This is a genomic window from Methylobacterium oryzae (genome assembly GCF_021398735.1).
In the GTDB taxonomy this organism is placed as follows: Bacteria; Pseudomonadota; Alphaproteobacteria; order Rhizobiales; family Beijerinckiaceae; genus Methylobacterium.
Genome location: NZ_CP090349.1, coordinates 670,294 through 727,125 on the forward strand (window position 1 = coordinate 670,294; position 56,832 = coordinate 727,125).

Consider the following 56,832-nt stretch of genomic DNA (forward strand, 5'->3'; position numbering starts at 1 on the left):
AGGCGTCGTTCGAGAGCAGCCGACTCGACGTGCAGGTCGCCATGCTGCGCGCTCAGCAGAGCCTCACGCGCGCCGAGCGCGACATCATCGACCTCAAGGCCCGGTTCCGCCGCGAAGCTCTGTCGGAGGCCGCGGATGCCCGTCAGAAGCTCGCCTCGATCGACGAGAAGGCGCGGACAGCCGAGCGGCTCGCGGCCGATGCCGAGTCTCAGATGGTCGGCAGCACCGACGACGCGGCAGAAGCCGTGAGCGCGCGCTACGAGATTACCCGGAAGCAGGGGGTGAAGGCGGGCACATGGCTCGCCTCCGAGGAGGCCGTCGTCGAGCCCGGCGACGTCGTGCGGGTGACGCTCGTGCGCCAGCCGGCCGACAAGGCCGGGGAGACGCGGCCGTCCCCGTCGCCGCGGCCCGGATCATCGGGCGCTCCGGTGAGCCGCGGTCCGGCCACTTCGGATGCGCCACTGCGGCCAACCGAGAGTGCGAATCGCTGAGATGGTCGATGCGTGCGCGTCGCATCGATCCGGGCGGTGACCAGACGACGCGATCGCCCGATCCCGGCCCGGCACGACCGCCGGGGGTGCCGGTGCGTCGCCTGAGTGCCACCGCCGCTCCGCCGTCGATCATGCCTGGATCAGCCTGACATGAGCTTCGAACCAATAGGCGCCATCGCGGTCGTCATCGGCCTGTTCTGTCTGCTGTTCGGCAGGGAATCGGTGGTGATCGCCTTCGTGGTGTTCTGCAATCTCGGCTCGGCCGCGGCACTCCTGCTGGGCGGCGCCAACGTGCAGCCGGCGCATCTCTTCCTCGTGTTCCTGATGATCGCGACTCTGTTCCATCGCAACATCTCGACACAGGTCCTGAGTTCGTTCCGCCTGCCTGAACCGGGTTTCTGGCTTCTCTGTCTCACTCTCTACGGGGTGGCGAGCAGCTACATCCTGCCGCGGCTCTTCGCGGGGCAGACCTATATCGTGCCGCTGGGAACGTCGTCACACCTGATCACGAGCGACGGCGTCGTTCCCCTGGGACCAGTATCCAGCAATTTCACGCAGCCGATCTATCTCATCGGTGATCTGGTCTGTTTCAGTATCATCACCGCTTTCGGATCCTCGAAGAACGGGATTGAGACGCTCGCGAAGGCGCTCATCCTCTACGCGGCTGCCAACATATGTTTCGGCATCATCGACGTCCTCACGGCGGCAACGGGCACGCAGGAGGCCCTGCAATTCATTCGCAACGCTCAGTACACGTTCCACGACGAGGAGAGTGTCGGCAGTATGCGGCGGATCATCGGGGCTTGGCCGGAGGCGTCGGCCTTCGCGGGAATGACACTGGGAGGTTGCGGGTTCACGGGCATGCTGTGGCTCTGTGGCCGCAAGCCCTTGGTGACGGGACCTCTGGCGTTGATCTCGCTGTTGTTCGTGATCCTGTCGACTTCCTCGACCGGCCTGGTCGGCGCCGCGGTGCTGATCCCGATGCTCTACACGATCGCGTTGCTGCGATGCAGCACGCGTCGTCAGGACCGCTTCAGCGCCTGGCTGGTGGTCGCGGGTCCGTTGGTCGCCTGCGTCCTCGTGCTCCTGGCCTTCTCGGTCGGCGGCGTGGCTGAGCGCATCTACGATTACGTCGATACGCTTGTCCTGAGCAAAGCCGAGACGAGTTCGGGTGTTCAGCGTTCGGCCTGGAACGCCTATGCGTGGCGGAACTTCATCGACTCGAACGGCCTGGGCGTCGGCCTCGGAACCAATCGCACATCGAGCTTTCCGCTCGCGGTGCTGTCGAATGTCGGGATTCCCGGAGCCGTCTTCTACGTGCTTTTCCTGGCGTCGGTGTTCGGATTTCGGCGCGGAGCGCCGCGGACCTACGCGAGCGACATCCGTGCTGCTGGCCGCGTCGCCTGCCTGTCCCTTCTCCCTGGCAGCCTCATCGCGGGCCCGACCGTCGATCAGGGCTTGATATTCTACATCTTCGCCGCCACCGCCTGCGCCTATCCCGCACGTCATCCAGTCGGGCGTATCGGTGTCTCCGCAACTCCGATCGAGCCGGCCGCGGTCGCGATACGGTCGCGGCTCGCCGAACCGGCTCGCCATTCGGCTCAGAACGTATCACTCGGCACGTGAGGGCGGCCCCGGAGGCCGATGGCCGGACCGAGGGCTGGGCGTTGCTGCCGTCCGGCACCGGGGACTGCCGTTCCGTGTTCCGCTCCGGGAGCAAAACCACGGGCCGCGCCGGCGCGCCGCGACGGCCGTGCAGGGACCTCGAAAATGGCCCGGGGGCGCGGGGGACGCTCAAGGTATGCTGGGTGGATCCACTGCCTCGAAGCCATTGATCAAATGGCTCATGGGACATCTGTCGTTTTCGTTGTTGACTTTACCCTGCTGAAGGGCGGCCAATGCTGCCTCTGTCGGCCGCAAGGCGCGGAGCGCCTGTCCGCTCGTTCAGAACGGGGACAGATCCATAGTGCGATCGTCAGGTGATGTTTCGGTCCGCGCGCATAGTGTGTTTGCAAATTCTGCTCAGTTAACGGTAGTCATGACTGGGTTCCGAACTGATCCTATGGTATCGATCCGCAACTTCCGATCTGATTCGAGTGTCGGCGATGATCATCGTGCTCGGCGCGGCCGACCATCATGCTCCGGCATCGTCCTCCATCGCCTGACGCCGTGGCCGATGCAAAGCGAATCATGACCGTTTCTTCAGCCTTCGATTGTCATGGGCACTCGGGAGACGAGATTTTCGATGCGATCGTATTAGGGGCCGGTATTACAGGCCTCGTATCGGCTTCAATTCTTCACGATCTCGGCTGTCGAAATATTGCCGTCATCGACGAATTCGAAAATATCGGCGGCAATCATATCGACCGGTCCATCAATGGATATACATTCGACATCGGAAGTCTAATATTTCAGGACGATTCGCCGCTGCTGAAGTATTTTCCAGAGTTGCTGGAACATTACGTTCCGATCAAGCCGACGTGGGGAAAGCTAACACCCCAGGCTTTCGTCACCTCCTACCCGCTGTCGATCCGGGACGACATCGTCCGGGCCGGTCCATGGGGCATCTTCAGGATCGTGCTATCGGCCGCTTTCTCGCGCGTGGCGCGGCGCAGAATCGGGAATGCGCGGGAGTTTGCTCGCTACTGGATCGGTGATTATCTGCTCAGAAGGTCCGGCCTCGAGAGCTACATGAAGCGGTTCTTCGGCGTTCCGGCCGACTGGGTCGATCTGGAATTTGCCGAGAAGCGGATGCTCTGGATCAAGGAGCACGCCAGCCCGCGCGTCTTGTTGCGCTATGTCCGCCGGCATCGCGCGCCGGGTCCGACCAACAGGCAGTTGGCGCGACCCCGCGAAGGCTTCAATGCCCTCTACGAAGTGGCCGCCCGGACCCTGCGGCAGCGCGGTTCGGTCTTTCATCTGGGCGAGCGGATCGAATCGATCACACGGCGCGGGACGCAATTCGATGTCCGCACAGGTGGCCGCCGTTTGACCGCCCAGCGACTCATCTCGACGATCCCCATTGCGCGGGCGTTGGCCCTCTGCGGAGTCCGAGAGGATCCCGGTCTCGCCTCGGTAACGCTGATCAGCCTGTATTTCAGCTTCGACGGGAATCGCGGCTTCGACTGTTCGATCCTCTACAACTTCGCGCATGACGGCGCTTGGAAGCGGCTCACGATGTATTCCGATTTCTACGGTCGGGTGGAGGGGCGCGAGTATTTTGGAGTCGAGGTCATCGCTGGCCACGCGAACGATTCCGTGACGATCGCCGAGCAGGATTTTCGGGCACATGTCGCCAAGAACGGGCTCTTCGCCGGTGATCTGGTTTGTGAGGGCAGCCAAGTGGTGCCCTGTGCCTATCCCATCTACACCGGGCAGGCCCATGAGCGGGTGTCGCGCGCGCTCGCCCAACTCGCCGACTTCGGGATCGAGTCGTTCGGACGACAGGGCGGTTTCGACTACCAGCCGACGGCCCGTGTTTCGACGCTCAACGCGGCGGCTCACCTGATGCCGACAAGAACATCGGACGCTTAGTCGAGTCGATTCTGCCGGCGGGCGCCGCGCGCCGCCCTCTGAGACCGGGGCCTCCCCCGCCTCGGTCGTGACCTCGGCGGTTCGGCGAGGAGGCCGGGGCCGCCGACGCGGGGCCGTCTCACTGGACCAGATAGGCGCGGCTCGGCTCACGCGGAGGACGAGGGGCCGCCAAGCGCTCGCGCGCGAGGACCCCGTCGACGAAACGGCTGATCTCGTCCGCGAAGCGGCCGACACCGAAGTCGGCTGCGCGGCGGACGAGGCGCTCTGGCTCCACCCCGATCGCCCGACAGCGCTGGACGGCATCGATCAGCGCGTCGACGGACTGCTCGTGGAAGAAGGTGCCGGTCACGCCGTCGATGACCGTCTCGGTGACACCACCCTTGCCGAACGCGACGACCGGCCGTCCGCTCGCCATGGCCTCGACCGGGACGATGCCGAAATCCTCTTCTCCGGGGAAGATCAGGGCTTGGCACCGTGCGTAGTGGTGTTTCAGGACCTCGAAGGGCTGCGGCCCGAGGATCTTGATGTGCGGACCGGCCATGCTGCGCAGTTCACGCAGCATCTCGCCGCCGCCGATCACCACGAGCGGCTGCCCCAACCGGTTGAAAGCCTGGATCGCCAGTTCCGGCCGCTTGTAGCGAACCATTTCGCCGACCATCAGATGGTAGTCACCGCGCTGGCCATCCGGAGCGATCTCGAAGGCCGCCGTGTCCACGGGCGGATGGATGACCTTGGCTTGGCGTCGATAGTAGGTCTCGATGCGTCGCGCGACCGTGTCCGAGTTGGCGATGAACTCGTGGACCCGGCCCGCCGAGACCGCGTCCCAGTTGCGCACGTAATGGGCCACCGGCGGCATCAGCAGGCGCGTGAGCAGCCCCGTCCGCTCGCGATAATCGTGGTACATGTTCCAGACGTACCGCATCGGTGAGTGACAGTAACAGATATGAAGCGCGTCGGATGGCGGGATGATCCCCTTCGCCGGACCCGATTCGCTGCTGATGATCAGATCGTATCCCCGCAGATCGAGCTGCTCGAGGGCCATCGGCATCAGGGGTAGATAGGATTTGTATCGGCTGGTCGCGAACGGCAATCGGCCGATGAACGAGGTCCTGACCCGGTGCGCCCTGATGGTCGGCGACATGGATTGCGGGGCGTAGGCGTGCGTGAAGATGTCGGCTTCCGGATAGAGGTCGCAGAGCGCCTCGACGACCTTCTCGCCGCCGCGCATCCCGATGAGCCAGTAATGGACGATCGCGACTCTCATCGCTCGGAACCTGCTTCCCCGATCGCCGCGCAGCTCTCACCGAGTCGCCCGGTGGATGTCCGATCGGTCGCTGGCAGGCAGCTGCTCCACAGGCAAGGGACCATGATTGCGCTATTCTCAGTCTTGATCGGAAACGTGCGCCTTCGGCTGGACCTGTGTGGTTCGAGCCTCGGGAGCCGCGGGGATTGATGACTTTCAGACGGGATCGACGGGTCTCACGCCATCCGCTGCGGATGGACGTTGCAGGCAGGCCCGGTCGACTTGGCGGGTATGCTCCGGGGCCGCATCAGGCTCCGCGCTCCCACCCGTCGGCCGAACAGGCGCAGACCACCCGGCGTGCCGCGCCACCCGGCACTCTGTTCTCTCTCGGCGCATGCATCATGAGTGGCCCCAATCCGTACTGGCTCCGGCATTGTGGCCGCTCCTGCACGTTGGATGCCGCTTAGCCATCCGCAGGATACTGAGTTCGCCCATCCGGGTCACGCTGCGGAACCCGCCGCCATAGGGATTAGTCCCGCGGCATCGCAATAGGGCCGCGCACGCACGGTCCGTCGCGGCGCGGCGGCCGATGCCACCGATCCGGCACGCGTCTCATCCCGCTGACCGCGCCTGAGGTACTGTATCGGAAGTCCATCCATAGAGCGCGCCCCGCACCTTGTCATGATCGCCCTCGGCGCGAAATTGATTTCGTCGCGCCATTCAGCAACATCCCGGCGATCGCCGCCGCAGCGATCTCCCGGAATGCCTGCGGCGGGACGTCTGGACATTGCACCGCGATCCCATGCGCGAGCGTCCCGGTCCGGACGGGTGGCCCGCGCGCGCGGGAGAAGCACAGAGCTGCAAGTGGCTCAGCTCTCGACCATCAACCGTGGGAACGCGCGGCATTCCTCGGGCCGGACGGACGCAGTGCACAATGATGGGTGAGCATCCGGCCAAGGTCGGTGTCTCGTGACATTGCTTGGATTGCGGCATCGAGGCGGATTCGTGTCTGGGTCGAGAGGCAGAGGCCCGGTGCCACTGTGCTTCATCCTGCGGGATCGAAATCTATTCTTGCATTTTTGGGCGGAAAATATACTGACATTTAGGGTACGGTTAAGCTTGAAACAGGCGCGATGATTTGATATCCCGTCGTTAACAATTGATTAACCGTTGCTGCGCCTGGCGGCCACCTGCCGTCACGAGGAGCCAGAACATGCTGCGCGACGTCGGCCCACCGCTTCAGCCTGCCTTGCGTGCGCCGCAGTACGGTGTCGAGCTGGCGGACCAAGTGGGCGATGCCGCGGAGGCTGTCGCGGAGGCCGTTCTGCCAACGGCGCCGTTCGTGGCGCGCGGCCTGCGGTTGGGTTGGGCGGCCAAGCGCGGGCTCGACATCACGGTGGCGGCCACGGCCCTCTTCCTCTTGCTGCCGTTGCTGATCCTGATCGCCGCCCTCGTGTATGCCGGTGATCGCAAGGCGCCGATCTTCCGCCACATGCGGGTGGGCCGGGACGGTCGCCGCTTCGGGTGCCTGAAGTTCCGCTCCATGGTGACGAATGGCGACGCTGTTCTGGCGGCCCATCTGGCCGCCAATCCTCTGGCCCGGGCCGAGTGGGCGGCGACGCACAAGCTCAGCGACGACCCGCGCGTCACCGCCGTCGGCTACGTGCTGCGCAAGACCTCGCTCGACGAGCTGCCGCAGCTCTGGAATGTGCTGCGCGGCGAGATGAGCTTGGTCGGTCCGCGCCCGATCGTGCCGGCCGAAGTCGCCCGCTACGGGCGGGCATTCCCCACCTGTTTCGCCGTGCCGCCGGGCGTGACGGGGCTGTGGCAGGTCTCGGGCCGCTCCGACACGACCTATGCCGAGCGCGTCGCGCTGGATCTGGACTATGCCACCCGGTGGACCTTGCACCGGGATCTCGCCATCATGCTGCGCACGGTTCCCGCGGTTCTGGCGCAGCGCGGGAGCCGATGAGGCGCGGGTGGTCCCCGAGCCGCCCCGCGCCGGGGCGCGGCGTGCTCTGGCCCTGCGCGACGGCGCAGCACGAACCGCGCTCCCAGATCCGGTTCGGGGCAGCACTCTGCTGGTCCGACAGATGAGGGCCGGATCGGATTGTGGCGGGTGCCAGCGATGACCGAACGAGACCCGTACCGGCACGAGGATCCGATCTGGTACGATCGGATCGAGGCGGATGAGCCGCCTGGCGTCATCCTCGATCTGCTGGCGCACGCGTTCGTGCCGATCGTGGCGGCTCTCGGTGCGGTGAGAGCGCTGTACTGGCTACCGACTCGACTGTGGTGCCGGGCCGCGCGCTCGATCCTGCGCGATCGGACCACCGCTGCGAAGCGGCTCTGAGCCGAGCGCAGCATCGTCACAGTCGAGCATTCGCCGGGCTCGAGCGGCCTGTCGTGATACGTCATCCGCCGACGGACCCGCGACGCGGCCTCCAGCCGTCCGAGCTCCGGTGAGCGTGATGCCACGCTGAACGCGCATCTGAGCGTCCGTTCACCGCCCACCTCTCGGGCACGCAGGCCGGTTATGTCCGGAGCATACCGAACTCGGAGCCGCGGCGCCGGTTGTGGGAGCTTCATCAGGTCGAGATTGACAATATTAACGCTATGAAGTAGCGCTATTGACTATTCTGAAAATTGACAGACGTGATGGATCCCGAACGGGATCAGATGTCATTTGCCCATATCGAGTGGCGAGTGCTTGTATGAGGTTCTCGGAGGCAGGGGCTGCCATTCGGCGCTGGCACTTTGGCTGGCCGCCGCGCACGCGCAGGATGACCGCCAGCGAGCGCTCCCTCTCGGTCGGTGCCTGCCAAACGTGCGGGGCAAAGGTGGAGATCTCCAACGCATACTGCGTTCCCTGCGCCACAGAATACGCCGACTGCGATGTCGCATATTTTGATCGATGGTTGCTGGTCTTTATCTGGGTTGCTGCAGGTGTAACGCTGTTCGGCGTAATCTATTTTATGTTGAGATTCTTCGGTGTCGTATCATAGAGATGTTCACGATCCTTCGTCGCTCGGCGTTCGCGTCATCGCCGACGTCGGATTGTGGAGCGGTCGGAAGGCTCACCGATCGGAGCGGAACGGCGCAAGCGGCATTCTCAGGATTCGGTGCGCGATGCCGCGCCATCGATTCCAGGTCTGGGACGTATAGGTCCCTGGTCAGGAAAGGTGGCACGTTCCCGGTATCGGATGGCGATCGCGTCGATGCGCCGGCTGTCAGGTTCGTGCACGCTCCTGTCCCGGACCCAGGGACCTGGCTCGGTGATCACGGGCGGGCCGGCGCTCGAGCGTTGGTATACGGTCCGTCCAGCTCGATATCCCGGTGGATGAGAGATCTGAGTACCTCTATCGGGTGATGGATGCTGGCCATTGCTCGGTAGAATGGCTGTGGGACCCGCTGTTCAGGGCGCGATCACGGCTGACGATACAATCGAGTCGGGTCTGAACAGGTTGCGGGTGAGGGTGAGGGCAGGATGCGCGGCTTGGTTTCGACGGCGACGCTCTCCGGAGTGCTGGCGCTTGTCTTCAGCATGCCCGCATCGGCGGCCTCCGATATCACGGTCGCTGCCATCGCCACCGGTCGCCTCTATGTTGTCGGGACAACCGATCGCCCGCACACGGCCGTGATTTTGGACAACCGGTTCAAAACGGAGTCCGACGAGAACAGGAAGTTTCAGTACGAGTTGGTGTACCATCCCGCCAATTGTGTGGTTTCCGCCGCAATCGATGGGACGATACATGAAGCGGTTGTCAGCAATTGTGGGCAGCAGGTGGTGCCCGGAACTTGGCTGGACCCGAAGCCCGCGATGACGAGGCCGACTCCTCTGGAACGGGTGCTCTCACCGACGGTCGAGGTGCCCTCCACCGTCTTCTGCCCCTCGGTTCAGACAGAGCGCTCGCAGGATCCGGCACGCATCGAGCTTGCTGACCGCACACCACCGGTCTTCACCGTCGTGACGGGGATGAATTTCTCGCCGCGCTACTGACGCTTGGCCGCAGGTGTGAAGAAGGCGGAGAGGATGGGTGCGGCGCATCGTCGGGATCCTCCCCGGAAGGAGTCCGCGAACGGACTTCTGTGCGGCGTCGGCTGACGGAGCGCACGGCGAAAGCGATGGCCGCTTCGCCGGCTTGGGGGCCGTAGTCGGGACCGGCGTGGCGGGTGAGAACGCACCAAGGCGTGCCGGTCGATACGGAGAACTTGCCGTTCACTCTCGAGCCGCGTCGAAGAGCGACGTCAGCATCCTGAGCATACGCTCTTCGCGGCGCCGCGTCCGCCCTTAAGGAGCGCCGCCATCGCCGCTTCGCGATTGTACTCCGACATGATCCTCTTGGTGGCGAGATCCTTATCGAAGCCGGGAATGTTGTCTTTCTGTGTGGCCGAGGCTTCTCCGACGCCGGCACCGTTCGACATGCGGGACAGGCCGGAATAGATCGGCGGCTTCGTCAGATTCTCCGGACGGAGACTCTTCCAGCTCATGCGGTTGCGCATCGAGGAATCGAGAACCGCCAGAGGGTTCACACCGTTCTGGCCGATCTGCGCGTCCGTGAGCTTCAGAGTGCCGGGAATGACGATGGGGAGCGGATCGATATCGGACTCAGCACGCGGCGCCGCGGCGCCCACGAGCGGGCCCGTCGACGCGGTTGCCGCAGGCATCGCGGTCGGGGGCGGCAAGGCGCTGTAGGCAGTCGGCATCAGCGGCGCGTGGGAGCACGCGCCTAGAGTGAGCACCGCCACGAGCGTTCCGATTCGTCTGAAAGCCATGGTCGCCCTCGCGCTGCGCCGGGCCATTCTAGCCAAGCTTGCGCATGACATACCAGTGTTGGGCGGGGCGAGTCCAACCCCTATAAACTGGCTACAGCAATCTCCGAAGTACGCAATGACCAAAAGTAGTATAGGGGCTCAGTGGCCATTCTTGCCGGCGGATCTCGGCGATGGGCTCCGTCTCGCGACAAGTGACTTTCGGCCCTGATATGAACAGCTCCGATTTCCGTGCACTTAAGACAAATCGAATTTCGATGATGTATCTAACGCAGTAGATTTGTCGATTGAAGCGCGCAGCTACGCCCTCGGTTGTCCCTGTCCTTCATGCGAAGTTGGTTGCGGTGTTCGGGTCGGAAGGTGTCCGTGCCCGCGAGAGCGGGGTCGCGGGTCTCCGGGCATTTAAAGATAGCCCCGATAGATCGTCCTCGCCGTCGAAGAGGCTGCGCCTACTGGCCCAGTTGGGCACGAGATCGCCACAGTTCGGCCGAGCACGTTCGATCTGTGAGCATTCATGACGCTGCCTGCAGGTAGGACGCCACGCGACACGCAGGTTGGGGGCGGCCCGGGCGGTGCGGGGCAAGCCGACGGCCGACGACGTCAATTGACCGAGTCGGCCGCCGCACGAGCGCGCGGCCGGCAGGCAGGGGCCGCGCAGATCCGCACCGCGCTCCGTCGGTCACCGTCCCCGGAACGCGGCGTCCAGCGCGTGCGAGACACGCGCCAGGATCCCGGCGCGGGCGGCGGCGTCGGAGCCAATATGCGGGTCGCGCTGCACGCACGGGTCCGCGTAGGTGAACGGCGTGGCGTCCGGGCCCGCCACGAGGGCGCCGTCCGCCGCCTCGCTTATCGCGCAGGCGCGGACGGTCTGCGCGCCCCGGGCGACCACGGGCTGGGTCGGCCCGGCCGGGTTGTCGAAGACGTGCTGCGCTCCGGGAAAGACGGTCAGGTCGACATCGGCGCCGGCCGCCCTCAGCCGCTCCGCGTAGGCCGCGCAGGTGGCGGCGGGATTGTAGTCGTCGCTGCCGCCACCGAAGATCCGGATCGGCCGATCCGCCACGGCCGTGTCGTCCCGGAAGCGGATGGAGCAGTCCGGGTAGACCGGCAGGTAGAGGGCGGGGATCACCCCGGAGCGGTTCCAGGCGGCGTCGAAGCGCTTGAGGCTGGCGTAGAGCGCGGCCTGCCCGCCGCGCGAGAAGCCCATTACGGCGATCCGCGCCGGGTCGACCCGCGGATGCTTCGCCAGCACGCCCAGCGCCCGGTAGATGTCGAGGATCAGGTTCGTGCGCGCCAGGAGGCTCTGGTCGGTGTTGACGCTGGTCAGGCCGCGCCCGGTGAAGCCGTCGATCGCGAAGGTCGAGATCCCGCGCGCCGCCAGCGCCCGCTGCCAGAACTCGATGTTGCCGCCCAGACCCCCGGAGCCGTGCATCAGGATCACGGTCGGCAGGCGCTCGGTCCCCGCCTTGGCGATGCGCAGGATCCCCGCGACCGTGACCGGCTTCGCTCCCTCGGACGTGCCGGTGAGGAACTGCCGGTCGGTCAGCGTCAGGCTCTCGAACGGGTGAACCTCCATGCGGGCGGCGTAGCTGCCGAGATCGGCGACGCCGTCCGCTGCGGGCCCGGCGGAGGCCGCCGGCGTGATGCCGGCCAGCAGACAGGCCGCCAGGAACAGGATCGATCGCCGCATCGGAACGCTCCGCCACCGGGCGGCAGCCTAGCAGCGGCGCGGGTGGCCTGTCGCCGCGGGAGGGACCGGAACCGGTTTCCTCTCGCTGCCCGATGTCAGGCCCCGGGGGCGAGGGCTACGCGGCCGCGCGGTCGGCCAGGTAGGCGCGCCAGCCGCCGAAGCGCGTGATGTCGGCCGCCCCGTCGAGGCCGGCTTGCTCGACCAGGAAGCCCTTGGGCGCCGTGCCGTCGGCGAGCCGCAGCGTGCCGATGCCGAGCGGTGCCGGGATGGCGGCGACGAAGCGTCCGAACGCGGCGGGCGGTAGGGCCCACACCTCGGTCTCGATGGGGGCGCCGTCCCCGGCCGCCACCCGGAGCAGCCCCGGGCGCTGCGGCGGGCCGCCCGGCAGGGCGTAGAGCCGATAGTCCCGGGCTGTCGGCACGGCGCGCAGGAAGCGCCCGCCGCAGCCGGCCAGCTCGCGGTTCAGCGGCAGTCCCGAGAGATGCGCCCCGACGACCGCCAGCTCGATCGCGTCCGGTCCGGCCGCAGCCGGCCCCGGCTCCACGACCGGCACCGGCATCGTGCCCGCGCCGATCCGCGGCGCCGAGGCCGCGTGCAGGCGTGCCCCGAGGGCGGCGAGGAGCCCGTCCGAGCCGCGCGGCGCCAGCAGGGTGATCCCGGCGGGGAAGCCGTCGGCGCGGGGCCGGCCCGGCACCGCCAGGGCGCACCAGTCCAGCAGGTTGACGAAGTTGGTGTAGGTGCCGAGCTCGCTGTTCGGCCCGATCGGGTCGGCCGCGACCGCCGCGCAGGTCTGCGGGCGCGGGTAGGTCGGCACGGCGAGGACGTCGATCCGGTCCCAGACCGCGTCCGCGGCCCGGCGCAGCGCCGCGAGGCGGTAGAGGCCCGCGAAGGCGTCGGCCGCGCTGTGGCGCTCGGCGGAGGCGATGACCGCCCGCGTCGTCGGGTGGAGGATGTCGGGGCGCGTCTCCATCACCGGGCGGATCGCCGCGTAGCGCTCGGCGACCCAGGGGCCGTCGTAGAGCAGAGCCGCGACGGCGAACATCGGCGCGAGATCGACCGGCGCCGCCGCCCCGGCGAGGGCTTCGAGATCGGCGACCGTCGCCGCGAAGGCCGCCTCGGAGAGCCCGTCGCCGCCGAAGCGGAGGCTCGCCCCGTCCGGGAGCCCGAGGCGCAGGCCCGGCGGGAGGGCGGCGGGGGCGGCCGGCACCGGCAGGGCCCGCGACCAGGGATCGGCGGCATCCGGACCCAGCATGACCCGGAAGGCCGCGTCGGCGTCGGCCACGGTGCCGGCGAAGACCGAGAGCGTGTCGAGGGTCCGGCAGGCCGGCAGCATCCCGCGGCTGGAGATCGCCCCGAGGGAGGGCTTCAGCCCGACGACGTTGTTGAGCGCCGCCGGCACCCGGCCCGACCCCGCCGTGTCGGTGCCGAGCGCGAAGGCGACGATCCCATGAGCCACCGCCACGGCCGAGCCGCTGCTGGACCCGCCGGGCACGTAGGCCGGATCGATCGCGTTACGCGGGGCCGGGTAGGGGGTGCGCAGGCCGACGAGCCCGGTGGCGAACTGGTCGAGGTTGGTCTTGCCGATCAGGATCGCGCCGGCCGCGAGGAGCCGCGCCACCGCGGGCGCGGTCTCGGCGGGGGTGTGGGCGAAGTCCGGGCAGGCGGCGGTGGTCGGCAGCCCGGCGACGTCGATGTTGTCCTTGACGGCGAAGGGCACGCCCCAAAGCGGCATCGCCGCGGGGTCGAAGGGCGGGAGAGCCGCCGCGGCTTCGCGAGCATCCGCCTCCGGGACGAGCGCGAGGAAGATGCCGGGATCGTCCACCGCGGCGAGCCGCCGGTAGGCCTCGGCCACGACGGCGCGCGGGTCGAGGCCTTCGGCGTAGGCCGCGTGCAGGAGCGGGATGGTCGGGAAGGGGGGCACGGTCATTCCTCGCAGCGAGGCTCAGGATTCGTCGCCGGTGGCGCGGTACCAGTCGAGGATCTCGACCCCCTGCATGAACACCGCGTCGTCGCGGGCCAGGATGGCGTCGAGCAGCCGCTCCAGCAGGCCGATCCGGTGCGGCACGCCGGTGATGTAGGGGTGGATCGCGAAGCTCATCACCTTGGCCCCGCCGAGGGAGCCAGGGCCGGCGGCCTCGGCGGCGAGCCGGTCGAGATGGGCGAGCGCCCGTTCCACGAACTCGTCGGCCCGGTGGTGCTGGATGGCCAGCAGCGGGATGTCATTGAGCTCGACCGAGTAGGGGAGGGCGACGAGGTCGCCCGTGCGCGTCGCCACCCGGCAGGGGCGGTCGTCGACCACGAAGTCGCCGACGTACTCGAGGCCGGCCGCGCGCAGGTGGTCGGGCGTGTCGAGGGTCTCGGTGAGGCCCGGTCCCAGCCAGCCGCGCGGCGGGCGCCCCGTGGTCTGGGTGATCGCCGCGATGGTGCGAGCGATCATCGCCGGCTGGTCCGGGATCCGGTGCGTCGGGACCTGGTGGAAGCCGTGGGCCATGAACTCCCAGCCGGCCGCGTGGGCGGCCTCGGCGACGCGGGGATAGGCCGTGCAGACCGAGCCGTTGATCGACAGCGTCGGGCGGATTCCGCGGCTGGCGAAGGCCTCGAGGAAGCGCCAGAACCCGACCCGCATCCCGTACTCGTGCCACGCCCAGTTGGGGATATCCGGGAGCAGGCTCGCGGCGGTCGGCGGCACCAGGATCTGGCGCGGCATCGGGTTGTCGATCAGCCAGTGCTCGACGTTGACCACCGGCCAGACCGCGACGTGCTTGCCGCCCGGCAGCGTCAGGCGCGGCCGGTCGACGGCGGCGCGGTAGGCGAGGCGGTTCTCGGGCCGGCGGGGATCGTCGGGCGCGGTGTCCATCAGGCGGCGGCCCGCGGGGCGTGGTGGCTGTGGAGCTGGGCCGCCAGCATCCGGCGCAGGTCGTTGAAGGCCGGGCTCGACACGTCGCGCCGCCGCGGCAACTCGACCGGGTGGATCGCCTCGATCCGGCCGGGGCCGGGCGACATCATCACGATGCGGTCCGCGAGGAAGATCGCCTCCTCGATGGCGTGGGTGACGAACAGGATCGTCAGCCCCGTCCGCGACCACAGGTCGAGCAGCTCGTCCTGCAGTCGCTCGCGGGTCATGGCGTCGAGCGCCCCGAAGGGCTCGTCCATCAGCACCACCTCGGCCTCGTTGGCGAGCACCCGGGCGATGGCGACCCGCTGCTTCATCCCGCCCGAGAGCTGGTGCGGGTAAGCGTCGGCGAAGGCCTGGAGGCCGACGAGGGCGATGTAGCGCTCGGCGGTGTCGCGCACCTCGGCGGCGGGCCGCCCGCGGGCCTTCGGGCCGAAGCCGATATTGTCCCGCACCGTGAGCCACGGGAACAGGCCGTAATCCTGGAAGACCATGCCGCGGCTCGGCCCCGGCCCGGCGATCGGCTTGCCCCACATCAGGGCCTGCCCGGCGGTCGGGGCCTCGAAGCCGGCGGCGACCCGCAGCAGCGTCGACTTCCCGCAGCCCGAGGCGCCGAGCAGGCAGACGAACTCGCCGCGGGACACCGTGAGGTTCGCCTCGCGCAGGGCCTCGGTCCGGCGGCCGCCCGCCGTGTAGGTCTTGGAGACCGCCCGCATGTCGAGGATCGGGATCGTCGGATCAGCCATGATTCGGGCTCCAGGCGAGCAGCCGGCGGCCGAGCTGCATGACCAGCCAGTCGGAGACGAAGCCCGCGACCCCGATCACCGCCATGCCGCAGATCACGATCTCGGTGCGCGAGAGCTGGCGCGCCTCCATGATGATCGCCCCGAGGCCGGTCTGGACGCCAGTCATCTCGCCGACCACGATCACCACCCAGGCGAAGCCCAGCCCCAGCCGCAGGCCGGTGAAGATCGACGGCAGCGCCGCCGGCAGCACCACGCGGACGAACTGGGCCGGCCCGGTGCAGCCCAGCATCGCGGCCGCCTCGAACAGGCGCGGCTCAACGGAGCGGACCCCGAACACGGTGTTGACTAGGATCGGGTAGAACGCCCCGAGGAACACGAGGAAGAAGGCCGAGCGCGGCCCGAGACCGAACAGGATCATCGCCAGCGGCAGCCACGCGGTGACCGGCACGGGCCGCAGGACTTGCAGGACGGGATCGAGCAGCGCCCGGATCAGCGGCACGCGGCCGATCAGCAGGCCGAGCGGCAGGGCGGCGGCGGCCGCCAGCGCGAAGCCGCCGTAGACCCGGCTCAGCGACGCCGCGAGATGGGTCCAGAGCGTGCCGCTGAACGCGTCGTCGTTGACGCCGCCGACCGCGAGATCTCGCATCTCGGCCCAGACCTCCGCGGGGGGCGGGATCAGGCTGTAGGGCCGGCCCGCGGTGGTGACCTGCCAGACCGCGACGAGCGCGGCCGGCACCACGCAGGCGAGCGCCAGCCGGCGCAGGTGGGCGAGCCCGGGCCCGGATCCGGCCCGGCGGGAGGGCGCCGGCGTCACCGCCGCCGGCAGGGCGCCGGCCTCGATCCCGGTGCTCACGCCCGCCCCAGCGCGTCGACGAAGCGGGTATCGATGAAGCCGGGCTCCGGCAGCCGCTTGATCTGCTTGAGCGCGAGCATGTGCTGCGCGTAGGCGTCGGCCTGCCGGATCTCGTTCGGCCCGAGGCGCCAGGTCAGCTCGACGTTCGGGGCCGAGAGCTCGAGCGCCTCGCGCTTCTGGCCGAGCTTCGCCACCGCCATGGCGATCATCGCGTCGCGGTCGCCGGCCGCGAAGTCCGTCGCCTTGCGGTGGATCTCCAGCATGGTCCGGACGAGGTCCGGCCGCTCGGCCAGCGTGTCGCGGTGGGCGCCGAACACCATGTTCAGCGCGCCCATCTCGGTGCCGTAGGGGTACTCGACGAGCTGGCCGACGCCCGAGGCGAGGCTGACGCCGGGGCCCGGCTCGGCGCCGACATAGGCGTCGACGTCGCCGCGGGCGAGGGCGATGTGCATCTCCGAGAAGGAGACGCGCACGGGGGTGATGTCCTTCACCGAGAGCCCCTCCATGCGCATCCGCTCCAGGACGAAGACCTCCTGGGTGCTGCCGGGCCAGATCGCGACGCGCTTGCCGCGCAGGTCCTTGATGGCGTGGATGTCGGAGCCCTTCTTGGCGATCACCGCCATCCCGCGGTTGCAGGTGGAGGCGATGACCACGAGCGGCTCGCCGGCGGCGGCGCCCAGCGTCGCGGCGGCGATCCCGAAGGTGCCGAAATCCACCGACTTGGTGACCACGGCGTTCTTGCACTCGGTCGGGCTCTCGAAGGGCACAACCTCCACATTCACCCCGGGCGGGGTGAAGCGCGCGTAGAAGCTCGGCGCGATCGAGTGGATCAGCTTGAGGGAGCCCATCCGGATCGTGACGGGCGCGCCCTGGGCGCGGGCCCGGGCCAGGGGTCCGAGGGCGAGGCCGGCCCCGAGACCGGCCAGGAGGGTGCGGCGGCGGATCATCGAACGGCTCCTGAAGGGTCCCGATGTGCCGAGGCTACGGGCACCACCTGTTGCGAGGAAGTGCTATTTTCTGAGTATGCCGTTGCCATAAACGCAACGGCCGGGCAGGATAGGGGCGTGAAGCACCTGCGCACCGTCACCTACGTCGCCGAGGTCGCCCGCGCCGGCTCGATCCGGCGCGCCGCGGAGCGCTTGAACCTCACGCCCTCGGCCCTGACCCGGCAGATCCAGGATCTCGAGTACGAGCTCGGCACGCCGATCTTCGAGCGCCTGCCGCAGGGGATGCGGCTCAACGCGGCCGGCGAGCTCTTCGCCCGGCACATCCGCGACCAGGCCGCCGATCTCGACCGGGTCCGCTCGCAGATCGCCGACCTGTCGGGCGTGCGGCGGGGGCACGTGGCGCTCGCCTGCAGCCAAGCCTTCGTCACCCAGGTGGTGCCCGAGGAGGTCGAGGCCTACCGCGCCCGCTTTCCGCAGGTCGGCTTCACCGTGCAGGTCCGCGACCACGCCCAGGCGGTCACCGCGCTCGCGGCTTTCGAGGCCGACCTCGCCCTGATCCTGCAGCCGCCGCCCTCGGCGGAGCTGCACCCGCTCTATTCCGGCCATCAGACCCTGTGCGCGCTGATGCGCAGAGGCCACGCGCTGGCGGCGGAGAGCGGGCCGGTGCGGCTGCGCGACTGTCTCGCGCACGCCCTGGCGCTGCCCGACCGATCGCTCGCCATCCGCCACCACATCGAGCACGCGCTGGCCCGGCGGGGCGTCGAGCTGCGGCCCGTGGTGGAGTCGGGCTCGCTGGAGTTCCTGCGCAACCTCACCCTGCGGGAGGACGTGGTGAGCCTGCAGGTGCCCAGCGGCATCCCGGAGGATCCGCGCCTGCACAGCCGGCCGATCGACACCCGCGACCTCACCCCGATGACGCTGATCCTGGCGCAGCTGCGCGGGCGCTCGCTGTCGGTGGCCGCCGCCAAGTTCGCCGATCAGCTAGTCGTCCGGCTGAACCGGGAAGGGGCCTGACCGGCGCCCCGCTCAGGCGGGCAGGCCGGCTTCGGCCAGCGCCTCGGCGTATCGCTGCCCCAGGGCGGCGACCGGGAAGGGGATCCGCGCCAGGAAGCCCGAGACCGTCAATCCGGGCTCGATCGCCAGGAGCTCGGCGACCGCCGGCCGGGCGCGCTCCGGCTGGCCGAGCCCGACATGGGCCACGGCGAGCGCCCGCAGGGCGACGGCGAAGCGCCGGTTCTGCGCCAGCGCCCGCTCAGCCCACCGGATCGCCTCGGGATAGTCGGCCTCGCTGACCGCCGCGACCGCCATCACGCCCGACATCAGCCAGCCGCGCGGATCCCGCGGGTTGAGCTGCAGCGCCCGCTCGACCATGGCGCGTCCCGCCTCCGCGCGGCCGCACATGGTCTCGATCCAGCCCGCGAGGGTGAGCGCCAGGGCGGAGTTCGGGTTGACGAGCAGCGCGCGGCCGAACAGGTCGCGCGCCCGGTCCCGCCCGGTCTCCGACATGTTCCAGACCGCGAAGGCCGCCATCCACAGCACCTGCGCGTCCCCGGGCGCGCGCTCGACCGCGCCCCAGGCCAGCCGCACGGCCGCCGCGCGCTCCGCCTCGCCCTGCGCGATCCAGCCCTGGAAATGGCACTGCGCCCGGCAATAGGCCGCCGCGGCCATCGCCGGGGCGTAGCCCGGGTCGAGCGCCAGGGCCTCGTCCAAGTGATCGAGCGCCGCCGCCATGCCGGCGGCGGTGAAGTCGGCGAGCCGGGCATTGGCCCGGAGCAGCCGGTCGTAGGCGTCCGGATGGGCCGGCGCGTCGCGGCCGAGCCGGCCGATCTCCGCCAGCTGGAGGGTGGGCTCGATCGCGGCGGCGGCGCGCGCGGCGACCTTCTCCTGCAGGGCGAAGACGTCGTCGAGCCCGCCGTCGAAGCTGTCGGCCCAGAGATGGGCGCCGGTCCCGGCATCGACCAGCTGGCCGGTGATTCGCAGGCGCGACCCGCCGCGGCGCACGCTGCCGGCGACCACGTAGCCGACGCCGAGCTCCTGCCCGACCCGGCGCACGTCGATCGCCGCGCCCCGGTAGGTGAAGGTCGAGTTGCGCGCGATCACGAACAGGCCGCTAACGCGGGACAGCGCCGTGATGATCTCCTCGGTGATCCCGTCGGCGAAGTAGGCCTGCTCCGGATCCGCGCTCATGTTGGTGAAGGGCAGGACCGCCACCGCGGGTAGGCGCGGCCCGGTGCGCCACGTGACGCTCGCCTCCGCCGCGTCTTCCGGAGCGATCCCGGGCGAGACCTCCGATGCGGCCTCCCGCACGGCGCCGACGAAGCGCACGCCCTTGCGCGGGAGCGTCCGGATCCAGCGCTGCTCGGTTCCGGTGTCGCCGATCGCCGTCCGGGCCGCGTTGATCCGGCTGCCGAGGGTCGCCTCGGAGACGATGCGCCCGTTCCAGACCGCCTCCAGCAGGTCGTCGCGGCTCACCACCCGGTCGCGCCGCTCGATCAGCACCCGCAGGAGGTCGAAGACCTGCGGCTCGACGGCGATCTCGGCGCCGTCCCGGCTGAGCTCGCGCCGCGCAGAATCGAGGGTGAAGGGTCCGAACCGGTAGATCACGGGGCGTTCCTGGGCGGGGCCATGTCCGCGTTCCGCGCCCTGCTCACCGAACCGGTCTCCGCGGCGGAGGGCGCTCTAGCACGGGCCCGGGCGGGCATAAATCATGGGCCTCTGAAGGTGTCCTCAAGGTCCTCTCAAAGCGCGGTGTCGAGCATCGGGATAGATTTCGCTCCATCGAAGACTTTCCGACGAGGGAGCCGTCCATGGCCCGCGAGACCGATCCCGACACATCCGCCTGGAGCCGCCGCCGCCTCCTGAAGAGCGCGGTAGCCACCGCCGCCCTCGCCGAGCTCGGCCTCGGCGGGACCGCGCGGGCGCAGGGTGCCGCGGTCCCCGGCGCCCCGGTCCCCGGCGCCATGCCGGGCGTCCTGAAGCAGGTCGAGGCCGGCGTGCTCGACGTCGGCTACGTCGAGGCCGGTCCCGCCGACGGGCCGGCGGTCATCCTGCTGCACGGCTGGCCCTACGACATCCACGCCTTCGCGGAGGTCGTTCCGATCCTCACGGCGGCCGGGCACCGGGTGATCGTGCCGTACCTGCGCGGCTACGGCACCACCCGTTTCCTGGCGTCGGACACGGTCCGGAACGGCGAGCAGGCGGCACTCGCGGTGGACGTCATCGCCCTGATGGACGCCCTGAAGATCCCCCAGGCCGTCCTGGGCGGCTTCGACTGGGGCGCGCGGACGGCCGACATCGTCGCGGCGCTGTGGCCGGAGCGGTGCCGGGCGCTGGTGGCGGTCAGCGGCTACCTGATCGGCAACCAGGAGGCCGGCAAGAAGCCGCTGCCGCCGCGGGCCGAGCTGTCCTGGTGGTACCAGTTCTACTTCGCCACCAGCCGGGGGCGGGCCGGCTACGAGGCCTACCGCGCCGACTTCGCCAAGCTGATCTGGCAGACCGCCTCGCCGCGCTGGCGCTTCGACGACGCCACCTTCGCGCGGAGCGCCCCGGCCCTCGACAACCCGGATCACGTCAGCATCGTCATCCACAATTACCGCTGGCGGATGGGCCTCGCCGAGGGCGAGCGCCGGTACGACGCGCTGGAGAGCCGCCTCGCGCAGGCGCCCACGATCGGCGTGCCGACCATCACCCTGGAGGGCGACGCGAACGGCGCCCCGCATCCGGATCCCGCCAGCTACGCGGCCAAGTTCACCGGACGCTACGCGCACCGGCTGATCACCGGCGGGATCGGCCACAACCTCCCGCAGGAAGCCCCGCGCGCCTTCGCGCAGGCCGTGATCGACGCGGCCGCGGCCTGACCGCGCCGGCGCGGCCGGATCATCCCCGGACACACGATCATCCCGAGACGATGACGGAGGTTGCCATGCGGTTCCTGGCTGTCGCGCTGCCGGCCCTGCTCGCTGCGGGCCTGATTTTGGGAGGCTCCGCGGTGCGCGCCGTGGATGCCGGGACCGCCCCGGCGGCCTCGCCGATCTACGGCGTCACCGTCCCGGACGGGTACCGCGCCTGGCAGCTCGTCGGCGTCGCGCAGGAGACCGGGGCCCTCGACGAACTGCGCGCCGTGGTCGGCAACGCGCGGGCGCTGGACGCCTACCGGTCGGGCACCCTGCCGTTCCCGGACGGGACGGTGCTGGTGAAGCGCGCCTGGACGCGGGTGCCGTCCGCGGAGTTCGCCCCGGCCTTCGTGCCCGGCGGCGCCACGACGGTTCAGGTCATGGTGAAGGATTCGCGGCGCTACGCGGCGACGGGGGGCTGGGGGTTCGGGCGCTTCGTCGACGGCAAGCCCGCGGACGCGGCCCAGCACGAGACCTGCTTCGCCTGCCACAGCGCGAATGTCCGGGACCACGACTACGTGTTCACGCGGCTCGCGCCCTGAGGCTGGCTGCCACCCGGACGGCCGCCACGACGCCCCTGTCAGCGCGCGGCTTCCCTCAACGTCCGCTCGCTGTCGCGCCTTGCGTCTCCCGTCAGCCGGCGCCTACACCTTTGCCGGCTCAAGCTCGGCCCGGACCGGGCGGGACATGACGGCGCCGGCCCGAGGCACGGCCCCGCAGGGAGGATAGCGCGTGACGATCGCCCGATACGGCGCAGCCCTGGCGCTGCTCTGCGGCTTCGGTTTCCTGTCGCCCTTGAGGGCCGACGAGTGCCCCAACCGCGGCCAGCTCGACGACGCCTACTGCGACGCCAACAAGGACCTCGTCGCCGACGTTCCGGCCAAGACCCGCGACCCGAGCGTGATCGTCTTCGCCTACACGCCGGTGGAGGATCCCGCGGTCTACGAGAATTCGTTCAAGCCGTTCACGACCTACCTGAGCCAGTGCACCGGCAAGCGCGTCGTCTACTACCCGGTCCAGTCGAACTCCGCCGAGATCGAGGCGATGCGCTCCGGCCGGCTCACGGTGGCGGGCTTCTCGACCGGACCTCTCGGCTTCGCGGTGAACATGGCCGGCGCGATCCCGTTCGCCGCCAAGGGCACCGAGAAGGGCGCCGAGGGCTACAACCTGATCGTCGTGGTGAAGGCGAGCAGCCCGTACAAGACACTGGCCGACCTCAAGGGCAAGCGCGTGGCCCACACGGCGCCGTCGTCGAATTCCGGCAACCTCGCGCCCAAGGCGCTGTTCCCCGAGCAGGGGCTGAAGCCCGGCGAGGACTACAAGCTCATCTACTCGGGCGGCCACGACAAGTCGGCGCTGGGCGTCGGCACCGGCGACTACGACGCCGCCCCTGTGGCCTCCGACGTATTCTACCGGATGGTCGCCCGCGGGACGATCAAGGGCGACGATTACCGGGTGATCTACACGAGCGAGAAGTTCCCGACCTCGGGGTTCGCCTACGCCCACGATCTCAAGCCGGAACTCGCCGAGAAGCTGAAGCAGTGCTTCTACGACTTCCGCTTCCCGCCCGACATGGTGAAGGATTTCGAGGGCGACGACCGGTTCGCGCCGATCACCTACCTCAAAGACTGGGCGATCGTCCGCAAGGTCGCGGAGGAATCGGGCACGCCGTACAACAAGGTCGCCTACGAGCGCGAGGCCGCCCGCGAGGCCGAGGCGGCACGCAAGAAGGCCGCGGGCGCGCCCAAGCCGTGACTCAGGCGTTGACGTCGGCCGTGACGGCGAGGAGCGCGGCGCGCGCGGTGGCGGCCGGACTCGAGGGCGATCCCCGGGCGGAGGATCCGCGCGCGCTGGTGATCCGCGGGCTGACCAAGGCGTACCGGGCCGGCCAGCCGGTCCTGAAGGGCATCGACCTCGTGGTGCCGGGCACCGGGCTCACGGCGATCATCGGGCCGTCCGGCACCGGCAAGAGCACCCTGATCCGCTGCATCAACCGGCTGGTCCAGCCGACCTCGGGGGAGATCCTGTTTAGAGGCGAGGACCTCGCCCGGCTCTCCGGCCCCGCCCTGCGCCGGGCGCGGCGCCGGATCGGGATGGTGTTCCAGGAGTACAACCTGGTCGAGCGCCTCTCGGTGATGGAGAACCTGCTCTGCGGTCGCCTCGGCTACGTGCCGGCGTGGCGCGCGTGGCTGCGCCGCTTCCCCGAGGCGGACGTCGCCCGCGCCTTCGACCTCCTCGACGCGGTCGGCCTGTCGGGCTTCGCCACCCGCCGGGCCGACGCCCTGTCGGGCGGGCAGCGCCAGCGCGTCGGCATCGCCCGGGCGATCATGCAGGAGCCCGAGATCGTGCTCGCCGACGAGCCGACCTCGTCCCTCGACCCGAAGAGCTCCGTCGAGATCATGGAGATCCTGTCCCGGCTCGCGGCCGAGCGCGGCGTGCCGGTGGTGGTCAACATCCACAACGTGGCGCTCGCCCAGCGCTTCGCCGCGCGGATCGTCGGCATGTCGGGCGGGCACGTGGTCTATGACGGGCCGCCGGACCGGCTGAGCGAGGCCGACCTGCGCGGCATCTACGGCGGCGAGAACTGGCTCGAATGAGCGCGCCCGCCCGCCCGGCCTCCCCCGACGCCTCCCCCGACGCTTCCCCCGACCGCGTCGCGTTCCGGCCCAACTGGACCGCCCGCGCGGGCTGGGCGCTCCTCGCCGTCTACGCGGTCTACGCGGCGACCCAGCTCGGCTTCTCGCCCGAGCGCTTCGCCGGCGGCCTCGCCCACGGGCAGCAGTTCCTGGCCCGGATGTTCCCGCCGAACTTCTCCCGCTGGGAACTGATCCAGTCGGGCATCCTCGAGAGCCTGCAGATCGCCGTGATCGCCACGGTGGTCGGCATCGCGGTCGCCCTGCCGATCGGCTTCCTGGCGGCCCGCAACCTGATGCCGCCCTGGGTGACGTGGCCGACCCGCATCCTGATCGCGCTCTGCCGGTCGTTCCACCCGATCATCGTGGCGATCCTGTTCGTGAAGGCGATCGGGTTCGGGGCGCTCGCCGGCGTCATGGCGCTGATCGTCGCCTCGGTGGGCTTCATCGCCAAGCTGTTCGCCGAGGCGATCGAGGAGATCTCCCTGAAGCAGGTCGAGGCGGTGCGGGCGACCGGCGCCGGCTTCCTGTCGACCCTGATCATGGGCGTGCAGCCGCAGGTGCTGCCGCGCTTCATCGGCTTCGCCACCTACCAGCTCGATTCCAATCTGCGGAACTCGACCATGGTGGGCATCGTCGGCGGCGGCGGCATCGGAGCGACGCTGTTCACCGCCTACCAGCGCTTCGACTTCGACGTGGTGCTGGCGATCCTGATCGTCATCGTCGCCCTGATCATGGTGGCCGAGATCGTCTCCGGCTGGGCCCGCAAGGTGTTCCAGTGAGCGTCGCCCTCGCGCCCGCTCCCGCCGGCCCGCGCCGCTGGCAACGCTTCCCCCTGTGGAAGCGGCTGGCGCGGCTCGCCTTCACGCTGTGCGCGGTGGCGGCCTTCGTGGCGAGCCTGCGCACCATCGAGGTGATCCCGGAATTCCTCTACGACGCCCCCGACCAGCTCGCCGACCTGTTCGGCCGGATGTGGCCGATGGATGCCGGCTATGTCGGACCGACCCTGCGGGCGCTGGTGGAGACGCTCCACATCGCGACGCTCGGCACCCTGATCGCCATCGCGATCGCGGTGCCGATCGGGCTGATGGCGGCGCGCAACGTCACGCCCAACCGCGCGCTGAACCTGTTCGCCAAGTTCGTGTTCGTGACCTCGCGCTCGGTGAACTCCCTGGTCTGGGCGCTGCTGTTCGTGGCGGTGTTCGGCCCCGGTCCGCTGGCCGGGACCCTGGCGATAGCGCTCCGCTCCGTCGGCTTCACCGGAAAGCTGTTCGCCGAGGTGTTGGAGGAGGCCAATCGCGGCTCGATCGAGGCTCTGCAGGCCGCGGGTGCCGGCCGGATGTCGACTTTGCTGCTCGGCTACTGGCCGCAGGTGAAGCCGGCCTTCTGGTCGATCGCGCTGTTCCGCTGGGACATCAACATCCGCGAATCCGCCGTGCTGGGGCTGGTCGGCGCGGGCGGCATCGGCGTCGCGCTCGATACCGCCCTGAACCTGCTCTACTGGGACCAGGTCGCCGTGGTGCTCGCCGCGATCTTCGGCGTCGTCATCCTGGCCGAGATCGTCGTGACGGCGCTCCGCGCCCGTACGCTCTGAGACGGGCCCCGGTCAGCGCCCCAGCGACATGCCGAGCGGCGGCTCGACCTCCGGCGGCAGCGGCGAGACGTAGCCCGCCGCGCCGACCCGGCGGGCGAGGTCCGCCTTGGCGGCGTCGCGCAGGGCCGCGTCGGTCACCGCCCGGGCCCCGGTGGCGGCCATCGCCTTGGCGACCTGCACCATCGCCTTGTGGGCCGCGGGGGCCTTGCCCTGCGCCACCACCTGCCAGGTGTGGAACGGCGTGCCGATCGCCACCGTGGGCGCGTGGGCCTGGACGGTCGGCACCACCCAGCTGACGTCGCCGACGTCGGTGGACCCCACCGCCGGGTTGCGCAACGCGTCGAGGGGCACGAGGAAGTCGGCGAGCGGCGCTTCGGTGCGCGGCATCCCGATGGCGCGGAACACGGCGTCGATGTCGCCGTCGGTGAGCGTCGCCCGGATCTTGCCGGCGAAGTCCCGGTCGGCCTCGTCGAAATGCGGCGGCCCGAGCTCCTCCATGACGCCGTGCAGCGCCCGCTCCAGGGGATCGTTGCCCAGCAGGTTCGACACCGCGCTGACGATCCGCACCTCGACGGCGGTCTCGGTCATCAGGGCGGCGCCCTGCGCGATCTTCTTCACCCGCTCGACCAGCGCCAGCATGCCGGGCAGGTCGCGGGCCCGGATCGAGTAGCGCACCGTCGCGCCGGCCTGGACGACGTTCGGGGCGATGCCGCCGGCGTCGAGATAGGCGTAGTGGACCCGCGCGTCGGACGGCATGTGCTCGCGCATGTAGTTCACGCCGACGCTCATCAGCTCGACGGCGTCGAGCGCCGAGCGCCCGAGATGGGGCGCGGCCGCCGCGTGGGCGGTGCGGCCGGTGAAGACGAAGTCGGCCCGGGTGTTGGCGAGGGCGACCGGCGGTGCCACCTCCCAGAAGCTGCCCGGATGCCAGGTGATCGCGATGTCGGCGTCCGCGAAGGCGCCGGCGCGGACCATGAAGGCCTTGGCGGCGCCGCCTTCCTCCGCCGGGCAGCCGTAGTAGCGCACGCGGCCGGGCGTGCCGGTCTCGGCGAGCCAGTCCTTCAACGCGGTGGCGGCGAGCAGCGCCGCCGAGCCGAGGAGGTTGTGGCCACAGCCGTGGCCATGCCCGCCCGCCTCCACCGGCCGGTGCTCGGCGACGCCGGCCTCCTGCGACAGGCCCGGCAGGGCGTCGTACTCGCCGAGGAACGCGATGACCGGCCCGCCGTCCCCGGCCTCGCCCATCACGGCGGTCGGGATGCCGGCGACTGCCTCGGTGACCCGGAAGCCCTGGTGGCGCAGTTCGGCGACGTGCTCGGCGCAGGAGCGGCTCTCCGTGTAGCAGACCTCCGGCATGCTCCAGACCCGCTCGGACAGGGCGATCAGCCGTTCCGACTGCGCGTCGACGTGGCGCCACACGGCGTTGCGGTTGTCCATCGGGTCCACTCCGGGAAAGCTGCGCATCGAGGTCGCGCCACCATAGCGGGCTCCGCGCCGTCTTCGCGAGCGCAGCGAAGCGACCCAGGGTTGCGCGCCCTCGGGAAGCGTGGCGCCGCTGGATTGCTTCGCTCCGCTCGCAAGGACGGACACGGCGCGAGCCCTGCTGCTGCCTGACCGCATGCACCGCCCAGGCCATGCTCCTGCCCGAACCAAGCGTCCGTCGACACGTTCCGATTGAACCGTCACTGGCCCGCCCCTTGCCAAGGCCGCTGCCGGAATGTTGCTGTGCCTGTCACGGCGGTAAACGGGAAAGCGTACATGGACGAGCGGGATCTGCGCGGCCTCATCGGGCAGGTGAAGGACGGCCGCCTGTCGCGGCGCGCTTTCGTGCAGCGGATGGTGGCTGTGGGCCTCACCGCGCCCATGGCCGGGCTGATGCTGGCCGGGAACGGGGTCGCGATGGCGGCCGATATCCGGGCCGGCTACAAGCCGACCAAGGCCGGCGGCGGCGGCGCGCTGAAGCTCCTCTGGTGGCAGGCGCCGACGCTGATCAACCCGCATTTCGCCGTCGGCACCAAGGACCAGGACGCCTCGCGGATCTTCTACGAGCCGCTCGCCGCCTGGGACGCGGACGGCAACCTCGTGCCGGTGCTCGCCGCCTCGATCCCGTCCAAGGAGAACGGGGCGCTCGCCGCCGACGGCCGCTCGGTTGTCTGGACGCTCAAGCCCGGCGTGAAGTGGCACGACGGCAAGCCGCTCACCGCCGACGACCTCGTCTTTACCTGGGAATACGCCCGCGACCCCGCCACCGCGGCGGTGACGGCCGGGTCCTACAAGGATTGCAAGGTCGAGAAGGTCGACTACCTCAGCGTCCGGGTCCTGTTCGACAAGCCCACGCCCTACTGGTGCGACGCCTACGTGGGCATCGTCGGGATGGTGCTGCCCAAGCACCTGTTCGGACCCTACAGCGGCGCCAAGTCCCGGGACGCGCCGCAGAACCTCGCCCCGGTTGGCACCGGCCCGTACCGGTTCGTTGAGTTCCGGCCCGGCGACATCGTCCGCGGGGAGCGCAACCCCAACTACCACCTGCCCAACCGGCCGTATTTCGACACGGTCGAGATGAAGGGCGGCGGCGACGCGGTCTCGGCCGCCCGGGCCGTGCTCCAGACCGGCGAGTACGACTACGCCTGGAACATGCTGATCGAGGACGAGGTGCTGAAGCGCCTGGAGACCGGCGGCAAGGGCCGGGTCGACGTGGTCTACGGCGGCAAGCTCGAGTTCCTGCTCCTCAATGCCGCCGACCCGAACGTCGAGGTCGACGGCGAGCGCGCCTCGATCACCACCAAGCACCCCGCCTTCTCCGACCCGAAGGTGTGCCAGGCGATGAACCTCTTGGTCGACCGCAAGTCGATCCAGACCTACATCTACGGCCGCACCGGCAAGCCCACCGCCAACACGGTCAACGGCCCGGAGCGCTTCGTCTCCAAGAACACGAGCTTCGCCTTCGACCCGGCCAAGGCCAACGCGCTCCTCGACGAGGCCGGCTGGAAGAAGGGCTCCGACGGCATCCGCGCCAAGGACGGCAAGAAGCTCAAGCTGGTCTTCCAGACCTCGATCAACGCCCCGCGCCAGAAGACGCAGGCGATCATCAAGCAGGCGGCCGCCAAGGCCGGCATCGAGATCGAGCTGAAATCGGTGACCGGCTCGGTGTTCTTCTCCTCCGACCCGGCCAACCCCGACACCTGCACGCATTTCTACGCCGACATGGAGATGTACGCCTACAGCATGACCCAGGCCGATCCGGCGATCTGGCTGCTCATGTACGCCTCCTGGGAGGTGGCCCAGAAGGCCAACAAGTGGCAGGGCCGCAACGTCGTGCGCTGGCGCAACGACGCCTACGACAAGGCCTACAACGCCGCCCAGAGTGAGCTCGACCCGGTCAAGCGGGCGGCGCTCCTCATTAAGTGCAACGACCTCGCGGTCTCCGAGAACGTGCTGCCGCTGATCCACCGCGCCGAGGTCTCGGCGGTGGGCGCGACGCTGACGGCGCCCCGCAGCGGCTGGGACAACGACCTGTCGTTCCTGCCCGACTGGTACAGGGAGGCCTGAGCGGGAGCGCCGCGCCATGGGCGCCTACATCCTGCGACGGCTCCTGATCGCGATCCCGAGCCTGCTCGGCATCAGCCTGATCCTGTTCACCGTCCTGGCGCTCGCGCCGGGCGACCCGTTCGGCGAGCTCGCCAGCAACCCGAACGTGCCCCCGGAGGTGCGGGCGGCGCTCCGCGTCAAGTTCGGCCTCGATGACCCGATCCCCACCCGCTACCTGCACTGGCTCACCGCCATGCTGCAGGGCGACTGGGGCTTCTCCTTCGCCAGCCGGGTGAACGTCGACACGCTGATCCTGCAGCGGCTGCCCACGACCCTGTTCGTGGTCGGCTCCTCCCAGGTGCTGGCGCTGCTGATCGCCGTGCCGGTGGGCCTCTACGCCGCGCGCCGGCCCTACTCGCTCGCCGACCAGGTCGCCAACACGCTGGCCTTCGTGGGCTTCTCGCTGCCGACCTTCTTCACCGGCCTGCTGTTCATCCTGCTGTTCTCGATCAAGCTCGGCTGGCTGCCCTTCGTCTACCAGGCCGACCTGCCGGGCTCCGGCCTGCCCTGGGTCTGGGCGAATGTCCGGCAGGCGATCATGCCGGTGGCGGTGCTGGGCTTCTTCCAGGCCGCCTCCTACACACGCTACGTGCGCGCCTCGGCGCTGGACGTCGCCCGGCTCGACTACGTCACCACGGCCCGGGCCAAGGGCCTGACCGAGGGCACGGTGACCCGCCGGCACATCGCCCGCAACGCCCTGATCCCGGTGGTGACGCTCGTCGCCCTCCAGATCCCGGCGGTGTTCGGCGGCGCCATCGTCACCGAGCAGATCTTCCGGATCCCCGGCATCGGCTCGCTGCTGATCGACGCCATGCTGTCCAACGACACGCCGGTGGTGATGGCGGTGACCTTCGTGTTCGCCGGCCTCGTCATCCTGTTCAACCTCGTCGCGGACCTGCTCTATGGCTGGCTCGACCCTCGCATCGCCCTCCGATGAGGCGGTGCCCGTCGCCCGCGCACCGGCCTCGCCGGGGCGGGAGACGTGGCGGCGCTTCCGGCGGCACCGGCTGGCGCTCGCCAGCGTCGGCGTGCTCGCGCTCCTCGTCGCCGGCGTGGTGTTCGGCGGTCTGCTCTGGCCGGTCGCCATCGACGACATCGACTTCGCGGCCCAGCTCCAGGGCCCGTCCTGGGACCACCCGTTCGGCACCGACGATCTCGGCCAGGACCTGCTGGCCCGGATGATCTACGGCGGGCGGATCTCGCTCGCGGTCGGCTTCGCCGCCATGGCGGTAGCGAGCCTGATCGGCGTGCTGGTCGGCGCGCTCGCCGGCATGTCGCGCCGGTTCCTCGACCCGGTGCTGATGTGGCTGACCGACCTGTTCCTGTCGCTGCCGCAGCTGCCGCTGCTGCTCCTCGTGATCTACCTGTTCCGCGACAGCCTGAAGGCCGTGTTCGGCAGCCAGGGCGGCGTGTTCCTGATGATCGTCGCGGTGATCGGGGGCCTGCGCTGGATGCCGGTGGCCCGACTGGTGCGGGCGCAGTTCCTGTCCCTGCGCGAGAAGGAGTTCGTGGAGGCGGCCCGCTCGCAGGGGGCGACGACCGGGCACCTCGTGCGCCGCCACATCCTGCCGAACGCGCTGGGGCCGGTGATCGTGGCGGCCTCGATCGAGGTCTCGTCCGCGATCATCGCGGAATCGACGCTGTCCTTCCTGGGGCTCGGCTTCCCGCCCGACATCCCGACCTGGGGGCGGCTCCTGTTCGACGCCAAGGACCATCTCGACGTCGCGCCGCACTGGGCGCTGTTCCCAGGGGGCGCGATCTTCCTGACGGTGCTGTCGATCAACTTCATCGGCGACGGCCTGCGCGACGCCCTCGACCCGCGACGGGTTCTCTAGCGATGACGGATCCAGTGGACCCGATCCTCTCGGTCTCAGACCTCACCGTCTCCTTCCGCTCGGACGGGCGCTGGCGCGAAGTCGTGCACGGCGTCTCGTTCGACGTGGGCCCGCGCGAGACCGTGGCCCTCGTCGGCGAATCCGGCTCCGGCAAGAGCGTCAGCGCCCTCTCGATCCTGCGCCTCCTGCCGCGGGACGCGAGCCGTATCGGCGGGCGCGTGCGCTTCGAGGGCCGCGAGCTGCTCGCCGCCCCCGAGGCCGAGATGCGGCGGGTGCGCGGCGATTCCATCGCCATGATCTTCCAGGAGCCGATGACCTCCCTGAACCCGGTCCTGACCATCGGCTTCCAGATCGCCGAGGCGCTGATCCGGCACCGGGGCCTGTCGCGGTCCGCCGCCGAGGCGGAGGCGCTCCGGCTCCTCGACAAGGTCCGGATCCCGGCCGCCCGGTCGCGCCTGCACGAGTACCCGCACCGCTTCTCCGGCGGCATGCGCCAGCGGGTGATGATCGCCATGGCGCTCGCCTGCCGGCCGAAGCTCCTCATTGCCGACGAGCCGACCACGGCGCTCGACGTCACGATCCAGGCCCAGATCCTCGACCTCATCAAGAGCCTGCAGGACGAGGAGGGCATGTCGGTCCTGTTCATCACCCACGACATGGGCGTGGTCGCCGAGATCGCCGACCGCACCGTGGTGATGTACCGGGGCCGCGCCGTGGAGGCCGGCCCGACCGCGCGGATTTTTTCCGAACCCACCGAGCCTTATACGCGGGCGCTGCTGGCCGCGGTCCCGCGCCTCGGGACCATGGCGGGCCGGGCGCGCCCGATGCGCTTCCCGGTGGTCGACCGGGCCACCGGCCTCGCGGCACCGACGCCCGAGACGCCCGACACCGTCAGGGCCGCCGAGCGCCCGGTGCTGGAGGTGCGCGACCTGACCACCCGGTTCGACATCCGCTCCGGGCTGCTCGGCCGCGTGACCGGCCGCGTCCACGCGGTGGAGCGGGTCTCGTTCAGTCTCGCGGCCGGCGAGACCCTGGCACTCGTCGGGGAATCCGGCTGCGGCAAGTCCACCACCGGGCGCTCGATCCTGCGCCTCGTCGAGCCGCTCTCGGGCTCGGTCCTCCTCGACGGCGAGGACATCACGGGCTTCGATCCCAAGACCCTCCGCGCCCGCCGCCAGCGCATGCAGATGATCTTCCAGGACCCGTTCGCCAGCCTCGACCCGCGCCAGAGCGTCGGTGCGGCGGTGGCGGAGCCGCTGCTGATCAACCGCCTCGCCGCGCCCCGCGAGGCCCGGCGGCGGGCGGAGGACCTGCTCGCCCGGGTCGGGCTTCCGCCCGAGACCGCCGCGCGCTTCCCGCACGAGTTCTCCGGCGGCCAGCGCCAGCGCATCTGCATCGCCCGCGCGCTCGCCCTGAACCCCCGCCTGATCGTCGCCGACGAGGCGGTCTCGGCGCTCGACGTCTCGGTGAAGGCGCAGGTCGTGAACCTGATGCTCGACCTGCAGGCGGAGCTCGGCCTCGCCTACCTGTTCATCTCGCACGACATGGCGGTGGTCGAGCGGGTCAGCCACCGGGTGGCGGTGATGTATCTCGGCGAGATCGTGGAGATCGGCCCCCGGGCCGCGATCTTCGGCGATCCGCGGCACCCCTACACGAAGAAGCTGCTCGCCGCGGTGCCCGTGCCGGATCCGGCCCGGCGGGGCGAGCGGCACGCGCTGCCGGACGACGAGATCCGCAGCCCGATCCGGACCCCCGACTACGTGCCGCCGGAGCGCCTCTACCGGGAGGTCGCGCCCGGCCACGTCGTGCAGGACTGGGGCACCGAGTGGGACGCGGGCGCCCGCCAGGGCGCGGCCGCCTGAAGCCGGCGGCCCGGACCCTCGCGCGCGATGCCGCGCGGTCCGCGACAGGATCCAGCGTAAAGCTTGCGGCACTGCTCGCAATACGAGCAATGTTGCTCAGAAAGCGATCAGTACCGGTAAGAAACCTTTGATTATTTCTGCATTAATGTCGGCCCTACACACGCGGTGTGTTGCCGCGATGAAGCGGTCGAGAGGCTTCCTTGCGAGCGAGCGATTTCCGATCCTTCCACGAGGCGTCGAAGCGCAGCGGCGTGATCCTGTCGTTCGGCGGAGATCTCTCGGAGAACATCCTGTTCTCGCTCGGGGAAGTGCTGAAGCTGCGCATGCGGCACGAGGAGACCGACGCCGCGGTCGCCAAGCGCGTCTTCTCGATCTTCGTCGAGCAGGCCCAGAACGTGATCCGCTACTCGGCCGACAAGGTCGCGCCCGCCGAGCCGCCGGGCCCCGCCCGGGTCAGCGCCGGCATGATCGCCGTCGGCACCGAGGAGGGGCGGTTCTTCGTGGTCTGCGGCAACGAGGTCGGCAGGACCGAAGTGCCGCGGCTGCGCGAGCGGCTCGACGAGATCGCCACCCTGTCGAGCGACGAGCTCAGGAAGGTCTACCGCGAGAAGCTGCGCCAGCCGCCGGACGAGGGCAGCCTTGGCGGCAGCATCGGACTGATCGAGATCGCCCGCCGGTCGAGCGCCCCGGTCGAGTACGACTTCCAGGATCTGGGCGCGGAGCGCAGCCTGTTCTGCCTCAAAGCCTTCATCTGAGGATCGCACGGACATGGACCGCATCACGCTGCCCCGGACCGAGCGCTCGCCCGAGGTCGATTTCGACTTCGCGTCGGGGCGGCTCGTCCTGCGCGGCGAATCCTACCCGGAGGACGCCGCCGCGTTCTTCGGCCCGCTGCTGCAGGCCCTGCGCGGCCACCTCGCGGCGACCGAGGCGAGCCCGATCACCTTCGACGTCGCGCTCGCCTACTTCAACTCGTCGAGCGCCAAGGCGCTGATGAACCTGTTCATGCCCCTGGAGGACGCCGCCGCCGAGGGGCGCCCGGTGACGATCCGCTGGATGTTCGGCACCGACGACGACGTGATCCAGGAGGCCGGCGAGGATTTCGCGGCCGACTTCGCGCATGCCCGGTTCGAGATGATCGCGAGCGTCCCCGCGTGAGCCCGCACCGGGCGCCGGCCCACGATCTCCTGTCCGAGCCGGCGGACGCCTTCAGCCTGTTCGACACCGAGGAGGCCGTTCTCGGCCGGTCCGAGGTGATGCTGGCCCGCCTCGCCGAGGTCGGCGACGGGGTGCGGGAGCTCGCCGGCGCCTACCGGCGCAGCTACCACGAGCAGCGCCGGCTGGTGCGGCTGAGCGACCGGATGCAGCTCGACCTGCACCGGGCCAACCAGCGGATGGCCGAGCAGCAGCGCGCCCTGCGACACCTCAACGACGCCCTCTCGGCGGAGATCGAGCACCGTGCGCGCCTCGAGGCCGAACTCCGCCGCCTCGCCGACACCGACCACCTCACCGACGCCCTGTCGCGCCGCCGCTTCCTGCAGATCTGCGAGGAGGTCTGGGCCCGGACCCAGTCGGGCGACACGCCCTCCAGCGTGCTGATGCTCGACCTTGACCGCTTCAAGCTGATCAACGACCGCTACGGCCACAGCGCGGGCGACACGGTCCTCAAGGCCTTCGTCGAGACCTGCCGCGACAGCCTGCGCGCGGTCGACGTGATCGGCCGCATGGGTGGTGAGGAATTCGCCATCCTCGTCACCGGCACCGTGATGGCCGAGGCGCAAGTCATCGCCGAGGCGCTCCGCCGCGCGGTGGCGCAGCGGCCGGTGCGCCTGGAGCACGGCCCGCTGCCGATCTCGGTGAGCATCGGCCTCGCGGCGTTCGGCCCGAGCGAGTCGATGTCGGCGACGCTCCGGCGGGCCGACGCGGCGCTCTACGCCGCCAAGCATGCCGGCCGCGACTGCGTGCGCTGCGCGGCCGAACCAGGCGCGTCCCTGACCTGAGGCGCCGCGCGCCCGGCCTCGGAGCGGAACCGCTGTGACACGGAGTGACGTCGCGTGAGCGGACCTGACACGGCCCTGGACAGCCCGCGTCCCGCCGGGGGGATCCGCGGCGCACGACCGCTGCGGACCGGGGATGCCCTGGCGCGGCTCGGCTTCGCCGACATCGATCCGGTCCCGGCCGCCGGCGGCGCCGGGCGCGCGGGCGGCCTGCGCGGGGCCGGCCCGATCCGCCGGGGCGATCCCCTGTCGAAGCGCGGCTTCGCCGACGTGCTGGCCGCGGGCGCGCCCGCGGACGAGCTGATGAAGCCCGGCGCCCTGCGCGGGGCGGCCCGAGGCCGCGACCTCGACAGCCTGTCCCACACCCTGTTCCTGCGCATCTACCCGGTGATCGGTGCCCTCCTGCTGCTGACCCAGCTCGGGATCGCCTGGGTGACCTACACCGACCAGCTCCGGCTGTACGGCGACCGGGCGCATCTCCTCGCCCGGCTCACCGCCGCGGCGATCGCGCGGCCCGACTGGGCGCGCGACCCGGACGCCTACGACGGCCCGCTCAAGGCCCTGGCCGCCGAGCCCGATTTCGCCCACGCCGTCCTGCGCGACGCCGCGGGCCACGTCGTCGGGACGGCGGGCGCGGCGCCCCCCGCGCGGGGCTGGTCCACCCTCTCGGCCCAGGCCGACCTGTCGGTGCCCGGCCGCGCCGGCCCGGCGGGCAGCCTGACCGTCACGGTCTCCACGAAGGCGCTGCGGGACAACGCGGCGTGGCAGGTGATGCTCGCCCTCGGCGCCAGCGTCGGGCTGATGATCGCCTTCGTGGTCACCCTGCACGCCACCGTGCGCCGCCACGTCATGGCGCCGCTGATGCGGCTGCTGCTCGCCATGCGGGAGATCGAGCACAAGCGCTGGACGACCGTGGAGCTCGGGGGCGCCTACCGGCCGAGCAACGAGATCGACGTCATCAGCCAGGCCTTCAACCGCATGGTCGAGGGCCTGCGGAGCGGCGACGCCGCCAAGCAGCTCCTCGTCGAGCTGGAGCAGGCCCACGACAGGCTGGAGCGCGCCAACCGCCAGGTGGTCGAGAGCATCGGCTACGCGCGGCGCATCCAGGATTCGGTGCTGCCGGACCGCAACGCCCTGGCGGGCGCGGGGGTCGAGGTCGCGGTGCTGTGGGAGCCGCTCCACGTCGTCGGCGGCGACTATTTCTGGCTGGAGGAGATCGACGGCCTCTGCGTGATCGCGGTGGCCGACTGCACCGGCCACGGCGTGCCCGGCGCGTTCCTGACCCTGATCGTCGCGACCGCCCTCGACCGGCTGCTGCACGAGCGCGGCCTGCGCGCGCCGGCGGCGATCCTGGCCGGGCTCGACGCGATGGTCCGCACGCAGCTCCGCCAGGACGGCCGCGGCGCCGAATCGGATGACGGGCTCGATTGCGGCCTGTGCGTCTGGGACCGCGCGGCCGGGACGCTGCACTTCGCCGGCGCCGGCCTGTCGCTCACGGTGGTCCGGGACGGCGTGGCCGAGCGCGTCCGCGGCGGCCGCCGGGGGCTCGGCTACCCGCGCCCCGCCCGTGACGGGCAGCCGGAGGACGTCGTCGCGGACATCGCCGTTCCGGTGGCGGGCGCCACCTTCTACCTGATGACGGACGGCATCACCGACCAGATGGGCCGCGCGGCGCCCGACCGGGCGCCGCGGCTCCTCGGCCGGCGCGGCGTGGCCGACAGCCTCCTGCGCCACGCCGACCTGCCCCTCGCCGCCCAGACCGTGGCCCTCGAGGCCGATCTCGACGCCTATCGCGGGACCGAGGCCCGGCGGGACGACATGACCCTGGTGGCGTTCCGGCTTCCTCCGGCGACCGCCGCCGGCTGAGACCGGCCGTACCCCTCGGGGCCATCGATGCCAGGTGCGCATCGATCAATCCAACAATGACGTTGGACAGGCCGTCCGGCCTGCGGCACTCCTGGGCCCGGCCCCGGGAGAGCCGTCGCGGTCGCCGCCGAGAGGCACCGCCAAGAACCGCCTCCGGGGCTTCCCGCGCGCCCGCGCGGACAAGACTGGGAGGAAGCCATGGCTGAGGACGCCGTCACCGGGATCCGCCTGCGGTCTGTCGCCCTGCCGCTGAGGACCCCGATCAGCGACGCCAAGGTGCTCACCGGCCGCCAGAAGCCGATGACCGAGATCGCGATCCTGTTCTGCGAGGTCGAGAGCCGGGAGGGCCATCGCGGCCTCGGAATCAGCTATTCCAAGCGCGCCGGCGGGCCGGGCCAGTTCGCCCATGCTCGCGAGATCGCTCCGGCGCTGCTCGGGGTGGATCCGAGCGACATCGCCAAGGCCTGGGACACGCTCGCCTGGGCCGGCGCCTCGGCCGGCCGCAGCGGCCTCGCCGTCCAGGCGATCGGTGCCTTCGACGTGGCCCTGTGGGATCTCAAGGCGCGGCGGGCCGGCCTGTCGCTCGCCAAGCTCCTCGGGGCGCAGCGCGACTCGGTGCGCTGCTACAACACCTCGGGCGGCTTCCTGCACACGCCGCTGGAGGAGCTGCTCGTCAACACCGACCACGCCCGGGCGAAGGGCATCGGCGGCGTCAAGCTGAAGGTCGGCCAGCCGGACTGGGCCGAGGATATCCGCCGGGTCTCGCGGGTGCGCGAGCATCTGGGCGACGCCTTCCCGCTCATGGTCGACGCCAACCAGCAATGGGACCGGCCGACCGCGATGCGGATGGGCCGGACCTTCGAGCGCTTCAACCTGATCTGGATCGAGGAGCCCCTCGACTGCCTGGATGCCGCCGGGCACGCGGCCCTGGCCGCCGCCCTCGACACGCCGGTCGCCACCGGCGAGATGCTGACGAGCGTCGCCGAGCACTGGGACTTCATCCGCCAGGGCGGCGCCGACTTCCTGATGCCCGACGCGCCGCGGGTCGGCGGCATCACGCCCTTCCTCAAGGTGGCGGCGCTCGCCGAGTTCGCCGGGCTGACGATCGCGCCGCACTTCTCGATGGAGCTGCACATCCACCTCGCCGCCGCGCTGCAGCGGGAGCCCTGGGTCGAGCATTTCGAGTGGCTGGAGCCGCTGTTCAACGAGCGGCTGGAGCTGGAGGACGGCCGCATGCGCGTGCCGACCCGGCCGGGCCTCGGCCTCTCCCTGAGCGAGCAGGCGCTGGCCTGGACGCGCGAGACCGCCGGGTTCGGCAGCCTCGGCTGAGCGCACGGGGAGGGGACGCTCCGAGGCCGGCCGACCCGGATCGTCCGATCCTCCCCCCATCCCGCGGTGCGGCCGCGCGGCGGCCGCCTCGAAGGAGCTCTCCGCCGGGGCCGCGACGCGTCACCTCAGGACGAGGGTCGGACCTCGTCGTGCCGCGCTCCGCCCGAGCGGGCACAGCGAAGGCCCGTTCCGTCCCGACCACGCCGTCGGGCGGCCCACCGGGGCCGTGGACCGGAGCCGCCTGTACCAGTGTCCGCCGCCCGGAATCGGCCGCCGGTGCGCGCGCGACGATATCCTGACCTGGAAAATGACATAGGCCGCTTTTTCAAGGCGGTCAGCGAAGTAAAACCGTGACCTTGTCGCGGGGTGGCGTCCGCGATCGATTGCCGATACGCTGCGTTTCTGTCGTCGCGATCCTCTCATTTGAAAATTTACAAAGAACAGATCTGGAGTGACCGGTCCATGTCGTGTGTCGAAGGAGAAGGTCATCGCCGCGTCCCGGGCGGCACGCGCGCGGGGCCCGGCGCGACGCGGCCGGTCGCGCGTTCCGAGGCGGCGGGCAAGATCGTCAACCGCCACGGCGATCACGCCTGTCGCCTGCGGCTGACCGCCGGCGCCGCGCCGATGCTGACCCGATGAGTCCTCCCGGCCATCTGTCGCGCCGCGCGCTCCTGGCCGCCGCGGCGGCCGGGGCGCTCGTCCCGCGCGCCGCCGCCGCGCAGGCGGCCGCCCGCATCGCCGCCCTGGGCGGGGCCGTCACCGAGATCCTCTACCGCCTCGGCGCCGGCGGCCGGATCGTCGCGGTCGACACGACCAGCCTCTACCCGCCCGAGGCGCTGCGCGAGAAGCCGAGTGTCGGCTACCTGCGGGCGCTCTCGGCCGAGGGCCTTCTGGCGCAGCAGCCCGACCTGATCATCGCCGCCGAGGGGGCCGGGCCGCCGGCCGTCCTGGCGCAGCTGCGCGAGGCCGGGCTGCGCGTCGAGACGGTGACGGAGCCGCCGAATCCCGAGGGCGTGCTGGACAAGATCGAGACGGTCGGGCGCCTCGCCGGCCTGGAGCGCGAGGCCGAGGCGCTCGAGACCGAGGTCCGCGCGCGCTTCGCCGACCTCGCGACCCGGCGCGCCCGGATCGCCCGGGCGGCCCGGGCCCTCGTCGTCCTGTCGGTCCAGGGCGGCCGGACCGTCGTCGGCGGCACCGGCTCCTCGGCGGACGGCATCCTGGCCCTGGCGGGCATCGGCAACGCGGCCGCGGGCCTGGAAGGCTTCAAGCCGATGACCGACGAGGCCATCGTGGCCGCCGCCCCCGACGCGGTGGTGATGATGCAGAACGGGCCCGAGCCGCCGAAGCCCGAGAGCATCTTCTCCCCCGGCACGGCCCTCGGCCAGACGCCGGCGGCGGCGCGGGGGCGGCTGGTGGCCATGGACGGCCTCTACCTCCTCGGGTTCGGGCCGCGCACGCCCGAGGCCGCCACCGACCTGATGCGGGCGCTCTACCCGGACCTGCCGCGTGACTGAGCCGCGCGGCGGCGGGCGGGGCGCGTGAGCCGCCGCGCGGCGCCCTGGGTGCTGGGTGTCCTGGCGGCCCTGGTGCTCGCCGCCGCCCTGCTCTCGGTGAGCCTCGGGGCGATCCCCATCCCGCCGGACCGGGTCTTCGCGGTCCTGATCGGGGAGGGGAGCGATCCGGCCCGCGCCCGCGACGGGCTTGTGATCCTCTCGATCCGCCTGCCCCGCACCCTGCTCGGGCTGCTGGTCGGGGCCGGGCTGGCGGTCTCGGGGGCGCTGATGCAGGGGCTGTTCCGCAACCCCCTGGCCGATCCGGCGCTGGTCGGGGTCTCGTCGGGGGCGGGGCTCGCGGCCGCGGTGATCATCGTCCTGGGCGACCGGATCCTCGCCGGGCTGGGGCTTCCCGGGCCGCTGCCCTACGCCGCGCTGCCGGCCGGAGCCTTCCTCGGCGGCCTGTGCGCGACCCTCATCCTCTACGCCCTCGCCACCCGGTCCGGGCGCACCGCGGTGGCGACGATGCTGCTCGCGGGGATCGCGCTGGGGGCGCTGAGCGGCGCGCTGACCGGCCTGCTGACCTTCGTCAGCGACGACCGGCAACTGCGCGATCTCGCCTTCTGGTCCCTGGGCAGCCTCGGCGGGGCCACCTGGTCCAAGGTCGCGGCCTCGGCGCCGCTGATCCTGCCGGTGCTGGCCGCGGTCCCGCTCCTCGGCCGCGGCCTGAACGCCCTCGTCCTCGGCGAGGCCGAGGCGTTCCATCTCGGCGTCCCGGTGGAGCGGCTGAAGCGCGCCTGCATCGTGCTGGTGGCGGTCGCGGTGGGCGCCAGCGTGGCGGCGGCGGGGGTGATCGGCTTCGTCGGCCTCGTGGTGCCGCACGCCCTGCGGCTGCTGATCGGCCCGGGGCACCGGCTGCTGCTGCCGGCCTCGGCACTCCTCGGCGGCGCCTTCCTGGTCCTCGCCGACGTGGTGGCGCGCCGCGTCGCCGCGCCCGCCGAGCTGCCGATCGGGATCGTCACAGCGCTGGTCGGCGCGCCGGTCTTCCTGTGGCTGCTTCTCGGCCGGGTGCGACCGGACGATGTCTGACGATGTCTGACAATGTCTGATCCGGCCCTGCTCACGGCCCGCGACCTGACCGTCACGGTGGCGGGGCGCGACCTCGTGCGCGACGTCTCCCTGGCGGTGGCGGGCGGCACCCTGCAGGTGATCGTCGGCCCCAACGGGGCCGGCAAGTCGACCCTCGTCCGCCTGCTCAGCGGCGCCATGGGCCCGACCCGGGGCAGCGTCGCCTATGACGGTGCGCCCGTGGCGACGATCCCGCCCTGGCGCCTCGCCGCGACGCGGGCGGTGCTGCCGCAGGCGGCGCGCCTCGCCTTCCCGTTCGCGGCGGCCGAGGTCGCCCGGATCGGCCTCGACGGCATCGGCCGGGGCCTCGGGGCCCGCGACCGGGCGGCGATCCTGGCCCGGGCCCTCGCGCGGGCCGACGTGGCGCATCTCGCCGACCGGGCCTACCCGACCCTCTCGGGCGGGGAGCAGGCGCGGGTGCAGTTCGCCCGCGTGCTCTGCCAGCTGGAGGCCGGCCGCACGGTGGCGGACCGGCAGGTGCTGTTCCTCGACGAGCCGACCGCGAGCCTCGACCTCCGGCACCAGGGCGCGCTGCTCGACGCCGCCGCCGGGCTGGCGGCGACCGGCGTCGCCGTGGTGGCGATCCTCCACGACCTCAACCTCGCGGCCGCCTACGCCGACCGGCTGCTGGTGCTGGACGGGGGCCGGCTGGTCGCCAGCGGGCGGCCGGCCGAGGTCCTGACCGACGACCTCATCGCCGGGGTCTTCGGCGTCCGCTGGCCGGTCGGGCGGGTGCCGCCGGGCGGTCAGCCCTTCCTGCTACCGCACCGGGGCGCGCCCGGTCGGCGCGGCTAGCGATAGCGCGACGGGTGGTATTCCCGGTAGCTCAGGCCGATCACGGCCGCGAGCAGGCCGGCTCCCCGGCACAGCGTGTAGCCGCCGCCGATCAGGGTCGCCGGCCTGAGGGACAGGCCGGCGATCCCGAGCCGCAGAAGGCCGCCGCCGAGGCGCACGAAGCCGCGGCCCGCGTTGGCGAGCCGGCCGCCCACCGTTTCCGGGCGGAGCCGGCCGAGATAGGCCTCGACGCTGCCGCTGCGGTACCAGCGCGCCAGCAGCCAGCGCACCCGCATCCGGTGCGTCGGGATGCTGTCGTAGACCACGGCCGTCTCGGCCCAGGCGATCCGGTGCCCGGCGAGCATCAGGGCCCGGAAGAAGAACGTGTCCTCGCCGCCCATCGTGTTGAAGCGCATGTCGAAGGACAGGCCCAGCGCCCGGATCACCCGCAGGTCCAGGAGCGCGTTGGCGGTGTAGCCGTCCTCCACGTAGCCGTCGCGGACCGGCAGGCGCTTGGCGAAGAAGCCCCCGGCGGCCGCCCAGGCGGGCGGAACCCGGTCGAAGAACGGCACGACCGGCCCGACGCAGGCCGCGACGCCCGCGGCGAGGGCGGTCTCGAGCAGGTTGTGGAGCCAGTCGCGGTCGGGAAACTCGTCGTCGTCGATCAGAGCGACCCAGTCCGCGCCGGCCGCGGAGGCCTCAGCGAGGCTGCGGTTGCGGACCGCGGCGAGGCCGCGGGTCTCCTCCCGGGCGTAGGTGACGGGGAAGCGGCCGGTCGCCCGGTAGGCCTCCACCACCGGGACGGCGGCGCGGCTGCGCCCGTTGTCGATGATCAGGATGCGCAGGGCGGTCTCTGCGAGGCTGCCGAGCCGCTGCTGGTCCAGGGCCTTGAGCAGGCGCGCCAGCCCCACGGGCCGCTCGCAGGTGCAGATGCAGATGCACAGGCGCATCGTCTTACCTCTGTCCGATCGGGTGGGCGTGCGGCCGCGGCCGCAGGCGCTTGCCCGCCGCCGCCAGCAGCGTCGCGGCCAGGAACCGCCAGATCCGGGGATGCCGGAGCGCCAGGGTCGCGCCCGCGCGCCAGCGGCCGGCCTGGGCCGCCTCGATGACCTGGGCGATCAGCCGCGTCACCGCGAGGCCGTCGCGGTAGGCGCGGCTGCCGTGGCGGATCTCGGCGGAGCGCGACCGCGCCTCGGCGAGGCGGCCGTGCTCGGCCCGGGCCGCGAAGGCCGCGTCGAGGCGCGCGATGTCGGCCTGGCGCAGCCGGTGCGACAGGGAGGTGGGCCCGCGCCGGTAGCCGTAGCCCGCGTAGGTGGTGACCACGAACCGCGCCCCCGCCGCGAGGGCTTCCAGGCACAGCAGGAAATCTTCCCCGATCCGGACGCCCTCGTCGTACCGGATGCCGTGCCGGCGCAGAATCTCGGCGCGCATCATGGGCTTGAGGTAGCCGAGCTTGGTCACCCGGCTGAGCAGCTGGTTGCTGGCGATGTACTTGGCGAGGTCGATCTCGAACAGGTACGGCTCCCGGCCCCCCTCCAGCATGCCCGGCCCCTGCGGGTCGAACATGTCGGTGAACGGGATCGGGTTGTCGGCGACGATGTCGGCATCCGCCGCGAGCGCGAGATCGAGCAGGGTTCGGGTGCGGTCGGGCAGGATCAGGTCGTCGGCGTCGAGGATCGCGATCCACCGGCCCCGGGCGGCGTTCAGCGCCGCGTTCCGGGCGCTCGACGGGCCCCGGGGCGTGCCCGGTCCGGCATCGGCGAGAGGAATGACGCGAACCCGCGGATCGGCTTCCGCCAGGCGCGCCAGCACGGAGGCGGTCCCGTCCCGCGAGCCGTCATCGACCGCCACCACCTCCACGGCGACGCCGGTCTGGGCGAGGGCGGAACGGATGGCCGTCTCGATCCAGGGCGCCGCGTCGTGCGCGGCCATGATGAAGGAGACGTCCACGAAGGTGCCCCGAGCATCGGACAAGAGTTGATCCGCCATCGCGCTTCCTGGGCCGCCGGGCGCGGCCTCCGAGACCGCCCCCGACTTTGGCCGGAAGCGATCGGCGCGCACGACGCTCAAAGGGCGTAGGGCGGCCGCCATCCCCTCCCATTGCGGGGGATGGCCCCGACGGCCGGAACAGGTCAGTGCGTGTCGGGGGCTGTGTCGCCCGCGGGGCGGGAATTCCGGACGCTGAGGCCCTTCGCCAAAATCGTCCGGACGTGGGCGCGCAATTTTTGTTTTCTCTCCGCCGAGGCAGGAGAATCTTTTTTGAGGCTCGAATCGCCGGAGGCTGCCATGTCGAACGCCCCTGAGGCCCGTCACCGCGCGCCGCCATCGCCGAAGCGGCCGCAAGGGTGATCGGCGATACCTATAATGGATTATTTGGCTGGAATCTCGACATTATTGCAACGCAACCAACGAAAACAGTTTTGATGTTTGTTAAGGTTTATGTCTCCTACTGAGCATTGTCGGACGTGGGCGAACTACGTAGGTAGTATCCGAGGGCCCTCCCGAGGGCGGAAATCAGGGAGGAGATGAGTGCCCAGTCGCTTCTATTTCGACATCGAGAACGGCGAGGAGACGATCCGCGACGCGCAGGGCGTGGAAGCCGCGGACTTGGCCGAGGCGCTCGCGGAGGCCCGCAGCGTGATCGACGAAATGGCGGGTGAACTGGAGGTCGCGGGACCGGCCGGCGCGTGGACGCTCGTCGTGCGCGACGCCACCGGCGCGGAGGTCGGCCGGGTGCCGATCAAGGGCTGAGCCGGGGACGCGCGAGCGGATTACGGGCCGACCAGCGCGGAGGCGCCGACCCGCCGGCGCGGGGCCCGCAGCAGCCGGCGTGCGGGCCGCTCCAGGAGCCGCCACGACAGTTCGGCCAGCAGCAGCGTCAGCATCAGGTCGAGCGCCATGGAGACCGAGCGCGGTCCGGCGACGTCGAGGCCGACGAGGGCCAGCACCCGCTCCGCGTGGAGCGGCACGTGGAACAGGTAGGCGGCGTAGCTGATCACGCCGATCCGGCGCAGCCACGGGATCTCCAGGAGGGCGACCGCGCGGCCCTCTCGCGCCTCGACCACCTGCAGCAGCAGCAGCGCCGCCAGGACGCCGCTGAGGCGGCCGAGAACGAGCCACCAGCCGGTCGGCGCGATCAGGAGCGGCAGGGCCACGAACAGGGCCAGCACGCCGGCCAGGGCGGCGTCGCGGGCGAGCCAGGCCGGGAGCGGCCGGGTGCGCAGGCCGGCGAGGCCGCCCAGCGCGATCAGTCCGACATTGGCCAGGGTGTCGACGTCGAAGCACCGCGGCGCAGCGCCCGCCCGCCACAGGGCACCGTGCGCCAGGACGCTGATCCCGACCAGGAGCCAGCACAGCGTGCCGAGGTGGCGCCGCGGCAGGAACAGGGCCGCCGGCGCGAACAGCAGGTAGAATTGCTGCTCGACCGCGAGGCTCCAGAGATGGCCGAGCTCGGTGCCCCAGCCGTTCAGCTCGATGTAGATGTTGGTGACGTAGAACCACGTCGCGAGCTTGAACGCGTCGTTGCCGAGACTGGCCGGGTCGCCGGTCCGGACCGTGTAGAGCACGAACAGGAAGACGTAGTAGACCGGCACGATCCGGGCGACGCGATTCCGGTAGAACAGCCCGAGGCTGCCGAGCGGGGTCGACGCGCCCGCCTCCACGGCCGTGCGGGCCGCGGCGAGGATCCGGACGATCAGGAAGCCGCTCAGGACGAAGAACAGCCACACGCCGGCCGTGCCGAGGGCCTCGGTCCTCGGGCTCGGCGCCTTGTGGCTGACGAAGACCATCAGGAACGCCAGGGCCCGCAGGCCGTCGAACCCGTTGATGCGGCGCTCTGAAGGGGCCACGGCGCGTCCTGTCCGGTGATCGACCGCGCCGCGCCGGGGCAGAACGCGCCCGCGCGGCCGGGTCCGGCCGGGAGGGCCGGGCAGCCCGGTTTAGACCGGCCCCCGCGCGGGGGCCCTTACCTCGATCGGCGGACGGGACCTCCCCGAAAGCGGTCCCGCCGCCCGGTAGGGCCGTCAGCGGCGGCGGATGAGCAGGACGACGAGGCCGACGGCGACGGCCGCCCCGGCCTGGGCGGCCAGCAGCGCGAGCAGGAACCCCTTCGGTAGAACAACCGCGAAACCGATCGCTCCTCCAATCAGTGCAGCGAACACCAGCACGACCAGCAACGCCTTACCTCCATTGATGGATCGGCGGCCGTCTTGTTGCCGAACCGGTCGTGGGCCCAGTGTTGTCGCAAGGGTTCCGCCTGCGATCGACGCCCCTTCGGACCGGCCGAGCGCCGCCGAAGCCGGCTGCGGCGAGGCTGGCCGAACCGGCCGGCTGCGCACGTCGCTCCGCAAGTTCCGATCCCGTCTCACCCCGAGTCAAGGAGCCGACATGTTGCGCCCGGCTGGGACCCCGACGCCGATCGAGTCGTCGACGCCGCAGGATATGGTCGAGACGCTGAACGAGGCGTTGGTCAAGACATTGCCGGCCCCGCGGCAGGCCGGCCCCGGCCTCCGGGCGAGCTGGGCGATGAAGCGCGTCCTCGACGCGACGATCGCGCTGACGGCGCTCTTCCTGCTTCTGCCCCTGCTGCTGTTCATCGCCCTGCTGATCTGGGGCAGCGACGGCCGGTCGCCGATCTTCCGACACAAGCGCCTCGGCCGGCACGGGCGCCCCTTCGGATGCCTGAAGTTCCGGTCCATGGTCGCGGACGGCGACGCGGTGCTGGCGCGGCATTTCGCCGAGAATCCCGATGCTCGGGCGGAGTGGGAGGCGTCCTTCAAGCTCACCCACGATCCCCGCGTCACGGCGCTGGGCCATGTCCTGCGCAAGACGTCCCTCGACGAGCTGCCGCAGCTCTGGAACGTGCTGCGCGGCGAGATGAGCCTCGTGGGGCCGCGGCCGATCGTCCAGGCCGAGGTCGTGCGCTACGGCGCCGACTTCACCGCCTGCTTCTCCGTTCCGCCGGGCCTGACCGGCCTCTGGCAGGTCTCCGGGCGCAGCGACACGGGCTACGCCGAGCGCGTCGCCCTCGATTGCGCCTATGCCAGCCAGTGGAGCCTCCGCCGCGACCTCGCCATCCTGCTCAAGACGGTTCCGGCCGTGCTGAGCCAGCGCGGCAGCCGCTAGGGCCATGACCGGGCGGCCGCGCCGCGCCCGCCGCGCCCGCCGCGGAGCGCGCCGATGAAGGGCATGATGCTCAACGCCCTGCTGGGCGTGATGCTGGGCCGCTTCGGCTCCGTCTGGCGGCTGCTGGTCTTCGTCCCGATCGTCGCGGCCGAGGTCGGCTACGGCCTCCTCGTCTACAACCTGAGCGCCGGCGCGTGCCTGCGGCGCGGGACGGCGCTGCTGGTCTGCGGGCAACTGGCCTTCCTGCTCGGCGCCCTGCTGCGGCCCATCGCCAACGAGCGGTGAGCCGTCCGGGCCCGGTGCGGCCCGGCGCGGCGAACCGGACACGTCAGGCCGGATCCTCCTCGGCGGCCGGCGCCTGAAGGCAGAGCCGCCAGAACTCCACGAAGCCGGCGGCGTACGCGGCGATGACGAGGCTCGACCAATGCATCGCGTGGCTCCGGGCGCGTTCGAGGGCCCAGCCTGCCGCGGAGACGTTAAGATTTAGTCCGGCCCGGTGTCGGTTCCGGTGTCCGGAGCCCGGTTCCGGTGTCCGGAGTCCGGTGCGGTGTCATGTGTGGTCCGATGCCCGGGGCGGTCGCCGGTGCGGCGTCCGCCCGACGGTGCGGCTAGCGGCAGACGATCGATTCCTTGAAGCCGCACGGATCGCCCATCCGGGTGAACGCGACCCGCTCGAACAGCGCGGTGACCGGCTGTCCCGAATACTCCGTCGGTCCGAGCCACGACGCGAAGTCCGGGCCCTGTCCCGACCAGACGCTGAGCATGATCTTGCTCGGATGGGAGGGAAGCGGCCGGTCGGGCGTGCCGACGACCTCGCGCAGCAGGCGTCCGTTGACGTACCAGCGCAGGCGGTCGGGCAGCCACTCGAAGGCGTAGTCCGCGGTGGTGGTCGCGGCGTCGAAGCCGAGGGCGTCGAGGCTGACGTGCTCGCCGACGCCGCCGACGAAGTAGTTGAGCTGGACCTTGCTCGTGTCCTTGCCGAGCCACTCGAAATCGATCTCGTCGTTCGTCCGCCGGTCGCCGTTGTCGGGGCCGTTATAGGTGAAGAACGCCGAGACCATGCCGGACCCGGTGCCCGCCCGCATCCGGACCTCGTAGGTGCCGTAGCCGTAGCGCTCGCGGGTCTGGATCTCGGCGCAGCTGAAGGGGCGCTCCTTGTAGGTGATGTCCGTCAGGGACAGCGAGAGTTCGCCGGGCGTCGCGATCCGGGCGCGGTGCTTCGACCACGTGCAGCCCTGCCAGTCGCCGTTGACCCAGCCGTCCGAGACGTACCAGCGGCGTTCGTTCAGGGTGCTGAACAGCTCCACGAAGGATGCGCCGCCCTGGGCAGCCTGGGCCGCGGCGGGAGAGGCGGGAGAGGCGGCCTGGGCCGCGGCCGGCGGCGCGGCGGTCTCGCCCGCGCTCGCGGGATAGGCCTGCAGGAGAAGCGTCGCCGCCACGCAGAGGCGGCGGCCCGGGCCGGACCAGATCGTCATGCGCACGTCCTCAAACCAGTCGCCGCAGGATCGCGGCGGCGCGCATCGTAGCGGCGGGGGCGGCTCCGGCCGGGGATCATTCGGACGATCCGGCCCGGGGCCGGCCCACTCCTTTCGGACGATCTCGCGCGCCGCGCCGGGATCGCCCTACCGTGCCGGCGGACCGGCCGCGGTGCGGACCGGCCGGAGAGTCGCGGAGTCGTCCGGTGCGCAGCTTAGAGGCCTCGTCCCCCGTCCCGGAGGTCTGCGTCATCATCGCGGCCCGGGACGCCGCGGACACGATCGCGACCGCCGTCGCCTCGGCGCTCCGGCAGCCGGAGGTCGCCGAGGTCATCGTCGTGGACGACGCCTCCGCGGACCCGACCGGCGCGGCCGCCGCGGCGGCCGACGACGGTACCGGCCGCCTGCGGATTATCCGGCTCACCGAGAATGTCGGACCCGCCGAGGCCCGGAACCGCGCCATCGCGGCCGCCCGCGCCCCGCTGCTCTGCATCCTCGACGCCGACGACTACTTCCTCGAGGGCCGGCTCGGCCGGCTCCTCTCCGCGCCCCGGACCTGGGATCTGATCGCCGACGACATCGTCATGGTCCGCGGCCGCGAGGCGGCCTCCGCCGCCGGCCTCGTCACCGGACCGGGGCGGCCGCAGCGGCTCACCCTCGCGGCCTTCGTGACCGGCAACATCCCCCGTCCCGGCGCGAGCCGGCGCGAGCTCGGCTTCCTGAAGCCGATCATGCGGCGGGGTTTCCTGGACCGGCAGGGGCTGCGCTACGACGCGCGCCTGCGGCTCGGGGAGGATTACGCCCTCTACGTCGAGGCGCTGGCGGCCGGGGCGGTGTTCGCCGTGACCGCGCCCTGCGGCTACGTCGCGGTCGAGCGGTCGAACTCGCTGAGCGCGCAGCACCGGACGGACGACCTCGGGGCGATGCTGGCCTTCGACGACGCCATGCTGGGCCGGCCGGGTCTCGCCCCGGAGGCGCGGGTGGCCCTCCGGGCCCACCGCGCCGCCACGGCGCGGCGCTGGCAGCACCGGCGCGTCCTCGACCGGCGGCGCGCCCAGGGCTACGCGGCGGCCCTGCGGGAGCTGCTCGGCACGCCCCTGGCGTGGCGCCACATCCTGTCGGTGACCCTGGCGGACAAGCTCGCGCGCCTCGTGCCCGCGTCCGTGCCGGAGCGGGAGACCGGTCCGCGCCTGCTCCTCGGACCGGAGCGCCGCCTCGAGCCGGCGCGCTGAGCCGGCGCCGGGCCGGGCCGACAGCGGCGCGTCAGCGCTCCTCCCTGCGCGCCCGCACGGCCGCCACGTCGGACCGGACCTCGTCCAGCGCGCTGCGGACCCGCTCCAGGGCCGTCGAGACCGTCGCGTCCAGGTCCGGATCGACGGCGTCCGGCGCCGTGCCGTGACGGAAGCCGTCCAGCAGGTAGGGCATCATCTTGCCGTGGAGCGCCGTGTAGGCACCGGGACTGGACAACTCGTAGACGACCGCGAGAGCGTGATAGGCTCGGACGAGAACCTCGAGCGCGACATCCGCGCTGCGCGCCCCCCGATCGCAATCATCGTTGCCCATCATCGTGCTTGATAATTTATTGCTGCCCCGTCCGCCGGGTAACATGCCCACTTAAGACTGTCGACGTCGGGAGCCATTGCAATCTTCGATCCCCTATGGCGCGGGGCCGTTTATCCGCGCGCCATGGCTCGACTGCAACAGTCGCTGAATAGCGGGGGGCAATTCAAGGTCTCGTCTAGCCACGGAGCTGCCGCGTCGGCCGGATCATTGTGGCGATCTTGGTCTCGACCTCGACCAAAACGCTGTTCACAAGGTGAAGGGCGCCGTCAACTGTACCGGTTGTCAGGCTCTCGTCGCGGCTCGTCTCCTGGATGATGCGGAAATTGTCCTCGACGAACGCGCGGATCTTCTGCTGGACGTCGACGAACTCTCCCGGATGGGCCGTCTCGTAGAGGAGCGCCAGGGCCAGGTAGGCGCGCCCCACCATGTCCAGCGCCAGGGTCGTGCTGACCTCAGAATGTCCGGCGTCCGGGGGCGACACGACGACTGAATTTCCTGTCGGATGTTAGTTATTTACACTATCACGGACTTTATTCGGCGCCAACCGCGCCGATGATCGGTGATGTGGATTCTGCATTGATTCCCGTCGACCGTGGGCCGGTCCTCGGCGGGGCGGTCGGTGCCCGGTCGGAGCGCCGACACGACGCGCGCGGGCGCCGCGCCTGCCAGCAATCCTCGCCACAGTGATCAACGGACCGCCGGCAGGCCGGTCCGGGTAAGCCGGGCTCGGGTTGGTGAGACGCATCCCGTCGCGTGCGGCGCGGGCTCCGTGACCGTCCCGGGCCGATCGCGCGCGGCGTTAACGGCCGGCGGTGGCCCGGCGCTCGGCGCGGTCTTGGCCCGGCGCCAGATCCTGCGCGATCCGCAGCTTGAGCGCGAGGATCCGGTTGTGTCGCGCCATCGCGAGGAGCGACTCGGCGGTCCCGACATCGCCGCGCATCCGCAGCGCGTGGGCGGCCAGCGCCATCTGGGCAGCCATCGCGTCCGCCTGGCGGGCGGCGTGCGGGACGTTCTGGGAGAGGGGCATTCCGGATGGCCACGGTTCGAGGGCTCAGCCGATCCTCCGGACGATCCGTTAACGATATCTTAATGGCCGCACCCCCGCGCCGTCCGAGCGGCGCGGGCCGTCACTTCCGGATGGGCAGGCGGCCGACCAGCCAGCCCTCCTCGTTGCGCACGAGGAGGGTCCAGGGCGGCTCCCGGCCGTTTCCCGTAATCTCGTCGGCCATCTCGGCGATCACGCTACGCGCCTCGATCAGGGCTTCCTCGAGGCCAGCGGCCTCGACCCCCACGTGGTCGTGGATCGTCTCCTCGGCATTTGCGATCTCGAAGTAGAAACGCGCCGCCAACAGGGTTCTCCTCCGCCGGAACTCTTCGGGGAGTTCAGTTCTATAGACCGGTGTTAGCATCTTAGCCGTTCGCGCTCCCGGACAAAGCGGTCGGGAAAAAGCAGCCTGTCTTTGACAATTCGGGTGATGCGCCGGGAAAATGTTCGCGCGATCGTCGACCGGCGCCGCCGGATCAGCCGAATGGCGTAGCCGCCCGGCCGCCGCCATGGCCAGATGGCGATGTAAGGCGCGGTTCGGGGCGGCCCGGCTGCCGGTTCGGGACGGGCCGCGGCGGGGTCGGGCCGGTCGGGCCGAATCGTCGCCGCTACGCCCGATCGGCAGAGCCGCGTACGCCTAAGATATGATGTTGGTGGCCCTGTCGGGCCGCCGTAGACCCGAGCGTCGGTGCGATCGCGGCGAGGATTCCATGAACATCACGATGGTCGGGTCGGGCTATGTCGGTCTGGTCTCTGGCGCGTGCTTTGCGGATTTCGGCCACACGGTCGTGTGCGTCGACAGCAATCGCGGCCGGATCGACGCGCTGAATGCCGGCCGGATGCCGATCTACGAGCCGGGCCTCGAGGCCCTGGTCGCCGAGAACGTCCGCCAGGACCGCCTGTCCTTCATCACCGACCTGGAGACGGCGGTCGGTCAGGCTGACGCGGTCTTCATCGCGGTGGGCACGCCCTCCCGCCGCGGCGACGGCTTCGCCGACCTGAGCTACGTCTACGCGGCCGCCCGCAGCATCGCGCGCGCGCTGCGCGGCTTCACGGTGGTGGTGACCAAGTCGACCGTGCCGGTGGGCACCGGCGACGAGGTCGAGCGCATCATCCGCGAGACCAACCCCGAGGCGCAGTTCGCGGTCGTCTCGAACCCCGAGTTCCTGCGCGAGGGCGCGGCCATCGCCGACTTCAAGCGCCCCGACCGCATCGTCGTCGGCACCGACGAGCCGCGGGCCGTGGCGGTCATGGAGCAGATCTACCGCCCGCTCTACCTCAACGCCGCGCCGATCGTCGCGATGAGCCGCCGGACGGCCGAGCTGACCAAGTACGCGGCGAACGCGTTCCTCGCGGCGAAGATCACGTTCATCAACGAGGTGGCGGATCTGTGCGAGGCGGTGGGCGCGGACGTGCAGGCGGTGGCGCGCGGCATCGGCCTGGACAACCGGATTGGGTCGAAGTTCCTGCATGCCGGGCCGGGCTACGGCGGCTCGTGCTTCCCCAAGGACACGCTGGCCCTAGTCAAGACCGCGCAGGATGCGGGCACCCCGCTGCGGCTGGTCGAGACGGTGGTGGCGGTCAACGACCAGCGCAAGCGCGCGATGGCGCGCAAGGTGATCAAGGCCTGCGGCGGGTCGGTGCGCGGCCGGACGGTGGCGCTGCTGGGCCTGACCTTCAAGCCGAACACCGACGACATGCGCGACGCGCCCGCGCTGGCGATCGTGGCGGGTCTGCAGGACGCCGGCGCCGTAATCCGCGCCTACGATCCCGAGGGCATGGAGCAGGCGCGCCCGCTCCTGCCCGGCGTCGCCTTCGCGGAGGATGCCTACCACTGTGCCGAGGGCGCCGACGCGCTGGTCCTCGTCACCGAGTGGGACGCGTTCCGGGCCCTCGACCTCGACCGGCTGCGGGCGGCGATGCAGCGACCGGTCCTCGTGGATCTCCGCAACGTCTACCGGGCCGCCGACGTCCGGGCGCACGGCTTCGCCTACAGCAGCGTGGGCCGCCCTGACGAACCCGGTGACCAGCCCGGCGACGAGTCCGAGATCCCGCCGGCTCTGCCCCCCGCCGACGCCGTCGCCGGGACCGCGTGAGGCGGGGCCGGGCCCGCGGAACGCGGGCCCGTCGTCGCCCGGCGCCGGTGAGGGCGGCGGACGGGAGCCCCGCCGATCCGCTGGACGATCACCCGTACGAGCGACCCGGCGCGCGGCCGCTCCGGCCGCGGTGACCGCGCCGGCGCGCGGGGCGAGAGGACGGGGAGGCCGATCCGCGGCGTCGGGACCGGGCCGGTGGCGCCGCGCCGATCCGCCGACCGCTTGGCGGGACGGTCGGACGCGAAACGGGTCCCCTCGCGGGCCGCCCGGGCAGGCGATCCACGAGGAGACCCCGAAGCTCCGTCCGGCCGCGCCGGACCGAATTTCTGCCAGGGCGGCCCCGCCGCGGCGGGGCCGGCGCCCGAGCGATCAGGCCGCCGGAGCCTTCACGCTCGCCAGGCTGGAATCTTCCCGGAGGAAGTACTTGTTGGTCAGGTAGGCGACCTCGGTCCGGTTCTTGGCCTTGAGCTTCTTCATGATGTTGCGGACGTGAACCTTCACGGTGCTCTCGCACATGTTGAGTTCGTACGCGATGATCTTGTTCGGCGTCCCCTTCCGGAGCGCCCGCGCCACGCAGAGCTGCCGCGGCGAGAAGATGTCGTCGTCCCCGGCCTCGACCGGCTCGTCCACCTTGATGTTGGCCAGCAGGGGGAGGAGGCATTCGGCCGGGATGTAGACGCCGCCGGCCTGCACGAGCTGGAGCGCCTGCAGGGCGATGTCCACGGAGGTCGTCGTCGGGATGTAGCCTTTGACGCCGAGCTTGATGATCCGCACGATCTGGTCGAGGTTCTCGCCGTCCGAGATGACGGCCACCGGCGGAGCGCCGGCCTCGCCCTGCAGGAACGCCAGTTCCCGCGTGATCTCGGTCCATTCGGTCTCGGTCAGGTTGCCGTCGGGCCGGCAGAGCACGACCACGCTCGCGGCGACGAACGGCGTCTGCCGCTTCCACGATTCGATGTCCGCGAAGACTTCGAACGACGTCTGCCGGTCGGCCTCGCTGAGCGAGGCGGCGAGGCATCGGCCGACGAGCTGGCGTCGATCGATGATGACGATGCGGCTGGCGCGGCCCCGGGACTGGTCCCGTTGCTCGACGACGACCGGGTTGTCACCGGCATGTGCACCCGAAAAGCCGCGGCGGCTTTCGGCCGTGTCCCGCTCAACGAGGGTGAGCGCGTCTCGAGTACCAAGACTGGCCATAGAAAATTACCTCCTTTCGAAGGAAGCCGAATGTCAGCGATGACGGGATACCCAATGCGCTCGCCGACGGCGTGACACTGAGATACGCGGTGGCGCCGGTCGCCTTGGGGCGATTGCCGATGACCACGGATACAATGCTAGCTTTCGTAAAATCGTCTGTAAATACCCTATTTGAATCTTAACCCTTAAATTGCAGGGCTAAATACAATCATCGCGCACTACGTACGTACATAGTGATTTGTTTGATTGCGCACGACGGTGCTGGTGGAGAGATGCATTCGCAAGATCATTCGCCGTCTGTGGTGGTCCGATTCAAGATCTTTTCGAATGTAGTCGCTCAGATGTCGGTTTTAAGAATATCGAAACTTTGTCTTATTCGGAACTACTTGTTGCGTGGTCGTATCGGTGGGACTTCGAGGGCAATTCAATGATCTCGGTGCGATGTAGGTATTCGTGACGGGAGTATTCGAGGGATGAGGGCCCGCTGTACCTGACTGAGGCTAAAAGGCAACATGCGTACTCGGTTGTTTACCCTGTTGGGGTCCGAGTACTGATTTCATCGGTGCGGCGCTGTACCAAACGGCACGCTCCGCGGGAGGAGAGGCCGCCCCGCGCGCCGTCCGACGCGACGGGCGAATCACTGGCGGATCCCTGCCGGGATCCGGAATCGCCGCGGCGGCGATCGAGAGCGCTCTCCGCCGAAGTGGATACCGGTTCGGCGTGAGAGAGCGCGTCGAGACAAAGGATTAGAGCCGTGCCCGATCGCAACGCGATCGGGCACGGCTCTAGTCCAGCCGGACCAGGAGATCGCGCATGCCGCCGACATCGACGAACGTGCCGAGGTCGCGGCCGAGCAGGCCGGCATGTCGCTCCGCGTAGGCCTCCGGCGTGAGCGTCCGCAGGAACGCCGTCACCGAATCGGCGAGCGGCTCGGGAAACGCCCAGCCCAGGCGCTCCGACACCGCGTAGCGTCCGGTCGCCGTCGCGGCGCGCGCCAGCGTCAGGGCGCCGCACAGGCCGCCCTCGTAGAGCCGGTTCGGCAGTAGCCAGTCCGAATTCAGTCCATCATCGAGGTAATCGACGGCCCAACTGAAGTGGATCCCGCTGTAGATCTCCGGAAGGTCGCGGGGATTGGCGTAGGGGCCGCGGAACGACATGTTCGGCCGGCCGTCCAGCGTGTCCGCCAGGGCGCGCGGGGCGATGTCCTCCTCGGAGAGGCGCCCGGCCAGGACGATCCGCACCGAGTCGCCGAGGGCGTCCGCGATGGCGGCGAGGATCGTCAGGCTCCGGCGGCAGCGCAGCGTCCCGAACCAGCCGATCACCCAGGGCGGTTCCGCCGTCCGGGTGCGGTCGAGCCGGGTCGTCACCTCGCCGAGGCGGTGGCCCATGACCTTGTTCTCGAGGAGGTGCCACGCGCCGGCGAAGCCCTGGACCGGCCGGAAATACCGGTCGATGAAGTCCGGGGCACTGACGACGAGGAGGTCGCTGCGGCCGAGGATCCAGCGCTCGACCGCGCGGGCGATCCGTCCCGGCGCGTCCGGCCGCACCATCAGACGCTGGATGTCCAGCACCTCGTAGACGAGGCGCGCGCGGCTCCCGGCGAGGCGCGCCGCGGTCCAGGCCACGAGGGCCATGTCGAGGTTGCGCACGTAGATCACGTCCGCCCCGCGCAGGTCGCGCCGGCGGCGCAGCGCCCGGGCGATGCCGACGGCGAGGCGCGGCAGGCGGCGGGCGTAGTTGCGGTCGACGGTCAGGCCGAGGGGGACGATGTCGTCGGCCACCGGGGCCTCGGCCGGCACCGCGCCGGGGCGGTCCCGCTCGAAGGCGTACACGATGACCGACCACCCGGCGTCCCGGATGGCGTCGACCCGCTTCCGGACCGTGGGCTCGGCCCGGTCGTGCCCGAAGAAGGCGACGCGGCGGCCGCGCGGGGTCGCGGAAACCGCGAAGGCCGGGGTCGGGGCGGCCCGGGCCGGCACGAAGGCCGCCACCCGGTCGAGACCTTCGGCGCGCGGGCCGGTCACGAGGCTGCCTGGGTCGCGCCGCGGGCGCTGCGCCGGGCCGCGGTCCAGCGGCTCAGCGCGCCGCGGAATCCGCCGCGCCGGACCGTCTGGCCGTCGTTGGTCTTGTTGAGCACGACGCCCAGGACGGTGCTGCCGCTCGACTCGAGATCGTGCACGGCGGCGGCGACGTCGTCGATGCTGGTCCGGCCCGCCTCCACCACGATGATCAGGCCGTCGAGCGTGTCGAGGAGCGGCCGGAGCGTGGGGAGCTCGTCCACCGGGGGCAGGTCGACGACGACGCGGTCGAGGGCGGGGCGGTCGAGGGCGGGGCGTCCGTCCCCCAGCACCGCGGCGACGCCCTCCGCGGTCATCAGATCGCTGAAATGGGGATCGTTCGGGTGGCGGTTGCCGCAGGCGAGCAGGCGGACCTCGCCGGGCTGGGGGCGGACCGCCTCGGTGGCGCCGCAGCGGCCGGCGAGCACGTCGAGGAGGCCGCGCTGCTCGGTGGCCTGGCTGAGCCGCGAGAGCGTCCCCTGCCGGACGTCGGCGTCGATCATCAGCACCCGCCCGGAGCTCGCGCGGGCGCGGGCGAGGAGCTGGCCGAGATTGCTCGCGAACAGGGTCTTGCCCGCGCCGGCCCCCACGGACGTGACGCCGATCGCGAAGACCGGGCCGCGGCGGTCGCTGCCCAGGACGTGGGCCTTGAGGCTGTGCAGGCGCTCGACGAACACCGATTGCGGCATGAACCGCACGGCGCTCGCCCGGAACGCCTCGATGCTGGCCGGACGCTGCGCCTCGTTGGCGTGGGCCTGCGCCAGGGCGAGCGCCGCCCGGAAGCCGGGCTCGCGCCGCAGCTCGGGGAGGGCGGCGAGGCAGGTCAGGCCGTGGCCGGTCAGCTGCCGGGGCGTGCGGATCGTCCGGTCGAACCAGTGCCGCGCGAAGGCGCCGCTCACGCCGAACCCGGTGCCGACCAGGAGGCCGAGCAGCATGATCAGGCTGCCGCGGGGCGCGCTCGGGGATTCCGGCACGGTCGCGGGCGTGATCACGTGGGCGGAGGGCTGCGGATAGGATTGCTGGTTGACGGCGTCGATGTAGCGCTGGAGCAGGTTGGTGTAGATCTGGTCGTAGGTCTCGGCGGTGCGGTCGAGCTCCCGCGCCTTGACGCGGGCGTTG

53 protein-coding genes (2 of these 53 cut by a window edge) are annotated in these 56,832 nt (G+C 70.9%); 31 read left to right on the forward strand and 22 right to left on the reverse strand.

The window, feature by feature from the left end; translation table 11 throughout:
* The 3 genes from LXM90_RS03180 to LXM90_RS03190 form a co-directional block, all read left to right on the forward strand.
* Positions 1 to 491, forward strand: partial view of a polysaccharide biosynthesis/export family protein gene (locus tag LXM90_RS03180; RefSeq protein ID WP_026604635.1) — the final stretch only. It extends 868 nt beyond the left edge of the window; 491 of the gene's 1,359 nt are visible here — the last part of the coding sequence; its start codon lies beyond the left edge, outside the window; it ends in the stop codon at positions 489 to 491.
* Positions 492 to 641: 150 nt separating this feature from the next.
* Positions 642 to 2,117, forward strand: a complete 1,476-nt coding sequence (locus LXM90_RS03185) for an O-antigen ligase family protein (RefSeq protein ID WP_020091239.1) — start codon at positions 642 to 644, stop codon at positions 2,115 to 2,117.
* Positions 2,118 to 2,681: 564 nt separating this feature from the next.
* Positions 2,682 to 4,025, forward strand: a complete 1,344-nt coding sequence (locus tag LXM90_RS03190; RefSeq protein ID WP_026604634.1) for an FAD-dependent oxidoreductase — start codon at positions 2,682 to 2,684, stop codon at positions 4,023 to 4,025.
* Between the two features lie 118 nt (positions 4,026 to 4,143).
* Here LXM90_RS03190 and LXM90_RS03195 read toward each other — a convergent pair whose 3' ends face one another.
* Positions 4,144 to 5,289 (reverse strand): glycosyltransferase, encoded by a 1,146-nt coding sequence (locus LXM90_RS03195; RefSeq protein WP_020091237.1) that lies wholly within the window; start codon positions 5,287 to 5,289, stop codon positions 4,144 to 4,146.
* A gap of 1,192 nt (positions 5,290 to 6,481) precedes the next feature.
* Here LXM90_RS03195 and LXM90_RS03200 point away from each other — a divergent pair.
* The 3 genes from LXM90_RS03200 to LXM90_RS03210 all read left to right on the forward strand — a co-directional run bounded on the left by LXM90_RS03200 (position 6,482) and on the right by LXM90_RS03210 (position 9,268).
* A complete protein-coding gene (locus tag LXM90_RS03200) occupies positions 6,482 to 7,240 on the forward strand; it encodes a sugar transferase (protein ID WP_020091236.1) in 759 nt (252 codons plus the stop codon).
* Between the two features lie 156 nt (positions 7,241 to 7,396).
* Positions 7,397 to 7,621, forward strand: a complete 225-nt coding sequence (locus tag LXM90_RS03205; protein WP_020091235.1) for a hypothetical protein — start codon at positions 7,397 to 7,399, stop codon at positions 7,619 to 7,621.
* A gap of 1,134 nt (positions 7,622 to 8,755) precedes the next feature.
* Positions 8,756 to 9,268, forward strand: coding sequence for a hypothetical protein (locus tag LXM90_RS03210; RefSeq protein ID WP_026604632.1), 513 nt, complete (start codon positions 8,756 to 8,758; stop codon positions 9,266 to 9,268).
* A gap of 248 nt (positions 9,269 to 9,516) precedes the next feature.
* On the opposite strand, the gene LXM90_RS03215 is transcribed toward LXM90_RS03210, so the two are convergent.
* The 7 genes from LXM90_RS03215 to LXM90_RS03245 form a co-directional block, all read right to left on the reverse strand.
* Positions 9,517 to 10,044, reverse strand: a complete 528-nt coding sequence (locus LXM90_RS03215) for a hypothetical protein (protein ID WP_081636429.1) — start codon at positions 10,042 to 10,044, stop codon at positions 9,517 to 9,519.
* Positions 10,045 to 10,720: 676 nt separating this feature from the next.
* Complete coding sequence (locus LXM90_RS03220) at positions 10,721 to 11,728, reverse strand: dienelactone hydrolase family protein (protein ID WP_020091233.1); 1,008 nt, start codon at positions 11,726 to 11,728, stop codon at positions 10,721 to 10,723.
* Positions 11,729 to 11,843: 115 nt separating this feature from the next.
* Positions 11,844 to 13,655 carry an allophanate hydrolase gene (gene atzF, locus LXM90_RS03225; RefSeq protein ID WP_020091232.1) on the reverse strand — a complete coding sequence of 604 codons (1,812 nt, stop codon included), beginning with the start codon at positions 13,653 to 13,655 and terminating at the stop codon, positions 11,844 to 11,846.
* Positions 13,656 to 13,670: 15 nt separating this feature from the next.
* Entirely contained in the window at positions 13,671 to 14,585 is a 915-nt protein-coding gene (locus LXM90_RS03230) for a polysaccharide deacetylase family protein (RefSeq protein ID WP_020091231.1), read from the reverse strand.
* Positions 14,585 to 15,367, reverse strand: coding sequence for an ABC transporter ATP-binding protein (locus LXM90_RS03235; RefSeq protein WP_020091230.1), 783 nt, complete (start codon positions 15,365 to 15,367; stop codon positions 14,585 to 14,587). Before LXM90_RS03235 ends, LXM90_RS03230 begins: the two co-directional genes overlap by 1 nt.
* Entirely contained in the window at positions 15,360 to 16,220 is an 861-nt protein-coding gene (locus LXM90_RS03240; RefSeq protein ID WP_020091229.1) for an ABC transporter permease, read from the reverse strand. Before LXM90_RS03240 ends, LXM90_RS03235 begins: the two co-directional genes overlap by 8 nt.
* A complete protein-coding gene (locus tag LXM90_RS03245) occupies positions 16,217 to 17,167 on the reverse strand; it encodes an ABC transporter substrate-binding protein (protein WP_020091228.1) in 951 nt (316 codons plus the stop codon). Before LXM90_RS03245 ends, LXM90_RS03240 begins: the two co-directional genes overlap by 4 nt.
* A 117-nt stretch (positions 17,168 to 17,284) precedes the next feature.
* Between LXM90_RS03245 and LXM90_RS03250 the strand changes: the two genes are divergently transcribed.
* Positions 17,285 to 18,181, forward strand: coding sequence for a LysR family transcriptional regulator (locus tag LXM90_RS03250; RefSeq protein ID WP_020091227.1), 897 nt, complete (start codon positions 17,285 to 17,287; stop codon positions 18,179 to 18,181).
* A 12-nt stretch (positions 18,182 to 18,193) separates the two neighbouring features.
* Here the strand turns inward: LXM90_RS03250 and LXM90_RS03255 are convergent, their stop codons facing one another.
* Complete coding sequence (locus LXM90_RS03255; protein ID WP_020091226.1) at positions 18,194 to 19,771, reverse strand: winged helix-turn-helix domain-containing tetratricopeptide repeat protein; 1,578 nt, start codon at positions 19,769 to 19,771, stop codon at positions 18,194 to 18,196.
* A gap of 203 nt (positions 19,772 to 19,974) precedes the next feature.
* Here LXM90_RS03255 and LXM90_RS03260 point away from each other — a divergent pair, with 203 nt between their 5' ends.
* From LXM90_RS03260 to phnE (LXM90_RS03285), 6 genes are all read left to right on the forward strand, one after another.
* Positions 19,975 to 21,024 (forward strand): alpha/beta fold hydrolase, encoded by a 1,050-nt coding sequence (locus LXM90_RS03260; RefSeq protein ID WP_020091225.1) that lies wholly within the window; start codon positions 19,975 to 19,977, stop codon positions 21,022 to 21,024.
* A 65-nt stretch (positions 21,025 to 21,089) separates the two neighbouring features.
* Positions 21,090 to 21,602, forward strand: a complete 513-nt coding sequence (locus tag LXM90_RS03265) for a cytochrome P460 family protein (protein WP_103984688.1) — start codon at positions 21,090 to 21,092, stop codon at positions 21,600 to 21,602.
* Positions 21,603 to 21,792: 190 nt separating this feature from the next.
* Complete coding sequence (gene phnD, locus LXM90_RS03270; protein WP_020091223.1) at positions 21,793 to 22,815, forward strand: phosphate/phosphite/phosphonate ABC transporter substrate-binding protein; 1,023 nt, start codon at positions 21,793 to 21,795, stop codon at positions 22,813 to 22,815.
* A gap of 47 nt (positions 22,816 to 22,862) precedes the next feature.
* A complete protein-coding gene (gene phnC / locus LXM90_RS03275; protein WP_331327857.1) occupies positions 22,863 to 23,657 on the forward strand; it encodes a phosphonate ABC transporter ATP-binding protein in 795 nt (264 codons plus the stop codon).
* On the forward strand, positions 23,654 to 24,475 hold the full coding sequence (phnE, locus tag LXM90_RS03280; RefSeq protein WP_100251486.1) for a phosphonate ABC transporter, permease protein PhnE: 822 nt from the start codon (positions 23,654 to 23,656) through the stop codon (positions 24,473 to 24,475). The genes phnC and phnE (LXM90_RS03280) overlap by 4 nt, the downstream gene beginning before the upstream one ends.
* Positions 24,472 to 25,287, forward strand: coding sequence for a phosphonate ABC transporter, permease protein PhnE (phnE, locus tag LXM90_RS03285; RefSeq protein WP_234081737.1), 816 nt, complete (start codon positions 24,472 to 24,474; stop codon positions 25,285 to 25,287). Before phnE (LXM90_RS03280) ends, phnE (LXM90_RS03285) begins: the two co-directional genes overlap by 4 nt.
* A gap of 12 nt (positions 25,288 to 25,299) precedes the next feature.
* Here the strand turns inward: phnE (LXM90_RS03285) and LXM90_RS03290 are convergent, their stop codons facing one another.
* The gene (locus LXM90_RS03290; RefSeq protein ID WP_234081740.1) at positions 25,300 to 26,721 is read right to left on the reverse strand and encodes a M20 family metallopeptidase; all 1,422 of its coding nucleotides are present in this window, start codon (positions 26,719 to 26,721) and stop codon (positions 25,300 to 25,302) included.
* A gap of 321 nt (positions 26,722 to 27,042) precedes the next feature.
* Between LXM90_RS03290 and LXM90_RS03295 the strand changes: the two genes are divergently transcribed.
* From LXM90_RS03295 to LXM90_RS03355, 13 genes are all read left to right on the forward strand, one after another.
* The gene (locus LXM90_RS03295) at positions 27,043 to 28,833 is read left to right on the forward strand and encodes a peptide ABC transporter substrate-binding protein (RefSeq protein WP_234081743.1); all 1,791 of its coding nucleotides are present in this window, start codon (positions 27,043 to 27,045) and stop codon (positions 28,831 to 28,833) included.
* Positions 28,834 to 28,849: 16 nt separating this feature from the next.
* A complete protein-coding gene (locus tag LXM90_RS03300; RefSeq protein ID WP_234081744.1) occupies positions 28,850 to 29,809 on the forward strand; it encodes an ABC transporter permease in 960 nt (319 codons plus the stop codon).
* Positions 29,775 to 30,707, forward strand: a complete 933-nt coding sequence (locus LXM90_RS03305) for an ABC transporter permease (RefSeq protein WP_012321500.1) — start codon at positions 29,775 to 29,777, stop codon at positions 30,705 to 30,707. Before LXM90_RS03300 ends, LXM90_RS03305 begins: the two co-directional genes overlap by 35 nt.
* A 2-nt stretch (positions 30,708 to 30,709) precedes the next feature.
* Positions 30,710 to 32,569 carry an ABC transporter ATP-binding protein gene (locus LXM90_RS03310; RefSeq protein WP_234081747.1) on the forward strand — a complete coding sequence of 620 codons (1,860 nt, stop codon included), beginning with the start codon at positions 30,710 to 30,712 and terminating at the stop codon, positions 32,567 to 32,569.
* A 200-nt stretch (positions 32,570 to 32,769) separates the two neighbouring features.
* The gene (locus LXM90_RS03315; RefSeq protein WP_020091215.1) at positions 32,770 to 33,324 is read left to right on the forward strand and encodes a SiaB family protein kinase; all 555 of its coding nucleotides are present in this window, start codon (positions 32,770 to 32,772) and stop codon (positions 33,322 to 33,324) included.
* A 13-nt stretch (positions 33,325 to 33,337) separates the two neighbouring features.
* A complete protein-coding gene (locus LXM90_RS03320; protein WP_234081749.1) occupies positions 33,338 to 33,727 on the forward strand; it encodes a DUF1987 domain-containing protein in 390 nt (129 codons plus the stop codon).
* A complete protein-coding gene (locus LXM90_RS03325) occupies positions 33,724 to 34,569 on the forward strand; it encodes a GGDEF domain-containing protein (RefSeq protein WP_082557813.1) in 846 nt (281 codons plus the stop codon). The genes LXM90_RS03320 and LXM90_RS03325 overlap by 4 nt, the downstream gene beginning before the upstream one ends.
* A 54-nt stretch (positions 34,570 to 34,623) precedes the next feature.
* A complete protein-coding gene (locus tag LXM90_RS03330) occupies positions 34,624 to 36,432 on the forward strand; it encodes a SpoIIE family protein phosphatase (RefSeq protein WP_234081751.1) in 1,809 nt (602 codons plus the stop codon).
* 198 nt (positions 36,433 to 36,630) lie between these two features.
* Entirely contained in the window at positions 36,631 to 37,761 is a 1,131-nt protein-coding gene (locus LXM90_RS03335; protein WP_234081754.1) for an L-talarate/galactarate dehydratase, read from the forward strand.
* Between the two features lie 366 nt (positions 37,762 to 38,127).
* Entirely contained in the window at positions 38,128 to 38,400 is a 273-nt protein-coding gene (locus LXM90_RS03340; RefSeq protein ID WP_139307663.1) for a hypothetical protein, read from the forward strand.
* A complete protein-coding gene (locus LXM90_RS03345; RefSeq protein WP_103984545.1) occupies positions 38,397 to 39,275 on the forward strand; it encodes a heme/hemin ABC transporter substrate-binding protein in 879 nt (292 codons plus the stop codon). Before LXM90_RS03340 ends, LXM90_RS03345 begins: the two co-directional genes overlap by 4 nt.
* A 24-nt stretch (positions 39,276 to 39,299) precedes the next feature.
* On the forward strand, positions 39,300 to 40,343 hold the full coding sequence (locus LXM90_RS03350) for a FecCD family ABC transporter permease (protein ID WP_103984546.1): 1,044 nt from the start codon (positions 39,300 to 39,302) through the stop codon (positions 40,341 to 40,343).
* Between the two features lie 12 nt (positions 40,344 to 40,355).
* Positions 40,356 to 41,177 (forward strand): heme ABC transporter ATP-binding protein, encoded by an 822-nt coding sequence (locus LXM90_RS03355; protein ID WP_103984547.1) that lies wholly within the window; start codon positions 40,356 to 40,358, stop codon positions 41,175 to 41,177.
* Here the strand turns inward: LXM90_RS03355 and LXM90_RS03360 are convergent.
* Positions 41,174 to 42,106 carry a glycosyltransferase family 2 protein gene (locus LXM90_RS03360; RefSeq protein WP_091675696.1) on the reverse strand — a complete coding sequence of 311 codons (933 nt, stop codon included), beginning with the start codon at positions 42,104 to 42,106 and terminating at the stop codon, positions 41,174 to 41,176. The genes LXM90_RS03355 and LXM90_RS03360 overlap by 4 nt on opposite strands.
* Positions 42,107 to 42,110: 4 nt before the next feature.
* A complete protein-coding gene (locus tag LXM90_RS03365) occupies positions 42,111 to 43,130 on the reverse strand; it encodes a glycosyltransferase family 2 protein (protein WP_234081757.1) in 1,020 nt (339 codons plus the stop codon).
* 555 nt (positions 43,131 to 43,685) lie between these two features.
* On the opposite strand from LXM90_RS03365, the gene LXM90_RS03370 reads away from it, so the two are divergent.
* Positions 43,686 to 43,907, forward strand: coding sequence for a DUF6894 family protein (locus tag LXM90_RS03370; protein ID WP_020091205.1), 222 nt, complete (start codon positions 43,686 to 43,688; stop codon positions 43,905 to 43,907).
* Between the two features lie 20 nt (positions 43,908 to 43,927).
* Here LXM90_RS03370 and LXM90_RS03375 read toward each other — a convergent pair whose 3' ends face one another.
* Positions 43,928 to 45,004 (reverse strand): acyltransferase family protein, encoded by a 1,077-nt coding sequence (locus LXM90_RS03375; RefSeq protein WP_020091204.1) that lies wholly within the window; start codon positions 45,002 to 45,004, stop codon positions 43,928 to 43,930.
* Positions 45,005 to 45,178: 174 nt separating this feature from the next.
* A complete protein-coding gene (locus LXM90_RS03380) occupies positions 45,179 to 45,331 on the reverse strand; it encodes a hypothetical protein (protein ID WP_020091203.1) in 153 nt (50 codons plus the stop codon).
* A 211-nt stretch (positions 45,332 to 45,542) separates the two neighbouring features.
* On the opposite strand from LXM90_RS03380, the gene LXM90_RS03385 reads away from it, so the two are divergent.
* Together LXM90_RS03385 and LXM90_RS03390 are read left to right on the forward strand one after the other, a co-directional pair.
* Positions 45,543 to 46,280 carry a sugar transferase gene (locus LXM90_RS03385; RefSeq protein WP_020091202.1) on the forward strand — a complete coding sequence of 246 codons (738 nt, stop codon included), beginning with the start codon at positions 45,543 to 45,545 and terminating at the stop codon, positions 46,278 to 46,280.
* A 54-nt stretch (positions 46,281 to 46,334) separates the two neighbouring features.
* Positions 46,335 to 46,565 carry a hypothetical protein gene (locus LXM90_RS03390; RefSeq protein WP_020091201.1) on the forward strand — a complete coding sequence of 77 codons (231 nt, stop codon included), beginning with the start codon at positions 46,335 to 46,337 and terminating at the stop codon, positions 46,563 to 46,565.
* A 323-nt stretch (positions 46,566 to 46,888) separates the two neighbouring features.
* Here the strand turns inward: LXM90_RS03390 and LXM90_RS03395 are convergent, their stop codons facing one another.
* Positions 46,889 to 47,755, reverse strand: a complete 867-nt coding sequence (locus LXM90_RS03395) for a glycoside hydrolase family 16 protein (protein WP_020091200.1) — start codon at positions 47,753 to 47,755, stop codon at positions 46,889 to 46,891.
* Positions 47,756 to 47,961: 206 nt separating this feature from the next.
* Here LXM90_RS03395 and LXM90_RS03400 point away from each other — a divergent pair, with 206 nt between their 5' ends.
* Complete coding sequence (locus LXM90_RS03400; RefSeq protein WP_020091199.1) at positions 47,962 to 48,987, forward strand: glycosyltransferase family 2 protein; 1,026 nt, start codon at positions 47,962 to 47,964, stop codon at positions 48,985 to 48,987.
* A gap of 31 nt (positions 48,988 to 49,018) precedes the next feature.
* Here LXM90_RS03400 and LXM90_RS03405 read toward each other — a convergent pair whose 3' ends face one another.
* The 4 genes from LXM90_RS03405 to LXM90_RS03420 all read right to left on the reverse strand — a co-directional run bounded on the left by LXM90_RS03405 (position 49,019) and on the right by LXM90_RS03420 (position 50,667).
* Positions 49,019 to 49,321 (reverse strand): hypothetical protein, encoded by a 303-nt coding sequence (locus LXM90_RS03405; RefSeq protein ID WP_234081760.1) that lies wholly within the window; start codon positions 49,319 to 49,321, stop codon positions 49,019 to 49,021.
* Positions 49,322 to 49,493: 172 nt separating this feature from the next.
* The gene (locus tag LXM90_RS03410; protein ID WP_020091197.1) at positions 49,494 to 49,799 is read right to left on the reverse strand and encodes a hypothetical protein; all 306 of its coding nucleotides are present in this window, start codon (positions 49,797 to 49,799) and stop codon (positions 49,494 to 49,496) included.
* Positions 49,800 to 50,117: 318 nt separating this feature from the next.
* Positions 50,118 to 50,345: a hypothetical protein gene (locus LXM90_RS03415; protein ID WP_020091196.1), complete on the reverse strand. Its 228-nt coding sequence runs from the start codon at positions 50,343 to 50,345 to the stop codon at positions 50,118 to 50,120.
* A gap of 100 nt (positions 50,346 to 50,445) precedes the next feature.
* Complete coding sequence (locus tag LXM90_RS03420) at positions 50,446 to 50,667, reverse strand: DUF6894 family protein (protein ID WP_020091195.1); 222 nt, start codon at positions 50,665 to 50,667, stop codon at positions 50,446 to 50,448.
* Positions 50,668 to 51,073: 406 nt separating this feature from the next.
* On the opposite strand from LXM90_RS03420, the gene LXM90_RS03425 reads away from it, so the two are divergent.
* Positions 51,074 to 52,459: a UDP-glucose dehydrogenase family protein gene (locus LXM90_RS03425; RefSeq protein WP_020091194.1), complete on the forward strand. Its 1,386-nt coding sequence runs from the start codon at positions 51,074 to 51,076 to the stop codon at positions 52,457 to 52,459.
* A 369-nt stretch (positions 52,460 to 52,828) separates the two neighbouring features.
* Here the strand turns inward: LXM90_RS03425 and LXM90_RS03430 are convergent, their stop codons facing one another.
* From LXM90_RS03430 to LXM90_RS03440, 3 genes are all read right to left on the reverse strand, one after another.
* A complete protein-coding gene (locus tag LXM90_RS03430; protein WP_020091193.1) occupies positions 52,829 to 53,656 on the reverse strand; it encodes a LuxR C-terminal-related transcriptional regulator in 828 nt (275 codons plus the stop codon).
* A 785-nt stretch (positions 53,657 to 54,441) separates the two neighbouring features.
* Positions 54,442 to 55,680 (reverse strand): glycosyltransferase, encoded by a 1,239-nt coding sequence (locus LXM90_RS03435; RefSeq protein ID WP_020091192.1) that lies wholly within the window; start codon positions 55,678 to 55,680, stop codon positions 54,442 to 54,444.
* Positions 55,677 to 56,832, reverse strand: partial view of a GumC family protein gene (locus tag LXM90_RS03440; protein ID WP_020091191.1) — the end only. Its footprint extends 1,217 nt past the window's final position; only the last 1,156 of its 2,373 coding nucleotides appear in the window; its start codon lies off the right edge, out of view; it ends in the stop codon at positions 55,677 to 55,679. The genes LXM90_RS03435 and LXM90_RS03440 overlap by 4 nt, the downstream gene beginning before the upstream one ends.

Bases quoted from the DNA above. Each gene is read 5' to 3' on its own strand.
- LXM90_RS03185 (WP_020091239.1), top strand. From the start codon at position 642: ATGAGCTTCGAACCAATAGGCGCCATCGCGGTCGTCATCGGCCTGTTC.
- LXM90_RS03190 (WP_026604634.1), top strand. From the start codon at position 2,682: ATGACCGTTTCTTCAGCCTTCGATTGTCATGGGCACTCGGGAGACGAG.
- LXM90_RS03195 (WP_020091237.1), bottom strand. From the start codon at position 5,289: ATGAGAGTCGCGATCGTCCATTACTGGCTCATCGGGATGCGCGGCGGC.
- LXM90_RS03200 (WP_020091236.1), top strand. From the start codon at position 6,482: ATGCTGCGCGACGTCGGCCCACCGCTTCAGCCTGCCTTGCGTGCGCCG.
- LXM90_RS03205 (WP_020091235.1), top strand. From the start codon at position 7,397: ATGACCGAACGAGACCCGTACCGGCACGAGGATCCGATCTGGTACGAT.
- LXM90_RS03210 (WP_026604632.1), top strand. From the start codon at position 8,756: ATGCGCGGCTTGGTTTCGACGGCGACGCTCTCCGGAGTGCTGGCGCTT.
- LXM90_RS03215 (WP_081636429.1), bottom strand. From the start codon at position 10,044: ATGGCTTTCAGACGAATCGGAACGCTCGTGGCGGTGCTCACTCTAGGC.
- LXM90_RS03220 (WP_020091233.1), bottom strand. From the start codon at position 11,728: ATGCGGCGATCGATCCTGTTCCTGGCGGCCTGTCTGCTGGCCGGCATC.
- atzF (WP_020091232.1), bottom strand. From the start codon at position 13,655: ATGACCGTGCCCCCCTTCCCGACCATCCCGCTCCTGCACGCGGCCTAC.
- LXM90_RS03230 (WP_020091231.1), bottom strand. From the start codon at position 14,585: ATGGACACCGCGCCCGACGATCCCCGCCGGCCCGAGAACCGCCTCGCC.
- LXM90_RS03235 (WP_020091230.1), bottom strand. From the start codon at position 15,367: ATGGCTGATCCGACGATCCCGATCCTCGACATGCGGGCGGTCTCCAAG.
- LXM90_RS03245 (WP_020091228.1), bottom strand. From the start codon at position 17,167: ATGATCCGCCGCCGCACCCTCCTGGCCGGTCTCGGGGCCGGCCTCGCC.
- LXM90_RS03260 (WP_020091225.1), top strand. From the start codon at position 19,975: ATGGCCCGCGAGACCGATCCCGACACATCCGCCTGGAGCCGCCGCCGC.
- LXM90_RS03265 (WP_103984688.1), top strand. From the start codon at position 21,090: ATGCGGTTCCTGGCTGTCGCGCTGCCGGCCCTGCTCGCTGCGGGCCTG.
- phnE (WP_100251486.1), top strand. From the start codon at position 23,654: ATGAGCGCGCCCGCCCGCCCGGCCTCCCCCGACGCCTCCCCCGACGCT.
- LXM90_RS03290 (WP_234081740.1), bottom strand. From the start codon at position 26,721: ATGGACAACCGCAACGCCGTGTGGCGCCACGTCGACGCGCAGTCGGAA.
- LXM90_RS03295 (WP_234081743.1), top strand. From the start codon at position 27,043: ATGGACGAGCGGGATCTGCGCGGCCTCATCGGGCAGGTGAAGGACGGC.
- LXM90_RS03300 (WP_234081744.1), top strand. From the start codon at position 28,850: ATGGGCGCCTACATCCTGCGACGGCTCCTGATCGCGATCCCGAGCCTG.
- LXM90_RS03305 (WP_012321500.1), top strand. From the start codon at position 29,775: ATGGCTGGCTCGACCCTCGCATCGCCCTCCGATGAGGCGGTGCCCGTC.
- LXM90_RS03310 (WP_234081747.1), top strand. From the start codon at position 30,710: ATGACGGATCCAGTGGACCCGATCCTCTCGGTCTCAGACCTCACCGTC.
- LXM90_RS03320 (WP_234081749.1), top strand. From the start codon at position 33,338: ATGGACCGCATCACGCTGCCCCGGACCGAGCGCTCGCCCGAGGTCGAT.
- LXM90_RS03335 (WP_234081754.1), top strand. From the start codon at position 36,631: ATGGCTGAGGACGCCGTCACCGGGATCCGCCTGCGGTCTGTCGCCCTG.
- LXM90_RS03345 (WP_103984545.1), top strand. From the start codon at position 38,397: ATGAGTCCTCCCGGCCATCTGTCGCGCCGCGCGCTCCTGGCCGCCGCG.
- LXM90_RS03355 (WP_103984547.1), top strand. From the start codon at position 40,356: ATGTCTGATCCGGCCCTGCTCACGGCCCGCGACCTGACCGTCACGGTG.
- LXM90_RS03360 (WP_091675696.1), bottom strand. From the start codon at position 42,106: ATGCGCCTGTGCATCTGCATCTGCACCTGCGAGCGGCCCGTGGGGCTG.
- LXM90_RS03385 (WP_020091202.1), top strand. From the start codon at position 45,543: ATGTTGCGCCCGGCTGGGACCCCGACGCCGATCGAGTCGTCGACGCCG.
- LXM90_RS03390 (WP_020091201.1), top strand. From the start codon at position 46,335: ATGAAGGGCATGATGCTCAACGCCCTGCTGGGCGTGATGCTGGGCCGC.
- LXM90_RS03395 (WP_020091200.1), bottom strand. From the start codon at position 47,755: ATGACGATCTGGTCCGGCCCGGGCCGCCGCCTCTGCGTGGCGGCGACG.
- LXM90_RS03405 (WP_234081760.1), bottom strand. From the start codon at position 49,321: ATGATGGGCAACGATGATTGCGATCGGGGGGCGCGCAGCGCGGATGTC.
- LXM90_RS03415 (WP_020091196.1), bottom strand. From the start codon at position 50,345: ATGCCCCTCTCCCAGAACGTCCCGCACGCCGCCCGCCAGGCGGACGCG.
- LXM90_RS03425 (WP_020091194.1), top strand. From the start codon at position 51,074: ATGAACATCACGATGGTCGGGTCGGGCTATGTCGGTCTGGTCTCTGGC.
- LXM90_RS03430 (WP_020091193.1), bottom strand. From the start codon at position 53,656: ATGGCCAGTCTTGGTACTCGAGACGCGCTCACCCTCGTTGAGCGGGAC.